This is a genomic window from Pararhizobium sp. LjRoot255, assembly GCF_964252905.1.
GTDB lineage: Bacteria > Pseudomonadota > Alphaproteobacteria > Rhizobiales > Rhizobiaceae > Pararhizobium.
Genome location: NZ_CAXUPQ020000003.1, coordinates 114,662 through 157,762, shown reverse-complemented (window position 1 = coordinate 157,762; position 43,101 = coordinate 114,662). Strand labels below are relative to the sequence as shown.

The following is a 43,101-nucleotide window of genomic DNA, read 5'->3' as shown; positions in this document are numbered from 1 at the left end:
CAACGTCGTCCGCAAGCTCCTCAGCGAGAAGCCCGCGATCGCCGGCATCACCCTGCCGGGAATGCCGATGGGATCGCCTGGCATGACCGGCACCAAGACTGAAAAATTCGTGATCTACACCGTGCCAAAGGACGGCAAGGTACAGGAGGTTTACGCGACGGAATGACCAGGATGACTCGCACTGTCTCAGTCGACAGATCAGGCGCGTCCGCCTCGCGCCGCTGGATAATACTTCTGCTGGTGGTCATCGGCTTCGCGGGGCTTGGGGGCATATTCATGCTCCGCTCCCCCGTCGCCCCGTCGCTTGAGGGCATTCCAAGAGGGTTCGTACTGAAGGAAGTCCCGAGGCCAGTGCCAGATGTCCAGTTCACAGATGGCGAAGGGCGTCCGCGCGCGCTCGCGGATTTCCGCGGCAAAGTCGTCTTGCTCAACATGTGGGCAACCTGGTGCCTGCCATGCCGCAAGGAGATGCCCACCCTCGATCGGCTTCAGGCGGCGCTGGGCGGCGGCGGCTTTGAGGTCGTCGCCCTCTCGGTTGACCGCCAGGGAGCGGAGGCAGTGAAGGCGTTCTACTCGGAGATCGGGGTGCGGAACCTCGCCGTCCACGTCGACGCCAGCGGTCAAGCGCTCTCCGCCCTTGCGGCGGTCGGATTGCCTACGACAATCCTGATCGACGCCGAGGGGCGCGAACTCGGCCGCCTGATGGGTCCCGCCGAATGGGACGCGAAGGACATGGTCGCGTTCCTCAAGCCGATCGTCGAAAGGGAGGCGGGACGCGGGGCCGTCCCCGAGAAAAAGGAAGGTACGCTATGATCGACTTTGCTTCCGGACGCTTCACAGTTTCCCTGGCGCGGGTCCTTCACTTGGTAGCGCTGGCGATTGCCACGATGATCGCGTTGATCGCCCCCGCCTCGGCACACTCGCTCGAGGAGGTCGACCAGGGCCTCCGTGACAAGGAGAAATATTTCCAGGCCATCGACAGCGAAGCGCCGGGGTTCTCGTTGCTGGACGCGGACGGGCATGCCGTCAGCCTTTCCGATCTCCGCGGCAAGGTTGTTGTCCTGAATTTCGTCTACACCAACTGTCCGGACGTCTGCCCGCTTCACGCGGAACGGATCGCCGAGATTCAGAAGATGGTCAACCAGACGCCGATGAAGGAGATGGTCGAGTTCGTCACCATCACCACGGACCCGAAGCGCGACAACGGCCCGGTCCTCAGCGACTATGGCGAGGCGCATGGACTCGATCCCGTAAACTGGGTTTTCCTGACGTCTGCGCCGGACAGGCCCGAGGACACGACCCGCAAGCTCGCCGAGGCCTACGGACTCAAATTTACGGAAGGCGAGGACGGCATGCAAATGCACGGGATCGTCACCCACGTGATCGACCAGGACGGCCGTCTTCGCGCCCGGTTTCACGGGCTGAAGTTCGAGCCGGTCAACTTTGTCGTCTTCATCAATGCGCTGACAAACCGGACCCAAAAACCGCATCCGCATCCGCAGCCCGGCTTTTGGGACAAGCTCAAAGGATCGCTTCCATGGTAGCAGACGCGCCGAAAGAATTGGCATCCGGCTCGCCCGAGCCGAACGCCAACACTGGGAAGCAGTCACGGGGCCTGAAAGCCTTGGTGTTCACCTCATTTGCCCTGGCCGGGCTGTCGGTCGTGTTCTCCGCTCTGGCGCTGCTGTTCGCGGCCGGCATTCTTCCACCGCTTCGCGGTACTGACGATCTCGAGCATCGACTACGGGCCTATCTGCTCGACAACCCCGGGGTGATCGTCGAATCCGTCAACGGCATGGAACTCCGTCGGCAGGCTGCGGTCGAGAGCGAAGTGACTGCCGTCCTCTCGGAACGGCGCGATGAAATCTTCAACGATCCCGATTCTCCGCTCGGGGCCAATCCCCAGGGCGACGCCATTCTCGTGGAGTTCTTCGATTACAACTGCCCGTACTGCCGTCAGGCGACGCCGATGCTCGATAGACTCGAGCAGGAGGACAAGGGACTGCGCCTCGTTTTCAAGGAATTTCCGATCCTCGGTCCAGGCTCGGTCTTTGCCGCCCGAGCTGCGCTCGCAAGCCAGAAACAGGGCAAATACCTCGCCTTCCACAAGGCGATGATGGCCTACCAGGGCCGCATAACGGAAACCTCCAGCCTCGAAGTCGCAGCCGATGTTGGTCTCGATGTCGAGAAATTGAAACAAGACATGAAGGACCCGGCACTTGACGAAACCATCAGGCGCAACATCGCGCTCGCACAGGTGTTGCGCATCTCGGGTACTCCGAGCTTCGTCGCGGGTCGGGAGATCGTGCAAGGTCTGACCGACGCGGGCGGGATGAAGCGGCTGATCGCATCGGCACGGGGGAGCTAGGCACCGATGTCGGCGAGGACGGTTCTCTTCTCAGTACTGGGAACTGCCGTGGTGGGCTTGGGGCTCGTAGGGGCATGGCCCTGGCTGGCCGCTCAGACTTCGAACGGCGATGCGTCGGCCACGCTGGGGAAGACGCTCTATGCGAAGCATTGCGCCACCTGTCACGGAGCGAACCTCGAAGGCCAGCGGGACTGGAAACGCCCGCTGCCCTCCGGACGCATGCCCGCGCCGCCGCACGATGCGTCCGGCCACACCTGGCATCATGCGGACGGCGTGCTCTTCCGCATTACCAGGGAAGGACCGGCAGCAGTTGTCGGCGGGGTTACCGAAGCGATATGCCGGCCTTCGGGAATATCATGAGCGACAAAGAAATCCGCGCAGTGCTCGCCTTCATCAAAAGCACTTGGCCAGTGCAGGAGCGCGAGTATCAGGCGGAGATCAGCCGTCGTGAACGGGAACCAACTCTGTGACAGAGGGCGCGCGCCACTCGGATCATCGTTACTTCGGCTGATCGATGGTCTGTCCTTTGGTCAAGATTCTCTGCCCAATCCACGTTTCTGGCAGGAACTTCAGTGCTTCGGGTCCGTTGAAAACGACCACTTGAGGATATGCCCCTTCAGTCCCTAGCTTGACCCTATTGGTCTCGCCCGGCGGTTTAGAAAAACGGGTACGTACCTCACGTCAAGTGCCACATTTTCATCTTGTACCCCTATGACTTTAGACTAAAGTCGCATGTGCCGGAGGCCGCAGGGAGGCGGCTTCTCACAAAAAAGATGTCAATTCCTGGGAGGAAAATGATGCAGAATTCCGATATCGCAATACCACCAAAAGACCTCAATATGCTCCAGTCAGTTCTTGACGCTTGGTGCACACAGCAGCGCATTCCGCGCAAGGAAGCGACTGCAGAAGCGAAGATATTGATCAACGAGTACAAGCGCGGCACGCGCTCGCAGATCAAACTTATCGATGCACTTATAAACAGCACCACGCACTAGCGGGCTCCACCGCCGCTTATCGTCGAGAACCCGGCCTGATCAGCCGGGTTTTTCACGCCGAAATAACACGCGATGACAAATCGCGTAGTAAACAGTATGAAGTCCCGATTGCACACGAGATACATAATAAAATCAATTGCTTAGATGGGGTATTCGGCTCGGCACCTCATCTTTTGGCGGTTTGAAACTGTGGCAGGGGTGCTGCGCTTCGAGTGATGATAAAACGTGGTCCGTACAAAACAGCCACAAGCATCAGAAAGGAAGCGCAGCGTGAACCACTATGTTGGATTAGACGTCTCCGTGAAAGAGACTTCCGTGTGCATCGTTGATGAAGCGGGAACGATTTGCAAAGAGGTAAAAGTCACCAGCCACCCTGATGATCTCATCGCGGTTCTCAGCAATTCTGGTTGGCGTCTGGTGCGTATTGGCCTTGAAGCGGGGCCATTGTCGCAATGGCTATTCGAAGGTCTTGCCAACGCCGGGCTACCGGCTGTTTGCATCGAAACTCGACACACCAAAGCCTTCCTCAAGGCGACAGTGAATAAAACCGATCGTAATGATGCCCGGGGTATTGCCCAAATGATGCGGGTTAACCTGTTTCGTCCTGTGCATGTCAAAACGGTGTCGAGCCAGCAACGACGCGCCTTACTCACTGCTCGTAAGCTAATATCCAATAAGGCAAGAGACATCGAGAATGACATCCGCGGGTTACTGCGTAACTTCGGTCTCAAGGTTGGCGTCATCGGGCGAATTGGTTTTGCAGCTCGGATACGGGAACTTCTTGAAGGTGTGCCCGATCTGCAGCACATCATTGAACCGTTGCTGGAGGCAAGACAGCAACTTTGGGAGACCTTTACAACTCTGCACCGAAGACTGCTATCGATCGTTCGAGACGATGCGACCTGCCGACGTTTGATGACCATTCCAGGCGTTGGGCCGGTGGTGGCTTTGGGCTTTGTCAGCACGATCGACATACCTGGCCGCTTCAAAAACTCCAAAGCGGTTGGTCCTGCGCTGGGGCTAACCCCGGTTTTGAATCAATCGGGCGAGAGTAGCCGTGTCGGCCGTGTCTCTCTGTGTGGTGACGAAATGATGAGAACGCTGCTTTATGAGGCGGCCCAAGTCATGCTGACTGTGGTCAGAAAATGGTCCTGGCTAAAAGCATGGGCAATGAATATCGCTAAACGCCGTGGCCACCAGAAAGCGATCGTGGCGCTGGCACGGCGGCTTGCGGTGATAATGCATCGCATGTGGAGCGATGGCACAGAGTTCCACTGGTCAAAAAACGGCGGACTGGCAAAGGCCTGAGACTTTTTACAGCAAGACAAAAGGTTCCACTGACTGGTGGAAAAATGTCCTTCGCGGGACGATGAAGGAAGTGAGTCCGCTATGGAACTTGTGCCGATTGGATCAATCCGACCAGGACGCCACTTAGATTGTTCCACTTCTTTCAACTGACCCCATAATGGGAGGGGCGAGACCCGATCCCGAAGAGAAGCAAGGCCCCGTGAACGACGTCAGATGCCGGTGTAAATGGAAGCTCGACAGCGCTTGACTTCAACACGCCGAATAGAGAAGTTCCATAATATATCTTATCCCATCGGTTATGTTATATCATCACACCGTTATGTCGAGACCTTTGCCTTCGCCGATCGTCGGCCGGACGTGCGCTGGAAGGGCATTCCCTGCCCTACAGGACGTTCCCAGCGTGTGACGCATGCGGCGAGCACCCAGAACAAGGTTACGATGTGCTGGCCTTATCAAAGAAGCGTCAGGATCAGCAACCAACGTCGAAGGTGACGAGTAACAGCGAGAAGATCGGCTACACGCAGAGGTGATTGCCGAGAAACTCGGACGGCATCGATCGACGATTTTGCGCGAGCTCAGACGCAATACGTTCGAGGATCAGCAGATGCCGGACCTTACGGTGTGAAAGGCTCGGTCTTGTCAACTCTCCTATACAGTTAACTTCCCGCCTGCGGCAACGATTTGTTCGATCGTGTCCACGTCGAGATGTGCCGCGTCGCCGATGTCGACATCGACAACTGGTAGCCCTGCCATCTCGATGATATGCCGCGCGCCGACATCGCCTTCGAGACCCAGCACGGTATGATAAAGCGATCGTGGCAGAATGACCGGATTTCCACGCCTTCTCCCGGAAACCGCTCGGATGATCGCCCGGCCGGCCGCCTCCTTGAATGCGTCGATCAAAGTGTTCAGGTTGGCCGTCGAAACGCCCGGCATATCCGCGAGCATAACAAGAATACCATCAGCGCCGCACGCAAGGGCGTGCACGAATCCGGCTGCCAGAGAGCTTGCCATACCGGACGCGTAGTCGGCGTTGAAGATCGGCGTCACGCTCAAGCCTTCAAGCGCGGCTTCAATTTCGCCACGGCGATGACCCGTCACGACTCTGACTGAAGCAGCCCTGCTGGCAACAGCAATGGATGTCGAGCGGCGAACCAGCGGCATCCCGTCGAATTCCGCCAGCAGCTTGTGCTGGCCGCCCTCGCCCATGCGGCGCGCCCTCCCGGCGGCAAGCAGGACGATTGCAACGGAAGCATCCGCGCGTTTTCTGGCAGGTAGGTCACGCGACTGCGGCCGCGATTGTATCTCCATCAGCAGACCTCCGACGCCCATTCCGGTCACGTCGTGCACGCCCGGCTCCTCGCCAGCCAGAATGCGGTCGAGAATCCAATCGAAGCCGTTCTGCTTCAGGCTGCGGGCGCAGCCCGGAGCCCCAACGACATAAGTTTCCCCGATGCGGCCGAGGACCATCAGATTCCCTGGATCGACCGGCATGCCGACGCTCAAGACATGCCCGCCCGCCTCGCGGATCGCCTGTGGAATGACATCCGCCGCGTCGATGACCGCCGAGGCGCCGAAGATGATGACAAGCTTCGGTGTTTCCTGCGGAATCGCGATGACATTCTGGATCGAAGCCGCAAGCGCCTTGATCTCATGCGGCACGCGCTGTTCCCGGGAGAGCCGGTTATCGGATGCGGCCAGCCGCCGCTCCAGGATGCGCGCAGTTTTGTCCATTACCGGCACTTTCAGCGAACTCAGTTCCGTGGCGATCAAGGAAATGGCATGTTTGGTAAACAGCTTCACTTGAAATGGGGCAGTCGCGCGGAGTTCCGCACAAGCGGCCTCGATCTTCGCGATTGGAACCGCCAGCGGAATGATCTTGAAGGTCGCCACCATATCGCCGGAGCTGACATGCGTATGGTCTGCAAGACAGGCAAGCGTGATCGCCGGATCAATGCGGTTCAGCCGATCAACAGCCTCCTGGTTAGCCACGAAAAGCCCGTCAGCCCCGGCATAGATGTTAACGCGGCCTGTGGCGGCCTCCGAGAAGCGGAGGTGATCGGGCGCTATCGCCTCCCTGAGTTGCGCCGCGGCTTCGTTTTCGCCGAGATCGCCGTCCTCGAGGCGTGCCGCGACAATCCTCTCGATGCCTGCGCTTTTCAGCCGGTCAATGTCCCTGACATCAACCACATGCCCTTTCTGCAGCGCCCCGCCCGGAATCTTGATCGAATGGGCGAGCAGAAGCCCTTCTGCACCCTGCACATCGAATTCGCCAAAGATCATGGTTTGTCACCTTTTGGAGGAGCGCAGGGCCTGGATGATCTGCGCCACAATTGCCACGGCGATCTCCGCCGGGCTTGACGCACCAATATCAAGTCCGATCGGCCCATGGATCCTCGCCAACTCCTCGTCGGAAAAGCCTTCCTTCTTCAGCCTTTCAAGACGCGAGCCATGGGTCTTGCGGCTGCCAAGCGCCCCGACATAGAAACAGCCGCTTCGCAGGGCCTTAGCAATCGGGAAGTCGTCAATCTTGGGGTCATGCGTGACCGCGACAACGGCCGTATAGGCGTCGAGCGGACTGTCCTCGAGGACATCAACCGGCCAGCCAGCGGTCAGATCTATCCCTGCGAAACGCTCCGGCGTTGCGAACGCAGTTCGCGGATCGATGATGCGCACGTCGAAACCGGCAAGAGCCGCTATCTGCGCTAGGAACTGGCTGATATGCACCGCGCCAATAATGACGAGGTGCGGTGGCGGCACATGCACGTTCAGGAAGTATGTGCCGCCAGCAATCACAAAAGTCCCCGACGTTCCGGAACGAAATGTCGTCACGACGGCCTCGCGAAGCGCGCCATCAACGGGCTCGCCTTCGAGGATCACCTGATCGGTTCCACGTTCCATATCCGTGACCAGCATCACCGCTCGACGCGCCCTCCGGGCGGCATTGAGCCGTTTCAAATTCGCAGTGTCCATCATTCGAGCCTTTCAACAAGGACACGGATGCGGCCGCCGCAGGATAGCCCGACGCGCCAGGCAGTTTCGTCAGCAACCCCGAACTCCAGCATCCTTGCTTTACCGTCGCCGATGACATCCACCGCCTCCGCGATAACCGCGCCTTCAACACAGCCGCCGGACACTGACCCTTCGAAATTGCCGTCGCCATCGATCACCAGAGAGCTACCGACAGGACGCGGCGCTGAACCCCAGGTTTCGATGACGGTCGCGACGGCCACGTCACGCCCGCTCTGTTTCCATTTCTCTGCCGTCATCAAAGGATCGGGCTTTGACACGTTACGAATTTCGCTGCCTCCTTATCGGGTTGACCGATTGCTTTCCGAACGACCTCTTGTGAAGTTATTCTTTTCTTCAGCCTCTCGGTCATGAGATGGGCGATGGTAGGTGGCTATGATAGCGCGGATACGAGTGGACACTTCGTCCACAGCAGTATTCGCATCGACACGTGTCACTAGACCGCGCTTCTCATAGAAGGGGATCATGCGAGTTGTTGCCCCGTACTCCTGAAGCCTTTTTCGTAGCACGTCGGCATTATCGTCTGAACGCACGGCATGGCCGGCGGCCTTGGACTGCATTGCTCGATGCTCAACCCGGCTCAAGAGAACGTCCTCTGGAATCTCAAATAGGAGGTCACCCGTGGAGAGATGCCAGTCGTTCCGCCTGGGTTCCCTTGCCGGCTCCGGGCGGGCCAATACGCATTAGATTAACCATGCTTAGACCCTCGCAGGGGAGAGGGATGTTTGGGGGTGAGAACTGTCATGGGAGGTAACCTCCAATCGATAGCGTTATGCCTGCACGAGCAGCGTTTCAAGCAGACGGCGGGCAACATCGCCGAAATGGACCGGTCGCCGCGACAAGCGATCGATATTGACGTGCACGAAGAAACCTTCTGCCGTTGCAACTTCCTCTTCGTTGCGGAAGAGACCGATCTCATATGTAACTGACGAGTTGCCGAGCTTCGCCACCCGGATGCCGGCGGTGACCACGTCTGGAAACGCCATTTCCGCATGATAGCGGCAGCCCGTTTCGACCACCAGGAAGACTTCCGAGCCTCCCTTCATGTCCAGCGCGCCGTTCTCGATCAGGAAGCCGTTCACCGCCGTATCGAACAAGCTGTAATGAACGACATTGTTCATGTGGCCATATATGTCGTTGTCCGACCAACGGGTCGTGACTGTGCGGAAAATCCTGTAGGCGGACCGCCCGCTCGGACGAGGACGTTCCGCCATCACCAGGCCGCCTTGTAGATGGAAAGGGCGTCCGCTTCGTTCACGTCACGCGGGTTGTTGATCAGCAGCCTCGTTTGCTTCATCGCATCGCGCGCCATACCGGAGAGATGTTCCTCGCTAATGCCGACATCGCGCAGGCGCGGTTGAAGCCCAAGACTAGCCGAAAGAGCGGCGAGCCGGTCGATGAATGCGGCGCAGCGCTCTTGGCTGCTTTGCTCGGGCGCGAGATCCGGAAAGGCATCGGCGGCAATCTCCGCGTAGGCAGCGACCGCAGCGGGCGCGTTGAAGCGCAGGACATGTGGCAGTACGAGCGCGTTGGAAAGGCCGTGTGGAATGTGGAACGTCCCGCCGATGGGGTAGGCAAGCGCATGCACAGCAGCGACAGGCGAGTTTGCAAAGGCTTGGCCCGCGAGCATGGAACCGAGAAGCATCGCTCCCCTCGCCTCTCGGTTCTTGCCGTCAAAGACCGCCTTTTCGATGTTGGCGCCGAGCAGTTGCAGCGCCTGCCGAGCAAGCATTTTAGACAAGGGATTGTTGTTTGCGCTTCTGGATGTATAGGCTTCGATCGCATGCACCATCGCATCGATGCCGGTCGCTGCGGTGATGTGAGCCGGAAGCGCAAGCATGAGGTCTGGATCGAGGACTGCGATATCGGGCAGGATGATCGGCGATGAGACCCCACGCTTTTCATCGCCGCCGACGGTGATGATCGAGACGGGCGTCATCTCCGATCCCGTTCCCGCTGTGGTCGGCACGAGCACGAGTGGCAATCGCGGCCCTTTGGCGTTGCCAACACCCCAGGCTCCGTCGATGTCCTCTCCCGAACCGCACAGCAGGGCAACCAACTTGGCGACGTCGAGCGAGGAACCACCGCCGAACCCAATTACGCCGGTGGCGCCGCCGGCCTTGGCGGCATCGGTCGCGGACTGAACTGTCGCAAGCGAAGGGTCGGCTTCGACCTTGTCGAAGACCGTCGCCTCGATGCCCGCCGCGGCCAACGAAGAGAGCGCCGGGTCGCAAAGACCGAGTTTGCGCAATCCCGGATCGGTGACGAAAAGGACGCGCTCACCGAGCTTCCTCCTGACGAGACCGCCGATTTCAGAAGAGGCTCCCGCTCGGAACACAATCTGGGCGGTGGTACTGAATACAAAGGGTTTCATCCTTTTCTCCTTGATGTTTTCCGCCCGTATCACGCAGCCGGGAGGCTCTCCCGAAGCTTGACGCGCAGAATTTTGCCGGAGCCCGTTCGTGGGATTTCACTGACAATGAGGAACCTGTCCGGCACCTTGTAGACTGACAGGCGATCCCTACAGTGACGGATCAAAGCCTCTTCATCGAAATTTACCGCGGACTTGAGGACGATGCATGCCACAGGCACTTCTCCCAGCATTGCGTGCGGAACGCCGATGACGGCGCAGTCGATAATCGCGTGGTGGAGGAGGATCGTCTCCTCGACCTCGGCGGGCGCAATGTTCTGGCCACCACGAATGATCAGTTCCTTCAAGCGGCCGGTGATGGTCAGGAATCCGTTGGCGTCGCTGCGTGCCAGATCCCCGGTGTGGTACCATCCCTCGACAATTGCTTTTTGCGTCTCCTGAGGTTTGTTGTGGTACGCCTGCATCAGATTGGGGCCTTTGCAAATCAGTTCGCCTTCCGTGCCGAAGGGCACATCCGCGCCCGTTTTCGGATCGACCAGCCGAACCGTCAGACCCGGGAGTGGCAAGCCGCATGAACCCGGAACGCGCCATTTGCCGGGCCAGTTCATGGTAACCATTGTCGATGTTTCGGTAATCCCGTAGCCATCGAGCAAGGGAACGTCAAAAAACTCTTCGAAATCCGTGTTCAGCGACCCCGGCAGGATTGCTCCCGCCGAAACGCAGAGCCGAACGGAAGACAACAACTTTTCGCCGCTCGTCTGGCATGCCGACAGGAAATAATGAAAGACCGTCGGGACGCCAGGCATGAATGTGAAGCGCCCCGTCCGTAGAAGCTCCGTCGCATGAGACGTTGAGAACTTCTCCATGATGTATTCGCTCGCGGCGGTCGCAATGATCGAGAGAACGGCGACGTTCAGCGCATAGGAGTGGTAGAGGGGAAGTGTATTGAGAACGACATCCTTGTGGCTCAGTCCGGCAATGGGCGCCCAACATGCGGCCGTGACCCAAAGCATGGAGCGGGTCGAAAGCGACACGCCTTTTGGCTGGCCCGTCGTGCCGGATGTGTAAACGATGTAGGCGGGGCGATCGATGTCGCTATCGTCGTCAAAATCGGATGCGCGTGTCTGGGTGAGCGTTGTGAAATCAGCCAGATTTCTCTCGAAACCGTCCGTAATCAGCACTGTCGAGCGCCCGAGATTTTGCAGCAGCGCTTCGATTGACTGGCGTCTGGCCGACTGCGCGAATACGAACGCGCAATCCGCATCTGTTACGCGATAGCTTAGTTCGGCGTCGGTCGAGTCAATACTGACCGGAACGGCGACGCCGCCGGCACGGACCGTCGCAAGACATGCGACGACCCAGTTGACAGTATTCGGCAATAAGATCGCTACCTTCTGTCCTTTTTGAAGGCCCAAGGTCACCAGTTGAGATGCCAGGTTTTCGGTTTCCACGTTCAATTGCTCGTAGGAAACAGCCCTGCTCTTGTCCTCGAACGCAAGTTTTTCAGGATAGAGGCGGGCATTCCGTCGGAGAATCTCTCCGACTGGCGCAATAAGCTCGAAGTGTATCATGTTGTCTCCTCCCTGCTCCTCCGGGTCACACCATGCAGAAACCGCCGTTGACGCTGATCACTTGCCCGGTCACCCAGGATGACGCATCCGATGCCAGGAACGTTACCATCGGCGCGACATCATCGGGTTTACCGATGCGGCGCAAGGGATAGGCCTTGACGATCTTCTCTCGGTTCTTGGCCAGGAATTCCGGATCCGAATGCGAAGTCTCGATCAGACCAAGCGAGACCGTGTTGACCGTGATGTTGTTGCGGCCGAATTCGCGCGCCAGAGACTTGCCGAGCGCGATGGTCCCACCGCGCGCTGCTGCGGCAAGCGCCAGATTGGCTTCTCCGATGCGTGAGCTGTCGCCGACGAGATTGACGATACGACCGGAATTTTGCTCGATCATCAGCGGCGCAATTGCATGGCAGCAATTGATTGTGCCATAGAGGCACACGTCGATCTGCTTTTTCCATTCTTCAGGGGTGGAATCAACGAACCGCTGGTATTTGACGTAACCGGCATTGTTGACCAGCACATCGATCGTGCCCAAGTCAGCCTTGACGGCAGCGACCATGGCCCTGACCTGCTCGTTGTCGCTGATATCGGCTCGATAGGCCCTCGCCTTTCCGCCGGCTGCCTCAATGGACCTGACGACAGCTTGCGCCTCATCCTGTGAACGGCTGTAATTCACCGCGACGATGGCGCCTTCGGCCGCGAGTGAGCGGGCAATGTCTCCGCCTACGTCTCGGCCGCCGCCTGTCACAAGCGCGATCTTGCCGTTCAGATTGGTCTGCATTTGATTATCTCCTTGATGTGACGGCTGCCGGATCAGCGCAAATTGCCGTGGCATTCATAGAATGAACACCGTATTATTTTCCCAGGAACAGTGGTGGACGCTTCTCCTTGAAGGCCCGTCGCCCTTCGAGATAGTCACCGCTGTCACTCGCCAGATCGATCAACTTCTCTGCCGAGGCTCGATCGAGTTCACCGCGCGCACAACCATTTAAGATGAATTTGGCACCTTTGATCGTAAGAGGAGCGTTCTCGGCCATCTCTGCAGCCCGACTGCGAGCAGCGGAAAGTGCATCGTCCCCGACCTGGTCGACGAAGCCGTTGATGAGGGCATCGTCGGCACTGAACCGCTTTCCCGTGTAGAGAATGCGCTTTGCCTCGGTGACACCAACAAGCGAGAAGAGCTTGCGTGTCGCGGAGACGCCATAAACGATAGAAAGACGCGCGGCCGGGATACTAAAAATCGCACCATTCTGCGCAACTCGGAAATCGCAGGACATGGCAAGATGAGCGGCTCCGCCGAGGCAATAGCCTCGCAGGGCCGCAATCGTCGGCTTGGAAACCCGGTAGATCGCGTCGCCCGCAGCATCGACCGCGATCTCGTAACGCTTGCTTTCCTCGAGCCCACTGCGGACGGCTTCGAACTCGCTGATGTCCGCGCCCGCCGAAAAGTCGTTGCCAGAGCCTGTCAGAATGATCGAACGCACAGCAGGATTATCGTTGAATCCCTCAAACAGTTCAGCCAGATGCTGCCACATCTGATAGGTGACGGCATTTCGTTGGTGAGGCCGGTTCAACGTGACAACGGCAACCCCATCCTTGGTCTCCACGACGATATCGCTCATCTGCCTGCCCTATCGAACGTTCATTGGAAGCCCGACCCCACAGGGACCGGGCAACGTATGGTCAGTGCTTGACAAGCGGGCACTTACTGTCGGAAAGCGGCCGGAAAGCCTTGTCCCCAGGGATTGTCGTGACAAGCTTGAGAAGGTCCCACTCGCCCTTGGATTCGTCAGGCGTTTTCACGTGGTAGACGTACATGTCGTGAACCATCCGGCCATCCTCACGAATCTTCCCGTTCTTGGCAAAGAAGTCGTTGACGGGAGTTTCCCGCATCTTCTCCATAACCTTCTTGGTATCGGTCGTACCGATGGCCTGTACCGCCCTGAGGTAGTGCATCGTCGACGAGTAGTCGCCGGCATCTCCCATATGCGGCGGACGTCCGACGCGCTCTTCGAACTTTTTGGCGAACGCCCTCGTCTCGTCATCGCGATCCCAATAGAATGCACTGGTCAGGATCATCCCCTGGGCCGTTTCCAGGCCGAGCGAGTGCACGTCGGTGTCCCACACTAGCAGGCCCGCCACGGTCTTTCCGGACGCAGCGAGACCGAACTCCGCGGCAGACTTGACCGCATTCACGAAGGTTGTGCCGGAACCGGCCATCGCGACGACTTGAGCCGGCGATGCTTGTGCCTGCAGCATGAAGGCACTATGGTCCGAGGTTTCGATGGGATAGCGAACCGTACCCGAAACTTCTCCGCCATTTGCCTTCACAATTTGCGTCGCGTCAGCCTCGAGCGCGTGACCGAAGGCATAGTCAGCGGTCAAAAAGAACCAGTTCTTCAAGCCCTGCCGGATAAGCTCGTTGGCAGTGCCGTTGGCTAGGGCGTAGGTGTCGTAGGAATAATGGATGCTGTTTGGGGTGCAGCTGTCATTCGTCAGGCGTGACGAGCCAGACCCGTTGACGATCGCGATCTTGTCCTCGTCCTTCGCAACCTGCGTGACAGCAAGGGCAATACCGGAATTGATCAGGTTGTTGATCATCGTGACGCCCTGCGATTCATACCACTCGCGAGCAGTTGAAACCGCGACCTCAGGTTTGTTCTGATGATCTGCGACGACGACCTCCAGCGGACGGTCTAGAACTTTGCCGCCGAAATCCTCGACGGCCATCTTCACTGCCGCAATCGCACCCTCGCCGGCCTCGTGAGAAAACTGGCCGCTGACATCGGTCAGCACGCCAATGCGAACGGGGTCTGCGGCCTGCCCGAAAACAGGCAACGGCAAGACGCCAACGGCGATGCCACAGGACAGTAACACCTTCAAAGCTCTCATAATTCACCCTCCCAAGTGCCGCGCCAAACTCCTCCGGCACGTTTAATGAAACTTGCTCTATCATACCTTGCATGTTCTTTTCCAAGGAAAATGTGCGCTGCAATAGGTAACATATGTAAGGTAAGCAGAATTTATAACGATATGCAAGCTTGCATTATTAGACTTTGTATGTTTTTCTGCTTTCACCGTCGGCGAAGCGTTGGTGATACGGACTAGCTGTCCGCCACCCGTTGAAGGAGAGAGTCGCGGCGGTAAGGGAGGATACATTGTTGAATACCGCACCCATTCTAGAGGCGCGTGAACTGACACGCTCATTCGGCGGCTTCGTTGCCGTGCAGAATGTGAACCTGAAGATCAAGCCGGGCACGATTCACGCGTTGATCGGGCCCAACGGTGCGGGGAAAAGCACACTCTTCAATCTCTTGACGAAGTTTCTCCCACCCAGCAGCGGCCGGATCTTCTTCAAGGATCAGGACATCACGTCAATGGCGCCCGCCGACATTGCCCGTCTCAGGCTTGTCAGATCGTTTCAGATATCATCGGTCTTCCCGCATCTCAGCGCACGGGAGAATGTCCGCGTAGCCCTGCAGGCCCGCGAGCGAGAGACATTTGCCTTCTGGAAATCCAACGCGACGCTTCGCCGCTTCAACGAGGAAGCGACTGCGCTTCTGGAAAGCGTTGGACTTGCCGATCGGGCACAGGCGAAAGCCAGCGAATTGTCCTATGGGCGAAAACGCGCACTGGAACTTGCCACGACGCTTGCGCTGGATCCGGAGGTGCTCCTCCTGGACGAGCCGATGGCAGGAATGGGAACCGAAGACATCGGCCGGACCGCCGCCTTGATCCGCAGTGTTGGAAAAGGCCGCACGGTTCTCATGGTCGAACATAATCTGGGCGTTGTCGCCGATTTGTCCGATAGGATCACCGTTTTACGACGCGGAGAAATCATCGCCGAAGGAACCTATTCCGATGTCTCTTCCAACAGCGAGGTCCGCAAGGCCTATATGGGAGGAGCTCATGGCTGAATCCGCACTCCTGCGCGTCAATAATCTCGAGGCATGGTACGGCGAAAGTCATGTTTTGCATGGCGTCAATTTCAACGTGCATAAAGGCGAAGTTGTCACCCTGATCGGGCGCAACGGTGCAGGAAAGTCAACGACGCTCCGCAGTTTGGTCGGAGTGGTCGGGAAGCGACGAGGCTCGAGCATTTACAAGGGCATCGAACTATTGTCGCTCGCACCACACAAGGTGGCGCGTCTGGGCATTGGCTATGTGCCGGAAGAGCGTGGCATATTCTCTTCTCTGAATGTGATCGAAAACCTAATGTTGCCGCCGGCGTGGCAGGCTGGCGGCATGGAAGTCGACGAGATCTTCAGCCTTTTTCCAAACCTCAAGGGTCGTGACAATACGTCCGGTACACGATTGTCGGGCGGTGAGCAGCAAATGCTTGCAATTGGAAGGATCCTGCGCACCGGTGCCGATTTCATTCTTCTGGATGAGCCAACCGAGGGCATCGCGCCGGTTATCATCGAAGAAATAGGTGCTGCCCTGCGCGTTTTGAAGGACCGGGGCATGACGATCATCCTGGTCGAACAAAACCTCCGGTTCGCCGCCTCGGTTGCCGACCGCCATTTCGTCCTCGATCAAGGAAAGGTCATCGACGAGATTTCCAACAACACACTCGATGCCAACATGGACCGACTGAACCGCTATCTCGGGGTCTGATCCATGACGCGCGATTACAAATAGGTATTGTCTGATGGCTGATATCTACGGCGTTCCGATCACCGTGCTGCTCGGCCAACTGTTGCTTGGTCTGATCAACGGGTCATTTTATGCTCTTTTGAGCCTAGGGTTAGCGATCATTTTCGGCATGCTGAACGTGGTTAACTTCGCTCATGGCGCTTTCTACATGCTGGGCGGCTTTGCCGCCTGGTTTTTGCTTTCAAAACTGGGGCTGGGATACTGGCCGACGCTGATTGCGGCACCTATCGCAGTCGGCATTCTCGGAATCATGGTGGAGCGCGTTCTCCTCAGGCGGCTTTACCGGATGGACCACCTCTACAGCCTCCTCCTTACCTTCGGCATAGCCCTCATGCTCGAGGGACTCTTCCGCCACATCTTTGGTGCGGCAGGCAAGCCCTATCCCGTTCCGCCTTCGCTGATGGGAGGCATCAATCTTGGATTCATGTTCCTCCCGATGTATCGCGCTTGGGTGATCGCAGTCTCGCTGGTGATCTGCATTCTGACGTGGTTGGCGATCGAGCGCACCAAGCTCGGTGCGTATCTGCGGGCGGCGACAGAAAACCCGGCGTTGGTTCAAGCATTCGGCATCAACGTGCCGCTGATGCTGACGTTGACCTATGCTTTCTGTGTCGGGCTATCCGGCTTTGCGGGAGCGTTGGCCGCACCGCTCTACCAAGTCAGCCCCGGAATGGGATCGAGCATAATCATCGTTGTCTTCGCCGTGGTCGTCATCGGCGGAATGGGATCGATCGGAGGCGCAATCGTTACCGCTCTCGCCCTAGGTATCATCGAAGGACTGACCAAGACCTTCTACCCTGCGGCCTCATCGATCGCGGTGTTCATCGTGATGGTGCTGGTCATTCTCATCCGGCCGTCCGGCCTGTTTAGTCGCGAGGCCTGATCATGAATAGCTCGAACATTTCCTCGTCTTTTCTGGTTAGGGTTAGAGCCGGAACCTATCTGCTGGTCGCGATCGGCGTGCTGATGCTGGTTGCACCCCAAGTCGTTTACCCTCTCTTCCTCATCAAAATCCTCTGTTTTGTGCTGTTCGCCGCAGCGTTCAATCTCGTGCTGGGTTATGCCGGCCTACTCTCCTTCGGCCATGCGGCCTTCTTCGGTGGGGCCGCGTACATCGCCGCACATGCCGCCAAAGTCTGGCATTTTCCGTTTGAGCTTGCTGTGCTCTCGGGAACCGTCTTTGCAGCCTGCCTCGGTTTCGTATTCGGCGCGCTGGCCATTCGCCGTCACGGCATCTACCTCGCAATGATCACATTGGCGCTCGCCCAAATGGTCTACTTCCTGGCGGTGCAGATGCCCTTTACAGGCGGCGAAGATGGCATCCAGGCCGTACCACGCGGATACCTTCTCGGCGTAATCGATCTCCGCAGCATCACGTCAATGTACTACACCGTGCTTGGTGGGACGGTTATTGGCCTTGTGATCATATGGCGCGCCGTCAATTCGCCTTTCGGCCACATCCTGTCGGCCATCCGTGAAAATGAAACCCGCGTCACGTCCCTCGGACTCAAGCCGGAGCGCTACAAGCTGATCGCATTTACGCTATCGGCCGCGTTGTCTGGTTTTGCCGGGTCCATGAAGGCAATCGCCTTTCAGCTGGCGTCTCTCGTCGACGTTACGTGGCATATGTCTGGAGAGGTCATCCTGATGACGCTGCTTGGTGGCATGGGAACGCTGATTGGTCCGATCGTCGGGGCAAGTCTTGTCGTCGGGCTGGAGCATTTCCTGTCGACAAGCGGCCTGCCGATCACCTTTATTATTGGTCTGTTCTTCGTCGTTTGCGTCATGATGTTCAGACGGGGGGTGTTCGGTGAGTTAAAGCTTCTGCTCGAACGCCGACGCGGCTGACCAACAAAAGTCTTCTTATGCAAGTAAATAAAACCGGGGTAAATCTCAGCCCCGGTTTTTCTATGCGGAACAAAGATGCATCAGCCGCGGGACGTAGCGCGGGTGCCGAAGAGATAACCGACGGCTGCGGCCATGATGATCTGCACGACGGTCGAAAGATCTTTCGACACCCAAGCCTGGCCATCGTGAGCCATATTGCCCGGCGCCGAACCAAGGCCTGGCACTAAACCACCTTGGGCGACCCACATAGCAGCCAGGACTGACACAAACACAACGGCTGCAATCATTGGCAGACCGACAAGCATGCCGGTGGATGATGAATTGGACATAGGTGGGGCCCACGTTCTGCTGCTGCTTGACACGGTCTGCGACGGGGACCTCTCCTGTGCCGACGCTGACTTGCCACTAGCCTGCTCGATGCCGCTTTCAACCTGCACCGGGTTCTGGCGGCGCTCAATTTCTTCGGCGAAGCGCTTGAAAAACTGACCGGATAGCTGTTTTGCCGTCACATCTATCAGCCGTGCGCCCAGCTGGGAAAGCTTCCCGCCAATCTGGGCATCGACGTTGTAGTGCAAAATGGTACCGTCGTCGGTAGCTTCAAGACGGACGGTTGCAAGCCCTTTCGCAAAGCCGGCAACGCCGCCCTGCCCTTCGCCGGTGATTTTGTAACCGTTAGGCGGGTCCAGTTCAGACAGCGTCACCGCACCCTGAAATTGGGCTTTCACCGGGCCAACCTTTATCACCGCGACGGCCGACATCTCGGTATCGGACGACTTGGTCAACTCCTGGCACCCGGGGATGCAAACCTTCAAGACCTCGGGATCGTTCAACGCGTTCCACACCTCCTCCTTGCTTGCCGGAATGTGCTGTTGACCTGACATATCCATGGGATGCCCTCCTCGCATATTATTGGCGTTCGCCCCTATTGATCCTGAGCGCACCAGATTACTTGACATTCTTCCATTAGGTCTAATAATGCAAGTCAAAATCACAGACAGCTGCCTCATGGCACGGCGTGATGGAGGAGCCAAGATGGTAAGCTTTCCAGGAATCACCCTCAACGGGATGGCAAAACCGGTCCAGCGCCGGAAAACTTGTCACACTTTTATCGACCGGAATGGTCGAACAAGGGTGACGTCATGAAGCCAGCGCCCTTCGATTATCTCGCCGCGAGTTCGATTTCTGATGTAACGGAGGCACTGGCAGCATCCGGCGGAGACGGCAAGATCATTGCCGGTGGTCAGAGCCTGATGCCCATGATCAATTTCCGCCTGGTGAAGCCGACCATCCTCATCGACATCAACGGCATCGACGGGCTTGATCGCATCGAAAAACGTGGCGACCGGATACGGATCGGCGCAACCGTCCGCCACTATATGACGGCAACCGATAGCCTGATCCAGCAACATATTCCCGTTCTGCACGATGCCATGCACCACGTTGCTCATCTGACCGTTCGCAACCGTGGGACGTTCTGCGGCAGCATTTGTCACGCGGACCCCGCTGCTGAAATGCCAATGATGGTGCTTCTTTTGAACGGGGTAATCACCGCCTGTTCTGTCAGAGGCGAAAGGTTGATTTCCGCAGCGGATTTTTTTGTCAGCTCTCTCGTGAGTACACTGGAGCCTGACGAGTTGGTGACATCGGTCGAAATCGATACCCTCCCGCAGAATACCGGCTGGGGTTTTCAAGAATTCTCGAAACGTCATGGAGATTTTGCCCTGGCCTGTGCAGCAACGACAATGCGTATCGAAGACGGCGCGGCGCGCGATGTGCGTTTCGCCATGATGGGCGTCGGGGAGACCCCACTGCGCCTGTCGCAAATCGAAGCAATGATAGACGGTCAGGCGGTGGCTGATGCGCTCCTTGATGAGGTCTCGGCTGCGCTAAAGGATATCCTGCGACCGAACACCGACCTCCACGCCTCGGCCGACTACCGCCGGCATCTCGCCGCAGCGCTCGCCCGGCGCGCGCTGCGCGATTCATGGAGACGAGCGAGTATGACTGATGAATGAGAAAAAGATCACCGTTTGCGTCAACGGTCTGACCTACACCAGAACGATTGAGCCGCGCCTGCTTCTTAGCGATTTTCTGCGCCATGAGCTTGGCCTGACCGGAACGCATGTTGGCTGCGAGCATGGGGTCTGCGGTGCTTGTACCGTCCTCCTAGACGGCCGCAGTGCAAGATCATGCCTCACGCTGGCGGTACAAGTCGAGGGCATGGCGATCGAGACTATTGAAGGACAGGGCAGCATGGACCAGCTGGGTCCCATTCAGGAAGCCTTCCGGCAGCATCACGGACTGCAATGTGGGTTCTGCACGGCGGGCTTCATCATGGCGATCACCGACATGCTTCGCTACCATCCGCTCGAGACCGATGAGCAGATCCGCGAGGCCCTGTCAGGCAACATCTGTCGATGCACCGGCTACGAGCACATCGTCAATGCTGTGCGCGAACTGGCACAAGAAAGAGGACCATTGGAATGAAGATGCACTTCCTTCAAGGCGGTCGGCTGCGCATGCGCCGATCTATCTTCATTTCCGGAGCGTCAAAAGAGGAGGTGATCGATCTGCCCGTGCATGCAACATTGATGCGGCATTCGCAGGGCAACGTCCTTTTTGACAGCGGTTGCAGTCCGCAGGCAGCAGCCGATCCCCAAACCCGGTGGGGCGGGCTCAGCAAGGTGATGACCCCCATATTCACACCGGAGCAGACAGTGCTCCGGGAGTTGGATCTGCTTGGACTGAAACCGGATGACATTGATGTCGTCATCTGCTCACACCTTCACCCCGATCATTGCGGATGCAACGAATACTTCCGACGCGCGACCATCCTCTGCCATGAGGCGGAGGTAAACGCCGCGAGGGCTGAGGGCGCTGAAAACCAGGGTTATCTGAAGCAGGAATGGGACCAGCCGCAAGGCTTCCAAACGTTCGACGCGGAATTCGACGTCTTCGGTGATGGCCGCATCGTGCTCCTTCCCATGCCGGGGCACACGCCTGGGATGACAACAGCGCGGGTGTCGTTGCATCGGGACGGAACGTTCATCCTTGCCTCCGATGCAGCTCCCCTGCAGATGAACATCGATGAAGGCGTGGCCCCCAAAAACACCTGGAATACGGACCTGGCCGCAGCAGCGCTTGCTCAACTGAAGGCATCCCGGGACAAGGGTGAAACGGTCATTTCCGGGCACGATGACAGACAGTGGACGATGTTGCGGAAAAGCCTGGAGTGCTATGAATGAACCAGCGTGACCATTCCGTTGAGCATCGTCCGAAACTCGTCGGCAAAGGAGTAAAGCGCACGGAAGATCCGCGTTTTCTCGCGGGGGTGGGGCGATATGTGGACGACATGACGCCACCAGGCACGCTCCACGTGGCTTTGCGACGGTCGGACCAGCCGCATGCCCGCATCACCAGCATCGAGGTTGGTGAGGCATTTTCCGTTCCCGGAGTCGTGGCAATCTATGATGCGACCGATCTCGAAGATGAAATCAGCCCCGCCATCCCCACGTCCCGCATGCCGGGCTACTACGCGACGCCTATCTGGCCCCTTGCAAGGGAGAAGGTTCGTTACGTTGGCGAGCCAGTCATCGCGGTCGTCGCTGAAAGCCGTTACGCGGCTGAAGATGCACTTGAGCACATCACCATCAACTATGAGCCTTTGCCGTTCGCCATTAGGCAGGTTGACGCCGTCAAGGACGACGCACCTCTCCTTCACGAAGAGGCTGGCACGAACACGATCATCAAGCGCGAATTCAAGCGGGGCGATGTCGATGCGGCATTCGAAGGGGCTGCCGTCACCGTCAAGGGACGGTTCCGGATGACACGCAAGACAGCCGTTGCGATGGAGAACCGCTCTTATCTCGCCGAGTGGGACGCACGAAACCAGTCGCTGACGCTTTACACATCTTCAAATATTCCGGGTGTCATCCGCGACGTTCTTTCCGGTTGCCTTAATTTACCCGGAAATCGTCTTAGGGTCGTCGCGCCGGACGTCGGCGGGAGTTTCGGCGGCAAGGGATCACTGTATAGCGAAGAAATTCTCGTTAGCGCCTTGGCCCGCAAGCTCAAGCGGCCAGTGAAATTCATCAGCGACCGTCTTGAGGATCTTTCCGCTACAAGCCAGGCTTTCGACGAACTGATCGAAGCCGAACTTGCTGTGACGAAGGACGGCATATTGATCGGGCTGCGTGCAGATGTCATCGGTGATGTCGGCGCTTATTCGATCTACCCATGGACGGCGGCGCTGGAAACTGTGCAGGTGGTCAGTTTTCTTCCCGGTCCGTATAGGATGGAGCACTACCGCGGTCGGATCAGGGGCGTTCTCACGCCAAAGCCACCCACCGGGCCATATCGCGGGGTCGGCCGCCCCTCATCGACTTTTGCGATGGAGCGCCTGATAGACATGGCCGCGCGGAAGCTTGGCATGGACCCGGTTGAGTTTCGCCGCAAGAACCTGGTGACGGCCGAGGAATTTCCGTATCGAACCGCCTCCGGGATCATCTGGGACAAGTCGGCCTTTCACGAATGCCTGGAAGGTGCTTGCGCACACGTTGATTATCCCAGTCTTGTCCAACAAAGGGATGCCGCCAGAAAAGCCGGCCGCTGGGTGGGGATCGGTCTGGCGAGCTATGCGGAACTAACCGGCATCGGATCACGCATCTCCGTCGCCCCCGGCATGCCAATCAACACGGGCACCGAGACGTCCAAAATCGAGATCGACGCCACAGGTGCGATCACGGCAGCGTTCGGAATTTCGTCGCATGGTCAAGGCCTCGAAACAACCCTCGCCCAGGTGATCGCAGACGAGCTTGGGTGCAAGTTCGAAGACATCGAAGTCAAGCACGGCGACAGCTCGCTTGTGCCCATGGCCAGTGGCACCTATGCCAGTCGCTCAGCGGTTCTGGGCGGAGGTGCGGCAACGCTGGCCGCGCGCGTGGTCAAGGACAAGGTTCTGCGGGCCGCAGCCAATTTAATGGGGCAGAGCGTTGAAGACCTCGACGTTCACGATGGCATCGTTACCAGTCGCAATTCGAACCTCACGATGACACTCAAGGAAGTCGCGTTCGCGGTCTATACACAGATGGGGCGAATTCCACGCGACAAGCGTGAGGACCTCACCGCCTCTGAGACCTATGACCCCTATCTTGGCACCGCGTGCTCGTCCACTCATCTCGCAATGGTCGAAGTCGATCCGGAGACCTACGGCGTCAAGGTACTCCGCTACGTCGTCGCTGAGGATTGCGGCAAGATCATCAATCCGATGATCGTCGACGGCCAGGTCCATGGCGCAGTAGCGCAAGGCATAGGTGCTGCTCTCCTAGAAGAGATCGTTCATGACGATCAAGGACAGGCGATTACCGCGAGCCTTGCCGACTACCTCGTCCCCGTGGCGAGCAGTGTCCCGGATATCGGAATTGTACATATCGAAGCGGAGCTCCCCAACAATATTGGCGGCTTCCGGGGAATGGGCGAAGGCGGCACGATTGGTGCACCGGCAGCAATCGCAAATGCCGTGTCTGATGCGTTGTGGCATCTTGGCGCATCGGTGGAAACGCTTCCTGTGACACCGGAACGAATATTCCAGATGCTTCGGGATCGCACCGCTTCTAGTCCAGCCCCGGCGATTGGAACGCCGGCTGAGAGCCGACTGCGCAGCAATCCGTCAGTCACGGGGGCGGACTGAGTAGTCGGCATCTTTTGATGCAATCGTTTTGTTGCACGAGCAAACGACGCCAAAAATCCTGTAAATCTTCGAACCGCATGATTGGTTGCAGAAAGAAGGCCGCTTTGCGACTTTGACCGTGCCGCGGATCCCGGATGCTTTCAACCGTTGGAATTCCTCAAACGCAGGGCCGTATCAGAGAGCGAACGGATATCGAAGAATGTAGTCGGTATCCTTTGCCGCGATCGCCCTCTTACACTCTGAGCAAACGACGATTGCCGAAAAATCCTGCCCGCACCGCTTATGACGAAGTCGCATCGGTGGCTTGCCATCGGCAAGCCACCGATCACCCCAAGCCATCATCACCAGCATTGGCTTGTAAAGTTCAAGCCCCATCTCAGTGAAGCGATATTCAAACCGTTCTCCGGAGTTATAGGGAACCTTGCGATACACTTCTGCCTGAACGAGGCGTGCGAGGCGATCGGCCAAGATGTTCGTCGCGATGCCAAGGTTCTCCCGCATCTCCTCGAACCGTCTGACACCATACCAGCCTTCTCGCAGGACCAGAAAGCTCCATCGGTCTCCGATGATGCCGAGGGTTCTGGCGACCGAACAAGGCCTCACCCGTTCTAGAAGGGTGGAATCAGAACTGCGTCTGGATGTCGGGCGAGATTCCACCGGAACATATCCTGCTCCCGGACCGTCGCGAGGAGCGACCTCACGGGCACTAAAAGGCTCCAAGCATTCGCAGCACACCGTCACTGGGTGGCACTCGCAACCGCAACTCTTGTGTATAAGCTGCAGGGGAGGCTCCTTGCCGCCGCAGAGCCATTTGTCGCCAAACTCCATCAACGACAGCATCGTCGGGAACAAATCCTTTCCTCGTGCTGTCAAGAAGTATTGCTGACCAGGCTCATTAGGCCTCTTCCCCAGACTTAGGATCTCATTTGCAACGAGAGCTGACAAACGTGATGACAACGTCTGGCGGGGAATCCCCAGCCTTTGCTGGAACTTGTCAAACCGGCGCACCCCAAAATAGGCTTCGCGAAGGATGAGGAAGTTCCAGGTATCAAGAACAATCTCCATTGTACGCCGGACGGAGGACCGTCGCTGCAATAGAGGGCGCCGCGCCTGCTCGGATTCCCCCGCCGCGACGTCACTTGGCTGGACCTTCTTCAGTGTATCCAAGGTTCACACTCAGCTGTTGATCAAGTTTTCGAGCTATATATAAGGTACCCAGTCTAACAATGAAAGCGACATCACCCGTTAACTGGTGTCCAATCGGCATATCGCCGAATTAGTGAAACCACTGTCCGCGATTTAGTGAAACGACTGTCCCGTTCTTCCGAAATACGCATAGAACCCGAGGACGGCTGCTGGTTCCCGTGAGATGACAGTCATCCAATCGACGCAACTATTCGTGGTGAAGAATTCACGAAGCGAGGGCTTTCTCGACTTTAGGGAATGTGATACAAATCCTAGGACAATAAGTCACATTCTCCGAGCTTTTATATCAATGCCCAGTTCCGTCACTCAACGCCAAATCGCCCGGGCCGTGCTAACTGAGCGCGGAATAGCACGTTTGACGGAACTGCGTAATGCAGGTGTGACGGGGGCCACCATGAGCCGAATGGAACGGGATGGCGACGTGCTGCGGCTTGCCCGCGGTCTCTATCAACTTCCCGATGCAGAGCTTGATGTCAACCACAGTATGGCAGAGGTTGCCAAACGCGCTCCGAAAGCCGTTATCTGCCTCATTTCGGCCTTGGCATTCCACCGCCTGACGGATCAGCTTCCGAGACAAATCTGGCTTGCCATAGGCCGTAAGGACTGGGCCCCGAAACCGGACGGCCCCGCTATCCGCATCGTGCGTTTCACGGAAAGCCTCCTCAACGAAAGCGTCGAAACCCATGTGATTGAAGGCGTTCCCGTGAAGGTCTTTGGAATAGCCAAGACAATTGCTGATTGCTTTCGCTATCGCAACAAGATCGGCCTTTCGATAGCGATAGAAGGGCTACAGGAGGCACTACGGCAACGAAGGACTACTCCTGGTGAAATCGCTCACCAGGCCGAGCGCGGTGGCGTCGGCACGGTGATCCGGCCGTATCTCGAGGCGCTGACCGCGAATGGCTAAGGAAATGAAAAACGTCGGCGCCTCTGTTCGCGCCCGCCTGTTGCAACTCGCCAAGGCAAGCGGGCAAAACTTCGATCTGGTTCTGACGCGCTTCGCTCTTGAACGGCTATTGTTCCGGCTGAGCCAGTCGCCCCAAGCCGGTCGCTTCGTTCTAAAAGGGGCGATGTTGATGATGAGTTGGTTCGACGATCCGCACCGAGGCACGCGCGACCTCGATCTTTTGGGTTTTGGTGATCCGAGTCCGGACCCGATGCTTAAGACATTTCGGGAAATTCTGGCGCAAGAAGCCGACGATGGCGTCACGTTCGACTCCGATACGCTGCATGTGGATCGCATTCGTGAGGCATTGGAATATGGTGGGCTCAGGCTGCGGGTGATCGCTTCGATCAGCGGAGCCCGGATCAACCTGACGATCGACATCGGGTTTGGCGATGCGCTTGAACCTGGGCTGGAGGTCCTGGATTATCCTTCTATGCTCGATTTTCCGATGCCGCGGCTGCGGGCCTATGCGCGGGAAACGGTCATTGCCGAGAAGTTCCAGGCAATGGTGATGCTAGGGCGAGTAAACAGCCGCATGAAGGATTTCTACGACATCTGGATCCTCAGCAGGTCTTTTGACTTCAGCGATGATCGGCTGGCGCGCGCAATCGCCGCTACCTTCGAGCGCCGCGAGACATCGATCCCCACCGACCTACCGACGCCCTAACGGACGCCTTTGCCATGGACCAGCAAAAGCAGCGGCAATGGCGCGCTTTCGTTGAAGGCGTTGCACACAATCCTGGCGATCTGACAGACGTCATCGCGGAAATTGCCACATTCCTGATGCCGCACGCGGTTGCAGCTGGGAGGCTGGGCCAATGAGCGTTTTGGTAGCAATCTGCCTCACACTAATTTCATGCCTTGGACTCGCCCTAAATTTTGGCTTGGCCGGAACATGCCGCGCGAATGCAAGATGAACTCAACGCTATTGCTGGCCATCAATGCGGGAAAGGTCGATCCGTATCCCCGCGCGCCCAACATCCTTCACCGTCTCAGGCTGTACGTCTATCGGCGTCGCTTCCTCGCCATCCACTTCCTCGGCGGGACGCGCCTCATCGCTTTGCTGCGGCGCTTCGACGGGTATGCCCGGATCCTCCGCCTGAAACACGCTCACGCCCTCGAACTCACCGGTCTTCCATGCGTAAACCGCATCCTCGAAAATCTGCGGGAAGACGTCTTTGCTCGTGGGGTTGCCATACCATTTCGCGACGATCCTGAGGACCTTGGCGAATATCGCCGTGCCTTTGCGAAGGTTTTCGCAGGCATCGATAAGCTCGGGTTTCAGATCCGTCGGTTCCTTGACTCCCACGCCAGCGGGGAACTGCGTCAGCCCAACGCGAACGACCGCCCGACCAGCATATTGCCGTACCATCGCCATCGCCTCCTCGGCCGATGCCGCTTTCGGAACGAGGATCAATCGGCCGCCTGATTTGACGGTGACGGCGAGCGGATCAGCCGAGCCCGCTGCCATCACGAACTGCTCGACGATCGCGGGCTTGAGAGAAGGGTCTGCGCATTCTTTTATCAGGGCTGCGTCGATCATGGTGTCTCCTGAGCACTCAGGTGTTGAAGGCAACAACAAGCGGCTTTGCGAAGAGCTTTGACCACGCCGTGGTAGCGGCTCGCTGGATAGCAACGATTGATGTCCCTTCGGTCCACCATCCGTTTCCGACGGCAATTATGAAATCCGGATCGTGCAGCATGGACTGAAGGACCGGCCAAACGATCAATTGCTCGTAGCAGATCAGCGGTGCCGCGCGTCTGGCACCAATGGAGACGACCGGGTTTGCGAAGAAATCCGCCCGGGCGCCGCCACTCGCCCCGAACCAGGATCGCCATGGCTGCCACATCGAACCGGGAACCGGCATGCGTTCACGGTAGAGGACGTGTTCACCCTTCCCGTCGATCACCACGAGGACATTGTCGTAGCCTCCTGCATCGACCAGTGCGGCGCCGGCGATAACCATAGGATTGCCATCGCTGAATACACCGGTCCAAAGCCGCTCCACGGTCGGTGTCCAGAAGCCAAGCGCACTTTCCGGCAGCACCACGGAGCGGGCGCCATCGCTGGCCGCATTCCGCACCGTTGCTATCAAGTCACGCTGGCGTTGAAGACCAGTGTCCCGGCCAAGCGAAGCCCCCATCCTCAGATCGACGCCCTGCCAGCCTTCCGGTAGTTTCGGGTCGGTCCAGATTGCGGCGGACCACAGCCAAAGGCCTGTCAAGGCGATGGCGACAGCTGGCCAAATGCGGGTTACGAGGCCCGCAATGCCGGCTGTCATGAAGCCAAGTCCCCACCATCCCCATCCGGGGAACAGAACACCCGCCGCCGTGAGAGGATGCGCCCAGCCCGTGATGCCGAACGGTGGGATGGCCATGATGACGGTCGCGAGGAGATGGCGAAACGGACGATCGTTCGGGCTGTTCGTCCAGAGCACGGAATGCACGGCAACGAAACTCATAGACGCACCCAGCCAGAGCAGGAGGCCCGGCCAGATATCGGACGAATAGAAGGCTGCAACGCCCTGTGGCAGACCACTCGACGCGGCCAGGAAGTAGCTGGCGGAGACAAGCGCCGCCACCAATCTCGTTCGCGACATCGACCACAGAACGGGAAACCCCAGTGCGACAGGAAGGAGCAATACATAACCGTTCCAGCCCACCACGCCGATCGCAATCGAAGCGAATATCAGCAGCGCCGGCCGAAGGTAATCACAGCACAAAGGTGAACACCTCTTGCGCCCGACCGAGAATGCCGGAAGCGGGCAGCGGACCGAAGTATCGGGAATCGTAAGAGCCGGGGAATGAGGAATGCAGGAAGACATATCCTGGCGGTACGACTCCGCTCATAAACGGCGCCAACGGCCGTCCCTTTCCATCTCGTTGCGCCAGCCTGGAAGAGGAAACTTCCCGGCCGTCCACGTTTACGCTGGCGCCGATTTCCACATGCTGTCCTGCGACGGCGATTACGGTCTTGATCAGCGGCGCGACACCGCCTGGGCAGGAACCGGAACGAAGATAGCCACGGGCTCTCGCCACCCGCATCTCCGCCGTTTCCGGGGGGCAGATGAACACCAGGTCGTTGACAGCCGCCGGTCGATGAAGCGGAACAATGCGCCATAGGCCGAGCGGCTCGCTCGGGGTCAGATTGAGGCGGTATCCACCGATGAAGGCAGTCACCACCAGCAGGATGGCGGCCACCATCGTCATCGACAGAACCACAATGGCTCGTCGTTGCTGCGTAGTCATCGACCGGTGGGTTGCGGCCCCGGCTGTCATTTCAGCGACAGCCCCTGGCTTCTAGTTTGCCGCAATGTCTCAACCTGTTTGAGCGCCTCGGTCGTTCGTTCATGAGAGCCAAGTTGCTGAACCGTCCGCATGGAATTCCACGCGTTTTGGATCTCAGCCATTTGTCCGGCCGTCATGCCCGATGTCACGGTCTCGAAGGTCTTGCCGCTGGTGTCTTTTGCGGCGAGCGGCAAGAAAGTCCGTTCTCCGAAGCGCTCGGACACAGCCTTGGCGAAACCTTCGAGTTCGGCCTTCACCATCTTGTCGGCCAGCGCATATTCGAGGCCAGCCGGAAGATCGTTGCGATCAATCGCATCGCGCACGCGTTCAAGCGTTTGCTTGGCGGCTGGAGAGAGCGCCGGGATGTCGACCGAAACCTTGAGCCGGACCGCGCGCTCCTCCGTCTCATGTTTGAATTCGGCCTCGGCCCGCTCACGAAGGTAGCGTTCAAGATTTCGGGCAAGCGCCGGCACATTGGCGACCGCTTTTTCCCGATCCTGCTTGTCGGCACGGCTAGCGAGAAGACCGGCCCTGCCCTTGAGGGCGCCGAAGCTTTCGGGGGCGACGGCAATCCTCGCGAGGGTGGATTGTGCGACCGACTGGCCCTTCAGCATCGCATCGACATTGATCGCCTTGAAGGCCGCTTCCGGCTGGGCGTAGACGAGATGGAAGCGCGTCGAGACGTCCTCCCATTGCTTCTTCAGGCCGAGGTCGGCGGCGAGCTTGTCCTCGACAACCTGATCGAGCGATTTCGGGAAGGTGGTGATACCTGATACCATGGGCTTGGCCTCCTTGATCGTGTTCGAGGTGGATTGCTTGTTGCTGCCGCGAACCAGTCCGAGCGCTGCGCCGATGGCGGCAAGACGGGCGCCGAGACCGGCGAGTTTTTGTTTCTGCCGGACGGCCCATTGGAGGCGATCGTGCGCGATCGTGCGGGCGACGTTCATGAGGTGCAGGCCTCGCGCCTCGGCAAAGTGCAAGGCCTGCCGATAGAGAGAGCTCTTCTCGTAATCGAGCGTCGTCTCCTTTGCGTTGCGGCGCGACAGGATTGGGATGAGACCGCCGGATTTCGCGAAGGAGCGGCGACCGTAGTAGACGGCGACATTCTCGCGGTGGCGGGTCATGGCGACATAGGTGAGATGACGGTCCAACGAGAGGGAAGCAAGCACCTTCACCCGGTCGACGGTCGCGCCTTGGCTCTTATGGATCGTCGTCGCATAGCCGTGATCGAGGTTGTTGTAGAAGAGCTGCTCGATCGTGGCCTGGCGACGATGTTCCCCTTCGCCGATCTCAGCGACGATCCGGCCGGGTGCAGCCTCAAGCACCTTTGCCAGCATGCCGTTCTTGACGCCAAGGCTGCCCTCGTTCTTGAGGAACACAATCTGGTCGCCGGTCGCGAACATGCGGGTTCCATCCTCTGTCTTGAACGCAAACCCGTCAGCGACGGTGCCGCGCTCAACAAGCTTGGCGCGGGCCATCTCGTTCAACATCCGAACATCGCGGCGAAGGTGTGTGAGGATCAGGCTGGTCTTCGAAGAGTGGTAGTCATGGTTCCAATCGGCAATGAGGCTTTCGACCGCCTGCGCCTTGAGGTCCAGCCCCCTGAGGTGCCCATGGGCACGATAGGCATCGACCGCTTTGCCGACGTTGCCCCGCGCCAGATCGAGTGAAGCGTCCCGCATCCATTGTTCGCGTTGGCGATAGATGGTTTCGAGTTCGGCATAGCCGATCCGAGCGGCAATCGCCCGGAAGGCGGCTCCCGCTTCGATCGGCTGGAGCTGTTCGGGATCGCCGACCAGAACCAGTTTCGCTCCCGTCCTGGTGACGGCTTCGACGAACAGCGCCATCTGCCGCGACGAGACCATGCCGGCCTCGTCCAGCACGAAGACCGTCTTGTCGTCGATCTGGTTGCGGCCCTGGTTCCAGCGAAGCTCCCAAGACGACAGCGTGCGCGATGGAATGCCCGCTTCCTTCTCAAGACCCTCGGCCGCTTTGCCGGCAAGCGCACCGCCGACGACACGATAGCCGGCCGTTTCCCACGCCTCGCGCGCAGCCTTCATCATCGTCGTCTTGCCGGCGCCGGCGCGGCCGATGACAGCGGCAATCCGCGTGGCCCCGGCGACATGCTCGATTGCCGTTCGCTGCTCATCCGACAGACGGGAATGGCGCGCAAAGGTCGCCTGCAGCACCGCCTCACGGACACCATGGGAGGCGCGACCGGAGAGCCAGATCGCGCGATTGGCCATCTCGGCTTCAAGGCGGATCATCTCCCGCGTGGTGTACTTCGCGGGTGTCCGAATACCTGTCGCAAAGTTGATCCGCTCGCGTTCGAGCCGGAGCGCTTCCGGACTCTGCAGAATGCGGACCATCAGACTCTGGAACAGAGCGACATCGTCGATATAGCGATACAACACCTTCGCAACATCGCGTTCGTGGAAGACGCTCCTCTCCCGCGTGATCAGGTCGAGCACAATCTCCGGACGGCGCCGGATCCGGCGGGCGTTCTCGCTGCGGCGCTCCTCCTGAAGCTCAATGCGTTCGAGTTTGGGAGTAGAGGTCTCCGACTTGTGGTCGGATTGCTCGGCCTTGCGCTCGATGGCTTTGGCGCCGACGCCGAGGTGAATGGTTGGCTCGAGGTCGATACCCTGCTTTTCGAAGGAACGGCCATCGATGCGGATATCGAGGCCGGCAAGCACCAGATGTTTGTTCTGGCAGGCAAACCAGCCGTCGCGAAACGCATTGAAATCCTCAGTGCTACCGGCCCACAGCTGATAGACGATCTTGCCGGCGTCATTGCGGATCGGCTTGCCGTCCGGGGCGAGAACCGCGACCTTCTTTGAGCCGAACCCATCTTCGGTGAGCGGCCGCAATGTCGTCATCAGATGCACATGCGGATTGCCTGGGGCGTCGTGATAGACCCAGTCCGCGACCATGCCCTTCGCGGTGATGAGCTGCTCCACAAAGTCGCGCATGAGCGCGATGTTCTGCTCGGCCGTCAGCTCGAGCGGCAGGGCTATGGTGACGTCCTTGGCGAGCTGCGCGTCGGATCGCTTCTCGAAGCCTTCCACTTTGTTCCAGAAGGCCTCGGATGCGCCGGCGACCGAGCGATCGGCAATCATGCTGCGCACCCATTCCGGCGCGTCGGCAGGGATCGCGAACTCCTCATGCAGGAGCCCCTGCTTTCGCGTGTAGTCGATCGTCCGGGCTTCCCGCTCAAAGTCCATCTTAGCGCAGTGCCGGTAGGCCGCCGACAGGACGGCGCTGCGGCCGGAGCCACGGGCGACGACGCTGACGGAGAAGTGAGGGGCGGCCACGGCGAAGTTCTCTCCCGGTTGCGAACGATATCAAAAGGTTCGTCGGGAGCGGCGGGCCTGCCGGGCCGCAAAGCAAGACGTCGCGCCTGCGACGTATAATTGCGCCCTTGGATCCGCTCCTTCGGAACGGCGGGATCATCTCCAGAACCGTTGGCTTCGCCAACTGGCATTTCTACCAGTAGAATTCAGGTCCCATCCGGGAGAGTCCTGGTCCGTCGCATCGCGAAAAGACCAAAAAAGGATCATCTGGAATGAAGAAGCCTTCGTCGAAAATCAGGGAAGAAATCACCAGACTTCAGGAACAATTGAAGCAAGCTGAATCGCGGGACGCCGAAAGGATCGGCCGCATCGCCTTGAAGACTGGCCTTGGCGACATGGAGATCGAAGAGAGCGAGCTTCACACCGCGTTCGAAGAACTCGCCGCGCGATTTCGTAAGGGTGCGTTTCAGAAACCGAAGTCGATGGCGCCGGTCTCGGCTGGTGGGTCTTCGGGCCAAAGTGGCGAGGGCTGAGCGCATGGTCCGTGCATCGATAGCCGACGCCCGTAAAAAGGACACTCGGGAGAAAATCGAACTTGGCGGCCTCATCGTGAAAGCCGGTCTACGCTACGAGAAGCGCGCTCTCCTGCTCGGCCTGCTGATTGATGCGGGAAGCCGTATAAAAGGTGACCAGTCTGAGCGGCGGAGGCTGATGGCGATTGGCGCGGAGGCGTTCGGCAATGACCCCGTTTAGAGCAGTATTGTTTCTAGCGCCGATCATATCGACTGTTGGCATCTGTGTCGCACTGACCGGCCATGAGGCCTGGATCGCCGACTTCGGAAAAACTGCGGCTGCGAGGCTATTTCTTGGCAGAGTTGGGATTGGCCTGCCCTATGTCGCCGCTGGTGCTGCTGCCGTCATCTTCCTGTTTGCCGCTGCGGGCGCCGTCGCTATCCGCACAGTCGCGCTTGGCGTTGTGACAGGGACCGGGATGGTCGTCACGATTGCAATCGCCCGCGAGGTCGTCCGCCTTTCAGTACTCTTAGAACACGTTGCACCAGCTGAATCGGTTTGGAGGTATCTCGATCCGGCCACATTCGTTGGAACGACAATCGCCGCGCTGTCTGGTCTATTTGGAATACGGGTCGCCCTGAAAGGCAATGCCGCCTTTGCATCGGCAACACCGAAACGCATCAAAGGGGAGCGCGCTGTTCATGGCGACGCCGATTGGATGACGTCAGCCGGTGCCGCACGCCTCTTTCCAGCAACGGGTGGCATCGTCGTGGGAGAGGCTTACAGGGTCGATAGGGACAGTGTTTCGACGGTCGCCTTCCGGGGCGACGACACAACAACCTGGGGTGCTGGAGGACGGGCGCCTTTACTCTGCTTCAACGGTTCGTTCGGCTCGTCACATGGCATGGTGTTCGCCGGATCGGGCGGCTACAAGACGACGTCGGTCACGATCCCGACGGCGCTGAAATGGGGCGGCACCCTTGTCGCGCTAGATCCATCTAACGAGGTGGCTCCAATGGTGATGAAACATCGCATGAGTGCCGGACGCGAGGTTCATGTCCTCGATCCCAAGTCGCCGAACGTCGGTTTCAACGCTCTTGATTGGATCGGACGATTTGGTGGAACGAAGGAAGAAGATATCGCAGCGGTGGCATCATGGATCGTCAGCGACAGCCCGCGCCAGAACGCCGTGCGGGATGACTTTTTCCGCGCTTCGTCACTTCAGCTTCTGACTGCCATCATCGCCGATGTCTGCTTGTCGGGAAACACGGAAGCAGAGCACCAAACCCTGCGTCAGGTTCGCGCCAATCTTTCCGAACCTGAGCCGAAGCTCCGCGCCCGACTACAAGATATTTACGATGGGTCGAAATCGATATTCGTGAAGGAAAACGTCGCGCCATTCATCAACATGACGCCGGAGACATTCTCAGGCGTCTATGCCAACGCAGCAAAAGAAACACACTGGTTGTCCTACCCGAACTACGCCGCACTGGTGTCCGGTTCCAGCTTCAACACCGACGAACTGGCGGACGGCATTGTCGATGTCTTTATCAATCTGGATTTGAAGACGTTGGAAAATCACGCCGGGATCGCGCGGGTCATTATCGGCTCTTTCCTAAACGCGATCTACAATCGGAACGGCGACATCAGCGGACGCGCGCTGTTCCTGCTGGACGAGGTCGCAAGGCTCGGTTATCTGCGTATTCTCGAGACCGCCCGCGATGCCGGCCGAAAGTACGGGATCACGCTGACCATGCTCTATCAATCAATCGGCCAGATGCGTGAAGCGTACGGCGGCCGAGACGCCACATCGAAATGGTTCGAAAGCGCGTCCTGGATCTCGTTCGCAGCGGTCAACGACCCGGAGACTGCCGATCACATTTCGAAGAGATGCGGCATGACGACCGTCGAGGTCGATCAAATATCCAGAAGCTCGAAGACGTCAGGATCGTCACGATCCCGTTCCAAGCAGCTGTCGGCGAGACCGCTCATTCAGCCGCATGAGGTGCTGCGCATGCGCACGGACGAACAGATCGTCTTCATCGCTGGTCATCCACCGCTCCGATGTGGGCGAGCGATCTGGTTCAGACGAAAAGAAATGATCGCTTCCGTAGTTGAAAACCGGTTTCACAAAACGACGAGAGACACGGCGGTGCCTGGCAAAACAGTCGGGCAGAGCGAGAATTGAGAGAAAATGCATTTAAGAATTCGATCCGTCATCACCATGATATCCGTGTTTGCTGGGTGCCTAAATCCCACACCGACGCTCTTTGCCAAACAACCGAACGGCGCTTCTGGCTCATTCTCGATTTGCAGAAATGGGCCGCGGATCAACTGCGTTGTCGACGGAGATACGTTTTGGTTCCAGGGCGAAAAAATCAGGATCGCCGACATTGATACTCCGGAATTGAGCCCGCCGAGATGCAAGCGCGAACGAGAGCTCGGGCTTGCGGCAAAGCAACGTCTCCTCAATCTGCTTAACGAGGGATCGTTCTCACTGGCATCTGGGGTACGAGAGAAGGATCGCTATGGACGCAAGCTTAGAAATGTCTACCGGGAAGGAATGTCGTTTGGCGACCTGCTCGTCGCGGAGGGTCTTGCACGGCGGTGGGACGGAGCGCGGCGGAGCTGGTGCGAATGATGCCTCCATCACAAACATGAATCGATGCTGTCGGTTCGATTCAAAACTCTCATTGGACGCCGGGATCTGAAAGCGCGATTCTGCGTCGATGATCGTTCAGCCCTACCACCTCTATGTCGAGCGCATCGAGCCAGAGAAGAATATGGCGCGGTTCTATGCGCTCGCCGTCCAGCCGACATTGTTTGGAGAAGTGTCCCTGGTGCGCAGGTGGGGAAGGATCGGAACACACGGCCAGCAGAAGGTCCATGTCTTCAATGAAGAGAAGCACGCCATCGGTTTGTTCCTCGAACTTCTCCGAGAAAAGCGAAAACGAGGCTATAGAACAAAACCAGCTGTGGAAATGCGCAAAATACGGCATTCGTCATCGCAGCGCGTCAATGACAAAGCCCTCGCAAGCTGACAGGGATTCCCTCTTCCTAAAATGATGAGAGGGAATTCTATGACCACAACCAATGAAATTGCCGACAAGATTGCAGCCGACAACAGCCTGACGAAAGTCCAGGCTAAGGGCATCGTCGAGGCCGTCTTCAAGGCGATCGCCGATGCTGCGGGCTCCGACGCTGAAACGTCCATCCCCGGCTTCGGAAAATTCAAGGTCAAGGCGTCGCCCGAACGCGAAGGCCGTAACCCGTCCACCGGCGAAAAGATGACAGTCGCGGCTTCGAAGAAACTGACCTTTGTCCCTGCCAAGGCGCTCAAGGATGCATTGAACAAGTGATCCCTCGAGGGGAGAGCCCCGCCTTTCGGCGAGGCTCTCCTTACGGTCAGTCCCGGTTCGGCCGGGACCAGATGAGGGAGAGACCTTCCTCGCCTTCGACCTCGAGCAGGGTTGCGTAGATCGGGGCCGGGAAGCTCGGGTCGTCGAGCTTGACCGAGAGATAGTCGCGGCCTTCGTTCGAGGTCTTCTTCCAGGCCGCGCCGAACTCGACGTTGCCGGCCAGGATGCGGAAGTCAGGGGCCTTTTCGGTGGCGCGCTCGACGGCGCGGATGGTTGCCTTGACGTTGAGGTTGAGGGTCTTGATGGTGCCGTTGAAGCCGGTGCCGGAAGCGGTGAAAGAGCCGATGGTTGCCATTGTCGTATTCCCTTTTTAAGTTGTTCGGGCCGCGCCCATCGCGGCCTCGATGGCTGTCGACCAGACCGGGGACGATCGGCCTGCACCTGAAAGGCCAAAACGTGAGTGGAGGACGGCCGTAGGAGAGGCTTTCTTGGCCATCGCGAGGAATGGGCGCGCAGCGCACAGGGGAAGAAAACGAACCGGCCGTTGCGGATGCCGACCGAGCCGAGCGTCAGCTTGGCGATCTTCGGTCAGACATGCCCCATCGAGACCGCAGTGGGCGAGCCAGCTGACAGACGGACAAGAATACAGCCAATGGCATCCTCTGGCGGTGATCGTTGGAGGGCCTAGCGGCCCGCACGGCAGCACGCCCGACCGATGAAGGCTTTGATCGCTCGGTGCGACGGACCTGTGGGCCGGGACAGAGCCGTTGCTCGCCGTGTTGTCGAATTGCCTCTCGGCTTTAGTGGTTTCGTCTCGATGGCCGCATCATCTCAACATGGACGCACCGCAGCTCACGTTGATCTTTCAGCTGTCCCAGTTCGAAGATAAGCGGTCAGTTCCCTGTGGCTTCGAACAGTCAAGGCGGGCTCTGTGGCATGGGGTCTTGGTGGATCACAATGGCGGTCTCAACCAGGATGAGCAACATATCAGAACTCCCACAGATCGCCTCAAAGCTTCCCTGCAATCGGGTGGTGGTTCGGCAGGATAGGTCCCGCTCAACAGCCCCTCATCTTGAGAGGAAAATCCGTGCGGGTGACCGTTACGTTGCATTGACAGGGATGCCGGCAAACGCCGGCACCCATGGCCCGTTACGGGCTCAAGCTGCCCGTTGTTGCGCCGTCGGCTGCAGATCATGAAGATAGGCAACTGCCCTATGCGCATGCGCCGCCGCAGTAAAGATGAACCGTTTTTCGTCTTTCAAAACTCCGAGCCAGGACGAGATATAACTCGCGTGATCCGGTCGCGGCTCCATCACCGGCACGATGCCGAGATCGGCGCACAGGAAAACGGCGCCGAGTTCGGCAATCAGCTCTTCGCGCGCACGCTCAGACTTGTCCTTCGCGTATTGCGCGAGGTCGCGGTCGAGGCGATGCTTGGCTCCAACCCAGTGGATTTCCTCATGCGCAAGGGTCGCGTAATAGGACTCCACATCACGGAAGGTTTCTATCGGTGGCATCTGGATCAGATCAGCACCCGGGGCATAGAAGGCTTTGTCACCACCATGGCGGATCACGGCTCCCGTCGCTGCGAAGAACGCATCGGCTGTCGCGATACGATTCAAGCGCGTCCGGTGGGCTTCCGGCGGAAACGGCCGATATTCGTTGGGCAGATCATCGATCTGTTCGACATTGAACACCGTGTAGGCTTTCAGGAACGAAATATCGCGTTCGACCTCGTTGCCATTTTCTTCCGTTTCCGTCTTCCTGACCCGGTTCGCATAGACGACCGTCGAGCCGGTTTCGCCTTTGCGAACATGGGCGCCGAGTTCGGCTGCCTGGCGGAACGTCATCCATGTCGGCTCCCGAAACCCGCGCGAGACCGTTTCTGACCAGAGCAACAGAACATTGATGCCGGAATAGGGCTCGCCGTTGTGCCGCAACGGCCGGCTGATGCGACCTTCAAGATGGCCCGTGTTCCAGGGCTGCACCCAGGGGCGGACGCCCTCCTCCAGCGAGGCCACAATGCGGTCGGTGATTTTAGCGTAGATATCGACGCGCGTTTCCTGAGCGTTCTTCCTGTTTTCCTGTCTCATCTTCTTCTCCTTGATTCCAAGGCCGCGCCCATCGCGGTCCATCACGGCGGTCGAAAGGCGGAGGCCGGAGACGGCGCACCCGTGGCAATTTTCGCAGAGTCGGAGAAGTGGATCCGGGCCGAAACGAAGTGGAGGACGGCCTGCCGTTGCGCCGGCACCGTACCGGCCGAAGCTAGACCGGGATCCGGGAGGGACCGCGTGGGCACGACATGCAGACAACAATAAAAAGCCGGCGCCCTGCAGCGCCGACCGTTTAATCTGGAAAGAGAAGCGGGGCCGGAGCCCCGCGGACGTTCTATTCGAAGGCTGCCATCTGGACAGTGGAGGCCTTTTGATCGACGGATGCGCCAGCCTGTTCGACCGTGCGCTCGTAAGGTTTCCAGGTTTCCCCGGTGATGTCTTCGTAGGCGGAAACGGCCCCCTCTGCTGCCATTCGCAGCACATGGGCCTGCAGCGCCATATCGGCGGCGAATTCCCGCTTGCGCTGTGCGATGCTGTCGAACCCGACCGGTCCTTCCAGATCCTCGTCGCGATGGTCGTTGGAAAGCTTGGTGGTGAGGTCGCGGGCGACGGTGACCGAGCGGCTGTAGAATTGCCCCGCGCCGTAGGCAGAGCCGACGAAGGAGCCAACCATGCGCTGCATGTGGATCTGCATGGCCTTCTCGGCAAGGCCGTCTTTCAGCGCTTCGGCGCTGACGATGAGTTGCCCGCGATGGAGCTCGCGGATGCCGTCACTGTCGATGAGGGCAAGGCCGAAGCTTTCGGAGATGCGGTGCGCCTGGGCCGTGTCCGGGCAGGCGTGCCTGACCATCTCGAGGGTGGTGGCGCGCTGGGATTTCGTGGGGCGAGCCTTTTGGGTAGAGCGGGAGTTGGTGGCCATGATGGGATCCTTTCGAGCGATATTTCAGCGAAGCCCGCGCGGGTTGCCGGTCGTTTGTCCGGCTCTGTTCCTCGGGTGCGGTCGAAAGGACATGGGCATCAGCGTGCCCGGCCCAAGGTCAGGGCTCTGCTGGCTGAGCGAGGATGGGGTGCGAATGACGCGGCACGCGCAAGCGGTCTGCGACATCAGCGGCCCTGCCTTGCGAAGACGCAGACGTCCTGCCGCAACGCGGCGCGACAGCGGCCTTTGAGCGGGACGCGCCCATGTCAGACCGCAGCAAAACCGAGGAGCTAGCCGGACGGATGGTGGGCTTCAGGCTTCAGGAGGAATTCAGACGCACACACGGAAGGTTTCCATCATGCCGCGGCATCCCGTTTTCCGATTGCGGGCTCGCGTCTCAGATCGTGCCAGCCTCCAACTTCGACAGGCATGCCTACGATAGGTGAACAGCGGCGGGAGTTGCGTTGCACTGGTCGCTATGCGCCAGACACGAGTAAAGGAATGGGCACTGTCGAATTTGCCTCATCGAGGATGTCGAACGTGTATCGTCCTTGCGGATCGACATCGACCGAATAGCTCAACCGATCACGAACACGGTTGTCTTCTTCGAACGTGAGCACCTTAGGCTTCAACGACGTAATCTGGGTTTCGTCGAGATAGACCGAGTTGCAGATGATGACTTGATCACCGGGCTGACATGTGCGCGCAGCCGCTCCGTTTAGAATGCAGCATCTCGAGCCACGTTCACCCAGGATGACGTAGGTGGAAATCCGTGCGCCGGAATTCTTGTTCCAGATCTCGACGAACTCCATGGGAAGAATGCCAGCTTGTTCGCAATGGTCGGGATCCAACGTTATGGACCCGTGGTAGTTGAGGTTCGCTTCCGTCACGTAGATGCCGTGAAGTTTGCCTGCGACCAGCTTTCTCATCGTTCCTCCACCATTCTTTTCGTGGGAGCTTTAATAGAGCAATGTCTCACCGCCTGGAAGAAGTTTGAGCCAGCCAATCGCTCGACGCGCCTCGGGCCGCATAGTGGGAAGCTTTCGGGGTTGCGGCTGAAGCACGAAGTCACGTCGACCTTCCTCTCCAGTCCTTTGACCACCCGTCCTCAGCCGGCACCTCGCAGGCGGTGGGTTAAGGGTCGCTTGTCAGGCGGGCGAAGCTTTACCTTTGATGCGCGGCGCGCACATGCGGCAGCTCTCCTTTAATTGCTCTGTCCTTCAATTCTTCATTCCAATCCTCAGCGCGCGGCCTCAGCCGCGAGAAGTCGCAGGCGACGACTTCCGCCATCTGCCGGATCCGATCTGCAAAGACCTCGCCTTGAACATTGTTGTCCGTCGCGGCGACAAGCTGCGTCTCTCGTCGAGATGCCAGGGTCTCCAGCGCCCGAGCGGTCAGCGGCGACCAGCCGCCGCCGGTGCTGACATAAACTGTGTCACGTCTCATCTCCTCGATTGCGGCAAGGCTCATCGCGTCGATCGCCGCTTCCGTCACACAGATGCGCAACGCCTCTGTGACCCCGAGCAGGAAAAGCTGCTTGGCGCCGCCGGTCGAAAAACCCCGCCAATCAGGGCCCCGTTCTTCCCATCCGATTACCTGGCCTGAGCCGTCAACGTGCTTGGCCCACATGCTGCCATAAGGGCCCTCGCGGAGGAGATCGGCATCAATTGCTTTGCGTAGAATATGCCAGGGAATTGCCCGATGCTGAATGAGATAGGTCCAGGTAGCAGACGCACGCCTTGGGCGCTTGCGATGATCCCAACGTTCAGTGATCGTCGCGTTGATGTTCTGTAGGCGCGCTGGCCGCTCCCAGGCTGGCATACTGGGCTTAAAGGCGACAAGCCCAGAAACCGTCACCAGAGCTTCAGAAAAACCACCACCGAGGAGATAGCTGGCCAGGGCGAATACATCGCCCTTAGCGTCCGAGCGCGCGTCGAACCAACCTTTATCATCATGAATCACGATTATGATGTCATTGTCGCGCCGGAATTTTAGTGCGCGCCGGCTGCTCTCCTTCAGATCAATGGCAAAACCTTCGTGCTCCAGCACGGCGGCGCATCCGACGCGGCCGCGGAGGGCTTCGATCTCGGCTTTTTCCACTTTAACCATTCTTTTCTCCATTCTGTTTCTGACCGAGCCCCGCGCGGGCGCGAAGATCCAAGCGCGCAAGGGCGCGATTCTCAACTGGTCAAAGTGCGGGTACGGCGCGCGGCGACGCCTCCCTTGCGCGCGCCGGAGCGCAAGCGGCATTCCCTTTCGACGGGAACCCGCTCAATGAGTCATTCCGTACTGGAAAGGATCGTGTTCCTGGATGTTAGCGCCTTCCTCACCGTCATACTCGGCCGGAAGGAATGACGCCGATCTCTCCATTAAACCTTTTGCGTTCTACGGGATGACGGCATGGCCGTCGCTCTGGTCGGCGTTCATAGGAACGTCAGTACAGGGTCGTTGCAGGCGGCCGTGCGAATTGACCAAACGATCGAATATGGCCATGCTCTGATGACGCCGCAGAACTGCAGGTCAGGGTGGCTTTGAAGCGGTCCCACGGAGGCTAATGCATCCACACTACTCGACGCGCCACTGCAAGATTGTGGGGGTTTGTGGAGATACGCCTTGTGCTAGAAAAGCCCCATGAGAGGGTCTTCGAATAAAGCGCGAGATAGGGTGCTCTTCACATCAATTCTCGCAATTGCATTCCTGCAGCTGTTAGTGGCACTCGGCGCCTATATGGACTGACTGCCGAACTGAGAAGCACCACCCTGGCCAGGCGCATAAACGCGCGTCAGCCTCAGGTGATACGAGGGTTCTTGAATGGCTTACGACTGGGAAGGGAAGCGCACTCGGCGCATGAACCTGGTGCAAAGCGTTGCCATTGGCGCGTTCGTCGTGCTCGGTTGCGTGTTCTTGAGTACAGCCACCGGACTTTTGGTCCAATAACTGGCGATCTTCACCGATGCAGCTTTTCGGAAAAAACCAGCGACTGGAAACGTGTAGCGCGGCGCGATCCGCCCGCGATCTCCCGGCTCGCCGCCCCTCTCCGCATTTTTTTGGATCACTGCCAGCATAGTCTCGTAGCGCGACTTTGCTCTCGCAAGCACGGCCACGGCGATGCATTCAATCGATTTCTCAGGCGGCTCGACGAGCACGAGCGTCCTTCCACAGTGCATAACCTGTGGATATCCTGTGGAGAAAATTCCAGATTTTCTGCCGCATCGCCTCGCATGTTCTAGCAGCGTTCTACCAAGATTCTAGCAATGTTCTATTCTGGGGGCAAGGCGGTGGGCTCAGGGGTGGCATAATGCATCATTTTCTAACACTAACCGGACGACATGGCCGTCGCTCGAAACAGAACTTCTAGACAGATCGCCCACTCAGCCGCGCAACCCTTCGACACGTGGTCCGTTCGTCGTGCTTATACTCGCGCGCCATTGAAACCCCTCGCCGCCGCGCGCTCCTTGTCTAGACGAGGCCGCCATAATATTTGGGTCTCTTTATACGACGCCAAACCGCGCCAGCATCTTCTTGAGCTGCAGGTTCTGTGCATGAAGGTGCTCAGCCAGCAGCCTCCTGAGCCGCTTGTTTTCCGCATCGAGGGCGGCCACTTCATCGAAGGAAATCGGATCTCTGGCTGTCTTCGATTGCGCGCTTTGCGCCTCATTCGTATCCATCGCAATGCGCGCGATCTCG

44 protein-coding genes and 3 pseudogenes (1 of these 47 running past the window's edge) are annotated in these 43,101 nt (G+C 58.6%); 25 read left to right on the top strand and 22 right to left on the bottom strand.

Translation table 11 applies throughout. The features are described 5' to 3' along the window. The 9 genes and pseudogenes from ACSQ2W_RS26485 to ACSQ2W_RS26445 form a co-directional block, all read left to right on the top strand. Nucleotides 1–166: DUF411 domain-containing protein (locus ACSQ2W_RS26485; RefSeq protein WP_436089143.1), on the top strand; the 166-nt coding region annotated here is incomplete at its 5' end. A 5-nt stretch (nucleotides 167–171) separates the two neighbouring features. Beyond that, nucleotides 172–813, top strand: coding sequence for a TlpA family protein disulfide reductase (locus tag ACSQ2W_RS26480; protein ID WP_436088921.1), 642 nt, complete (start codon nucleotides 172–174; stop codon nucleotides 811–813). Further along, nucleotides 810–1,544 carry an SCO family protein gene (locus tag ACSQ2W_RS26475; RefSeq protein WP_436088922.1) on the top strand — a complete coding sequence of 245 codons (735 nt, stop codon included), beginning with the start codon at nucleotides 810–812 and terminating at the stop codon, nucleotides 1,542–1,544. The genes ACSQ2W_RS26480 and ACSQ2W_RS26475 overlap by 4 nt, the downstream gene beginning before the upstream one ends. Beyond that, nucleotides 1,538–2,368 carry a DsbA family protein gene (locus ACSQ2W_RS26470; RefSeq protein WP_436088923.1) on the top strand — a complete coding sequence of 277 codons (831 nt, stop codon included), beginning with the start codon at nucleotides 1,538–1,540 and terminating at the stop codon, nucleotides 2,366–2,368. The genes ACSQ2W_RS26475 and ACSQ2W_RS26470 overlap by 7 nt, the downstream gene beginning before the upstream one ends. A gap of 6 nt (nucleotides 2,369–2,374) precedes the next feature. After that, a complete protein-coding gene (locus ACSQ2W_RS26465; RefSeq protein WP_436088924.1) occupies nucleotides 2,375–2,728 on the top strand; it encodes a c-type cytochrome in 354 nt (117 codons plus the stop codon). Between the two features lie 437 nt (nucleotides 2,729–3,165). Further along, on the top strand, nucleotides 3,166–3,363 hold the full coding sequence (locus ACSQ2W_RS26460) for a hypothetical protein (RefSeq protein ID WP_436088925.1): 198 nt from the start codon (nucleotides 3,166–3,168) through the stop codon (nucleotides 3,361–3,363). A 270-nt stretch (nucleotides 3,364–3,633) separates the two neighbouring features. Further along, nucleotides 3,634–4,671: an IS110 family transposase gene (locus ACSQ2W_RS26455; protein WP_436088926.1), complete on the top strand. Its 1,038-nt coding sequence runs from the start codon at nucleotides 3,634–3,636 to the stop codon at nucleotides 4,669–4,671. A gap of 315 nt (nucleotides 4,672–4,986) precedes the next feature. Then, nucleotides 4,987–5,198 (top strand): annotated as a pseudogene (locus ACSQ2W_RS26450) (ISNCY family transposase); the annotation flags it as partial. Continuing rightward, nucleotides 5,186–5,287 (top strand): annotated as a pseudogene (locus ACSQ2W_RS26445) (helix-turn-helix domain-containing protein); the annotation flags it as partial. The pseudogenes ACSQ2W_RS26450 and ACSQ2W_RS26445, both read left to right, overlap by 13 nt. A 32-nt stretch (nucleotides 5,288–5,319) precedes the next feature. Here the strand turns inward: ACSQ2W_RS26445 and ACSQ2W_RS26440 are convergent. The 9 genes from ACSQ2W_RS26440 to ACSQ2W_RS26400 all read right to left on the bottom strand — a co-directional run bounded on the left by ACSQ2W_RS26440 (nucleotide 5,320) and on the right by ACSQ2W_RS26400 (nucleotide 14,535). Continuing rightward, the gene (locus ACSQ2W_RS26440; RefSeq protein ID WP_436089131.1) at nucleotides 5,320–6,954 is read right to left on the bottom strand and encodes an NTP transferase domain-containing protein; all 1,635 of its coding nucleotides are present in this window, start codon (nucleotides 6,952–6,954) and stop codon (nucleotides 5,320–5,322) included. A gap of 6 nt (nucleotides 6,955–6,960) precedes the next feature. Continuing rightward, nucleotides 6,961–7,644: an XdhC family protein gene (locus ACSQ2W_RS26435; protein WP_436089130.1), complete on the bottom strand. Its 684-nt coding sequence runs from the start codon at nucleotides 7,642–7,644 to the stop codon at nucleotides 6,961–6,963. Beyond that, a complete protein-coding gene (locus ACSQ2W_RS26430) occupies nucleotides 7,644–7,940 on the bottom strand; it encodes an XdhC family protein (protein WP_436084388.1) in 297 nt (98 codons plus the stop codon). Before ACSQ2W_RS26430 ends, ACSQ2W_RS26435 begins: the two co-directional genes overlap by 1 nt. Before the next feature lie 531 nt (nucleotides 7,941–8,471). Then, nucleotides 8,472–8,915: an acyl-CoA thioesterase gene (locus ACSQ2W_RS26425; protein WP_436084177.1), complete on the bottom strand. Its 444-nt coding sequence runs from the start codon at nucleotides 8,913–8,915 to the stop codon at nucleotides 8,472–8,474. Continuing rightward, nucleotides 8,915–10,075 (bottom strand): iron-containing alcohol dehydrogenase, encoded by a 1,161-nt coding sequence (locus ACSQ2W_RS26420; protein ID WP_436089129.1) that lies wholly within the window; start codon nucleotides 10,073–10,075, stop codon nucleotides 8,915–8,917. Before ACSQ2W_RS26420 ends, ACSQ2W_RS26425 begins: the two co-directional genes overlap by 1 nt. A 29-nt stretch (nucleotides 10,076–10,104) precedes the next feature. Next, nucleotides 10,105–11,643, bottom strand: coding sequence for a class I adenylate-forming enzyme family protein (locus ACSQ2W_RS26415; protein WP_436089128.1), 1,539 nt, complete (start codon nucleotides 11,641–11,643; stop codon nucleotides 10,105–10,107). Between the two features lie 25 nt (nucleotides 11,644–11,668). Then, nucleotides 11,669–12,424 (bottom strand): SDR family NAD(P)-dependent oxidoreductase, encoded by a 756-nt coding sequence (locus ACSQ2W_RS26410; RefSeq protein WP_436089127.1) that lies wholly within the window; start codon nucleotides 12,422–12,424, stop codon nucleotides 11,669–11,671. A gap of 73 nt (nucleotides 12,425–12,497) precedes the next feature. Then, entirely contained in the window at nucleotides 12,498–13,265 is a 768-nt protein-coding gene (locus ACSQ2W_RS26405) for an enoyl-CoA hydratase-related protein (protein WP_436089126.1), read from the bottom strand. A 61-nt stretch (nucleotides 13,266–13,326) separates the two neighbouring features. Beyond that, on the bottom strand, nucleotides 13,327–14,535 hold the full coding sequence (locus ACSQ2W_RS26400) for an ABC transporter substrate-binding protein (protein WP_436089125.1): 1,209 nt from the start codon (nucleotides 14,533–14,535) through the stop codon (nucleotides 13,327–13,329). 266 nt (nucleotides 14,536–14,801) lie between these two features. Here ACSQ2W_RS26400 and ACSQ2W_RS26395 point away from each other — a divergent pair, with 266 nt between their 5' ends. Genes ACSQ2W_RS26395 through ACSQ2W_RS26380 form a run of 4 tightly spaced genes read left to right on the top strand, consistent with a single transcriptional unit; the run spans nucleotide 14,802 to nucleotide 18,147 of the window. Continuing rightward, a complete protein-coding gene (locus ACSQ2W_RS26395; RefSeq protein ID WP_436089124.1) occupies nucleotides 14,802–15,560 on the top strand; it encodes an ABC transporter ATP-binding protein in 759 nt (252 codons plus the stop codon). Beyond that, the gene (locus ACSQ2W_RS26390) at nucleotides 15,553–16,260 is read left to right on the top strand and encodes an ABC transporter ATP-binding protein (RefSeq protein WP_436089123.1); all 708 of its coding nucleotides are present in this window, start codon (nucleotides 15,553–15,555) and stop codon (nucleotides 16,258–16,260) included. Before ACSQ2W_RS26395 ends, ACSQ2W_RS26390 begins: the two co-directional genes overlap by 8 nt. 34 nt (nucleotides 16,261–16,294) lie before the next feature. Continuing rightward, entirely contained in the window at nucleotides 16,295–17,182 is an 888-nt protein-coding gene (locus ACSQ2W_RS26385; RefSeq protein WP_436089122.1) for a branched-chain amino acid ABC transporter permease, read from the top strand. A gap of 2 nt (nucleotides 17,183–17,184) precedes the next feature. Further along, the gene (locus ACSQ2W_RS26380; RefSeq protein ID WP_436089121.1) at nucleotides 17,185–18,147 is read left to right on the top strand and encodes a branched-chain amino acid ABC transporter permease; all 963 of its coding nucleotides are present in this window, start codon (nucleotides 17,185–17,187) and stop codon (nucleotides 18,145–18,147) included. 80 nt (nucleotides 18,148–18,227) lie between these two features. On the opposite strand, the gene ACSQ2W_RS26375 is transcribed toward ACSQ2W_RS26380, so the two are convergent. Further along, nucleotides 18,228–19,034: a CoxG family protein gene (locus ACSQ2W_RS26375; protein WP_436089120.1), complete on the bottom strand. Its 807-nt coding sequence runs from the start codon at nucleotides 19,032–19,034 to the stop codon at nucleotides 18,228–18,230. Nucleotides 19,035–19,286: 252 nt separating this feature from the next. On the opposite strand from ACSQ2W_RS26375, the gene ACSQ2W_RS26370 reads away from it, so the two are divergent. From ACSQ2W_RS26370 to ACSQ2W_RS26355, 4 genes are read left to right on the top strand one after another with little or no spacing between them, the layout of a single operon-like run. Further along, nucleotides 19,287–20,162: an FAD binding domain-containing protein gene (locus tag ACSQ2W_RS26370; RefSeq protein WP_436089119.1), complete on the top strand. Its 876-nt coding sequence runs from the start codon at nucleotides 19,287–19,289 to the stop codon at nucleotides 20,160–20,162. Then, nucleotides 20,155–20,634, top strand: a complete 480-nt coding sequence (locus tag ACSQ2W_RS26365) for a (2Fe-2S)-binding protein (RefSeq protein ID WP_436089118.1) — start codon at nucleotides 20,155–20,157, stop codon at nucleotides 20,632–20,634. The genes ACSQ2W_RS26370 and ACSQ2W_RS26365 overlap by 8 nt, the downstream gene beginning before the upstream one ends. Further along, on the top strand, nucleotides 20,631–21,392 hold the full coding sequence (locus ACSQ2W_RS26360; protein ID WP_436089117.1) for an N-acyl homoserine lactonase family protein: 762 nt from the start codon (nucleotides 20,631–20,633) through the stop codon (nucleotides 21,390–21,392). Before ACSQ2W_RS26365 ends, ACSQ2W_RS26360 begins: the two co-directional genes overlap by 4 nt. Next, nucleotides 21,389–23,836 carry a xanthine dehydrogenase family protein molybdopterin-binding subunit gene (locus ACSQ2W_RS26355; RefSeq protein ID WP_436089116.1) on the top strand — a complete coding sequence of 816 codons (2,448 nt, stop codon included), beginning with the start codon at nucleotides 21,389–21,391 and terminating at the stop codon, nucleotides 23,834–23,836. The genes ACSQ2W_RS26360 and ACSQ2W_RS26355 overlap by 4 nt, the downstream gene beginning before the upstream one ends. Nucleotides 23,837–24,010: 174 nt before the next feature. On the opposite strand, the gene ACSQ2W_RS26350 is transcribed toward ACSQ2W_RS26355, so the two are convergent. Further along, the gene (locus ACSQ2W_RS26350; RefSeq protein ID WP_436089115.1) at nucleotides 24,011–24,901 is read right to left on the bottom strand and encodes a winged helix-turn-helix transcriptional regulator; all 891 of its coding nucleotides are present in this window, start codon (nucleotides 24,899–24,901) and stop codon (nucleotides 24,011–24,013) included. 430 nt (nucleotides 24,902–25,331) lie between these two features. On the opposite strand from ACSQ2W_RS26350, the gene ACSQ2W_RS26345 reads away from it, so the two are divergent. Together ACSQ2W_RS26345 and ACSQ2W_RS26340 are read left to right on the top strand one after the other, a co-directional pair. Next, nucleotides 25,332–25,949, top strand: coding sequence for a type IV toxin-antitoxin system AbiEi family antitoxin domain-containing protein (locus ACSQ2W_RS26345; protein ID WP_436089142.1), 618 nt, complete (start codon nucleotides 25,332–25,334; stop codon nucleotides 25,947–25,949). After that, a pseudogene (locus ACSQ2W_RS26340) lies at nucleotides 25,942–26,810 on the top strand (nucleotidyl transferase AbiEii/AbiGii toxin family protein). The gene ACSQ2W_RS26345 and the pseudogene ACSQ2W_RS26340 overlap by 8 nt, the downstream one beginning before the upstream one ends. Nucleotides 26,811–26,913: 103 nt before the next feature. On the opposite strand, the gene ACSQ2W_RS26335 reads toward ACSQ2W_RS26340, so the two are convergent. From ACSQ2W_RS26335 to traA, 4 genes are read right to left on the bottom strand one after another with little or no spacing between them, the layout of a single operon-like run. Beyond that, entirely contained in the window at nucleotides 26,914–27,531 is a 618-nt protein-coding gene (locus tag ACSQ2W_RS26335; RefSeq protein ID WP_436089114.1) for a TraH family protein, read from the bottom strand. A 16-nt stretch (nucleotides 27,532–27,547) separates the two neighbouring features. Further along, complete coding sequence (locus tag ACSQ2W_RS26330) at nucleotides 27,548–28,711, bottom strand: conjugal transfer protein TraB (protein WP_436089113.1); 1,164 nt, start codon at nucleotides 28,709–28,711, stop codon at nucleotides 27,548–27,550. After that, nucleotides 28,701–29,267 (bottom strand): conjugative transfer signal peptidase TraF, encoded by a 567-nt coding sequence (gene traF, locus ACSQ2W_RS26325; protein ID WP_436089112.1) that lies wholly within the window; start codon nucleotides 29,265–29,267, stop codon nucleotides 28,701–28,703. The genes ACSQ2W_RS26330 and traF overlap by 11 nt, the downstream gene beginning before the upstream one ends. Beyond that, complete coding sequence (gene traA / locus ACSQ2W_RS26320) at nucleotides 29,264–32,590, bottom strand: Ti-type conjugative transfer relaxase TraA (RefSeq protein ID WP_436089111.1); 3,327 nt, start codon at nucleotides 32,588–32,590, stop codon at nucleotides 29,264–29,266. The genes traF and traA overlap by 4 nt, the downstream gene beginning before the upstream one ends. Before the next feature lie 251 nt (nucleotides 32,591–32,841). On the opposite strand from traA, the gene traC reads away from it, so the two are divergent. From traC to ACSQ2W_RS26290, 6 genes are all read left to right on the top strand, one after another. Next, nucleotides 32,842–33,102 carry a conjugal transfer protein TraC gene (traC, locus tag ACSQ2W_RS26315; protein WP_436089110.1) on the top strand — a complete coding sequence of 87 codons (261 nt, stop codon included), beginning with the start codon at nucleotides 32,842–32,844 and terminating at the stop codon, nucleotides 33,100–33,102. Nucleotides 33,103–33,106: 4 nt separating this feature from the next. Further along, nucleotides 33,107–33,322 (top strand): type IV conjugative transfer system coupling protein TraD, encoded by a 216-nt coding sequence (gene traD / locus ACSQ2W_RS26310; protein WP_436089109.1) that lies wholly within the window; start codon nucleotides 33,107–33,109, stop codon nucleotides 33,320–33,322. Further along, complete coding sequence (gene traG, locus ACSQ2W_RS26305; RefSeq protein WP_436089108.1) at nucleotides 33,309–35,270, top strand: Ti-type conjugative transfer system protein TraG; 1,962 nt, start codon at nucleotides 33,309–33,311, stop codon at nucleotides 35,268–35,270. The genes traD and traG overlap by 14 nt, the downstream gene beginning before the upstream one ends. 36 nt (nucleotides 35,271–35,306) lie before the next feature. After that, nucleotides 35,307–35,723: a thermonuclease family protein gene (locus tag ACSQ2W_RS26300; RefSeq protein ID WP_436089141.1), complete on the top strand. Its 417-nt coding sequence runs from the start codon at nucleotides 35,307–35,309 to the stop codon at nucleotides 35,721–35,723. 88 nt (nucleotides 35,724–35,811) lie between these two features. Then, on the top strand, nucleotides 35,812–36,123 hold the full coding sequence (locus tag ACSQ2W_RS26295) for a WGR domain-containing protein (RefSeq protein ID WP_436089107.1): 312 nt from the start codon (nucleotides 35,812–35,814) through the stop codon (nucleotides 36,121–36,123). Between the two features lie 39 nt (nucleotides 36,124–36,162). Next, nucleotides 36,163–36,441, top strand: a complete 279-nt coding sequence (locus ACSQ2W_RS26290) for an HU family DNA-binding protein (RefSeq protein ID WP_436089106.1) — start codon at nucleotides 36,163–36,165, stop codon at nucleotides 36,439–36,441. Between the two features lie 46 nt (nucleotides 36,442–36,487). Here ACSQ2W_RS26290 and ACSQ2W_RS26285 read toward each other — a convergent pair whose 3' ends face one another. The 7 genes from ACSQ2W_RS26285 to ACSQ2W_RS26255 all read right to left on the bottom strand — a co-directional run. Next, entirely contained in the window at nucleotides 36,488–36,796 is a 309-nt protein-coding gene (locus tag ACSQ2W_RS26285) for a DUF736 domain-containing protein (RefSeq protein WP_436089105.1), read from the bottom strand. Between the two features lie 802 nt (nucleotides 36,797–37,598). Next, complete coding sequence (locus tag ACSQ2W_RS26280) at nucleotides 37,599–38,534, bottom strand: ArdC family protein (RefSeq protein WP_436089104.1); 936 nt, start codon at nucleotides 38,532–38,534, stop codon at nucleotides 37,599–37,601. A gap of 295 nt (nucleotides 38,535–38,829) precedes the next feature. After that, entirely contained in the window at nucleotides 38,830–39,414 is a 585-nt protein-coding gene (locus tag ACSQ2W_RS26275) for a hypothetical protein (RefSeq protein WP_436089103.1), read from the bottom strand. A 476-nt stretch (nucleotides 39,415–39,890) separates the two neighbouring features. Further along, nucleotides 39,891–40,343, bottom strand: coding sequence for an aspartate 1-decarboxylase (gene panD / locus ACSQ2W_RS26270; protein ID WP_436089102.1), 453 nt, complete (start codon nucleotides 40,341–40,343; stop codon nucleotides 39,891–39,893). A 235-nt stretch (nucleotides 40,344–40,578) separates the two neighbouring features. Next, nucleotides 40,579–41,514 carry a DUF3991 and toprim domain-containing protein gene (locus ACSQ2W_RS26265; protein WP_436089140.1) on the bottom strand — a complete coding sequence of 312 codons (936 nt, stop codon included), beginning with the start codon at nucleotides 41,512–41,514 and terminating at the stop codon, nucleotides 40,579–40,581. A 716-nt stretch (nucleotides 41,515–42,230) separates the two neighbouring features. Continuing rightward, nucleotides 42,231–42,560 (bottom strand): hypothetical protein, encoded by a 330-nt coding sequence (locus tag ACSQ2W_RS26260; RefSeq protein ID WP_436089101.1) that lies wholly within the window; start codon nucleotides 42,558–42,560, stop codon nucleotides 42,231–42,233. A 345-nt stretch (nucleotides 42,561–42,905) separates the two neighbouring features. Then, nucleotides 42,906–43,101: the 3' portion of a hypothetical protein gene (locus ACSQ2W_RS26255; RefSeq protein WP_436089100.1), read on the bottom strand. Its footprint extends 431 nt past the window's final position; 196 of the gene's 627 nt are visible here — the last part of the coding sequence; its start codon lies beyond the right edge, outside the window; its stop codon occupies nucleotides 42,906–42,908.

Excerpts from the sequence above, each read along its gene's own strand:
- ACSQ2W_RS26480 (WP_436088921.1), top strand. The coding sequence starts at position 172 with ATGACTCGCACTGTCTCAGTCGACAGATCAGGCGCGTCCGCCTCGCGC.
- ACSQ2W_RS26475 (WP_436088922.1), top strand. The coding sequence starts at position 810 with ATGATCGACTTTGCTTCCGGACGCTTCACAGTTTCCCTGGCGCGGGTC.
- ACSQ2W_RS26470 (WP_436088923.1), top strand. The coding sequence starts at position 1,538 with ATGGTAGCAGACGCGCCGAAAGAATTGGCATCCGGCTCGCCCGAGCCG.
- ACSQ2W_RS26465 (WP_436088924.1), top strand. The coding sequence starts at position 2,375 with ATGTCGGCGAGGACGGTTCTCTTCTCAGTACTGGGAACTGCCGTGGTG.
- ACSQ2W_RS26460 (WP_436088925.1), top strand. The coding sequence starts at position 3,166 with ATGCAGAATTCCGATATCGCAATACCACCAAAAGACCTCAATATGCTC.
- ACSQ2W_RS26440 (WP_436089131.1), bottom strand. The coding sequence starts at position 6,954 with ATGATCTTTGGCGAATTCGATGTGCAGGGTGCAGAAGGGCTTCTGCTC.
- ACSQ2W_RS26435 (WP_436089130.1), bottom strand. The coding sequence starts at position 7,644 with ATGGACACTGCGAATTTGAAACGGCTCAATGCCGCCCGGAGGGCGCGT.
- ACSQ2W_RS26430 (WP_436084388.1), bottom strand. The coding sequence starts at position 7,940 with ATGACGGCAGAGAAATGGAAACAGAGCGGGCGTGACGTGGCCGTCGCG.
- ACSQ2W_RS26425 (WP_436084177.1), bottom strand. The coding sequence starts at position 8,915 with ATGGCGGAACGTCCTCGTCCGAGCGGGCGGTCCGCCTACAGGATTTTC.
- ACSQ2W_RS26420 (WP_436089129.1), bottom strand. The coding sequence starts at position 10,075 with ATGAAACCCTTTGTATTCAGTACCACCGCCCAGATTGTGTTCCGAGCG.
- ACSQ2W_RS26415 (WP_436089128.1), bottom strand. The coding sequence starts at position 11,643 with ATGATACACTTCGAGCTTATTGCGCCAGTCGGAGAGATTCTCCGACGG.
- ACSQ2W_RS26410 (WP_436089127.1), bottom strand. The coding sequence starts at position 12,424 with ATGCAGACCAATCTGAACGGCAAGATCGCGCTTGTGACAGGCGGCGGC.
- ACSQ2W_RS26405 (WP_436089126.1), bottom strand. The coding sequence starts at position 13,265 with ATGAGCGATATCGTCGTGGAGACCAAGGATGGGGTTGCCGTTGTCACG.
- ACSQ2W_RS26400 (WP_436089125.1), bottom strand. The coding sequence starts at position 14,535 with ATGAGAGCTTTGAAGGTGTTACTGTCCTGTGGCATCGCCGTTGGCGTC.
- ACSQ2W_RS26390 (WP_436089123.1), top strand. The coding sequence starts at position 15,553 with ATGGCTGAATCCGCACTCCTGCGCGTCAATAATCTCGAGGCATGGTAC.
- ACSQ2W_RS26385 (WP_436089122.1), top strand. The coding sequence starts at position 16,295 with ATGGCTGATATCTACGGCGTTCCGATCACCGTGCTGCTCGGCCAACTG.
- ACSQ2W_RS26380 (WP_436089121.1), top strand. The coding sequence starts at position 17,185 with ATGAATAGCTCGAACATTTCCTCGTCTTTTCTGGTTAGGGTTAGAGCC.
- ACSQ2W_RS26375 (WP_436089120.1), bottom strand. The coding sequence starts at position 19,034 with ATGGATATGTCAGGTCAACAGCACATTCCGGCAAGCAAGGAGGAGGTG.
- ACSQ2W_RS26370 (WP_436089119.1), top strand. The coding sequence starts at position 19,287 with ATGAAGCCAGCGCCCTTCGATTATCTCGCCGCGAGTTCGATTTCTGAT.
- ACSQ2W_RS26365 (WP_436089118.1), top strand. The coding sequence starts at position 20,155 with ATGAATGAGAAAAAGATCACCGTTTGCGTCAACGGTCTGACCTACACC.
- ACSQ2W_RS26360 (WP_436089117.1), top strand. The coding sequence starts at position 20,631 with ATGAAGATGCACTTCCTTCAAGGCGGTCGGCTGCGCATGCGCCGATCT.
- ACSQ2W_RS26355 (WP_436089116.1), top strand. The coding sequence starts at position 21,389 with ATGAACCAGCGTGACCATTCCGTTGAGCATCGTCCGAAACTCGTCGGC.
- ACSQ2W_RS26350 (WP_436089115.1), bottom strand. The coding sequence starts at position 24,901 with ATGGAGATTGTTCTTGATACCTGGAACTTCCTCATCCTTCGCGAAGCC.
- ACSQ2W_RS26345 (WP_436089142.1), top strand. The coding sequence starts at position 25,332 with ATGCCCAGTTCCGTCACTCAACGCCAAATCGCCCGGGCCGTGCTAACT.
- ACSQ2W_RS26335 (WP_436089114.1), bottom strand. The coding sequence starts at position 27,531 with ATGATCGACGCAGCCCTGATAAAAGAATGCGCAGACCCTTCTCTCAAG.
- traF (WP_436089112.1), bottom strand. The coding sequence starts at position 29,267 with ATGACAGCCGGGGCCGCAACCCACCGGTCGATGACTACGCAGCAACGA.
- traC (WP_436089110.1), top strand. The coding sequence starts at position 32,842 with ATGAAGAAGCCTTCGTCGAAAATCAGGGAAGAAATCACCAGACTTCAG.
- traD (WP_436089109.1), top strand. The coding sequence starts at position 33,107 with ATGGTCCGTGCATCGATAGCCGACGCCCGTAAAAAGGACACTCGGGAG.
- traG (WP_436089108.1), top strand. The coding sequence starts at position 33,309 with ATGACCCCGTTTAGAGCAGTATTGTTTCTAGCGCCGATCATATCGACT.
- ACSQ2W_RS26300 (WP_436089141.1), top strand. The coding sequence starts at position 35,307 with ATGATATCCGTGTTTGCTGGGTGCCTAAATCCCACACCGACGCTCTTT.
- ACSQ2W_RS26295 (WP_436089107.1), top strand. The coding sequence starts at position 35,812 with ATGATCGTTCAGCCCTACCACCTCTATGTCGAGCGCATCGAGCCAGAG.
- ACSQ2W_RS26290 (WP_436089106.1), top strand. The coding sequence starts at position 36,163 with ATGACCACAACCAATGAAATTGCCGACAAGATTGCAGCCGACAACAGC.
- ACSQ2W_RS26285 (WP_436089105.1), bottom strand. The coding sequence starts at position 36,796 with ATGGCAACCATCGGCTCTTTCACCGCTTCCGGCACCGGCTTCAACGGC.
- ACSQ2W_RS26280 (WP_436089104.1), bottom strand. The coding sequence starts at position 38,534 with ATGAGACAGGAAAACAGGAAGAACGCTCAGGAAACGCGCGTCGATATC.
- ACSQ2W_RS26275 (WP_436089103.1), bottom strand. The coding sequence starts at position 39,414 with ATGGCCACCAACTCCCGCTCTACCCAAAAGGCTCGCCCCACGAAATCC.
- panD (WP_436089102.1), bottom strand. The coding sequence starts at position 40,343 with ATGAGAAAGCTGGTCGCAGGCAAACTTCACGGCATCTACGTGACGGAA.